This is a genomic window from Aestuariibaculum lutulentum, assembly GCF_032926325.1.
Classification (GTDB): domain Bacteria; phylum Bacteroidota; class Bacteroidia; order Flavobacteriales; family Flavobacteriaceae; genus Aestuariibaculum; species Aestuariibaculum lutulentum.
Genome location: NZ_CP136709.1, coordinates 3,298,258 through 3,355,928, shown reverse-complemented (window position 1 = coordinate 3,355,928; position 57,671 = coordinate 3,298,258). Strand labels below are relative to the sequence as shown.

Below are 57,671 nucleotides of genomic sequence, written 5' to 3'. Positions count from 1 at the left end.
CTATTATTAATGTATTATTTTTAAAGAAAATGTACTATTTTTGCTTTATACTTAAGAATAATTAATTATGGGGAAAATTAAATTAGACGAGATTGATCACCAAATCCTTGATATGTTAATCGATAACACTAGGATTCCGTTTACAGACATTGCAAAAAAATTACTAATATCGGCAGGTACTGTGCACGTAAGAGTGAAGAAAATGGAAGAACATGGTATTATTAAAGGTTCTTCTTTAATGTTAGATTATAAAAAATTAGGATATTCTTTCATAGCATACGTAGGAGTATTTTTAAATAAAACTTCGGAAACTAAATTTGTTTTAGAAAGAATTAATCAAATTCCTTACGTTACCGTTGCGCATATTACAACAGGTAAATTTAATGTTTTCTGCAAGATTCGTGCAAAAAGTACAGAACACGCTAAGGAAGTAATCTTTATGCTGGATGATATTGAAGGAGTTTACAGAACAGAAACTATGATATCGTTAGAAGAGAGTATCAATGATAAAAAACGATTAATGCATACTATTTTCAATGAAATGTAAGCTTAATCTCTATGTATAAAAAAACGCTGATTTATATAATCAGCGTTTTTTTTTGTTTTATAGCCTTCCGTTAACAGGTTCTTTTAAAAAACCTTTTACGTCGTATAGAACGCTATTTGGTTTTAAAAGATTCTTTATAGTTATGTTTAGAAATTCGCTGTGAGAAACAGCTAATACTACAGCGTCAAATGTGTTATCTGGTAATTCTGTAGTTGTTTTAAGGTTGTATTCGTGAAATACTTCGTCTGGTTTGGCCCAAGGGTCGTAAATTGTTACTTCTGTACCGTAACTTTGTAATTGATTAATTACATCTACAACTTTGGTATTTCTAACATCTGGGCAATTTTCCTTAAATGTGATACCGAGGATTAAAATTTTAGCATCCTTGATTCGAATATCTTTTTGCGCCATAAGTTTAATAACCTCAGAAGCCACATAATGCCCCATGCTGTCATTCACGCGACGTCCCGCTAAGATGATTTCCGGGTGATAACCTATTTCGATAGCTTTTTGAGCTAAATAATAAGGATCAACACCTATGCAGTGTCCTCCAACTAACCCAGGTTTAAAAGGAAGAAAGTTCCATTTGGTTCCGGCAGCTTCTAAAACGGCTTGTGTGTCAATATTCATTAGGTTGAAAATCTTTGCTAACTCATTCACAAAAGCAATATTAATATCGCGTTGTGAGTTTTCAATAACTTTTGCAGCTTCAGCAACTTTTATAGATGGGGCTAAATGAGTGCCTGCAGAGATAACACTAGCGTATAATTGGTTTACTTTTTTACCAATTTCTGGGGTGGAGCCAGAAGTGACCTTTAGAATTTTGTCTACCGTATGCAATTTATCTCCTGGATTAATACGCTCCGGAGAATAACCTGCGAAAAAGTCTTCGTTGAATTTTAATCCGCTTATATTTTCTAAAACCGGGATGCATTCATCTTCTGTTACTCCCGGGTAAACTGTGGACTCGTAAATAACAATATCGCCTTGTTTTAAAACTTTAGCAATCGATTCAGTGGATTTATAAAGAGGTGTTAAATCAGGTTTATTGTTTTTGTCAATAGGAGTAGGGACAGTTACAATGTAGTAATTACAATCTCTAATGTCTTCTAATTGAGAAGAACAAAAAAGACCATTAGACATGCTTTCTGTTGAAGATTTTAAAACAGCTTTTAGTTCATTTTCTTCAACTTCTAGTGTTATGTCATTGCCTTTGTTTAATTCTTCTATACGTTTTTGACTGATATCAAAACCTATAACGGGGTATTTTGTAGCAAATAATCTTGCGAGGGGTAAGCCAACATAGCCTAAGCCTACAATAGCAATTTTAATATCCTTCATATGTATTAAAGTTCTTTTATCTCAAATGATTCCAATACCACTTAACAGCTTCTTGTAATCCTGATTTTATATCGTATTTTGGGTTGTAATTTAATAAATCTTTTGCCTTGTCTATTGAAGCTAAGGAATGGGGAATGTCACCAATTCTATTGTCTTGGTGTTTAATTTCAATGTGTTTTATATTTTCATCATAAGATGACAGGTAGGTTTTTAGTAAAGACGTAAGTTCTAAAAGTGTTGTACGCTCACCATAGGCTACATTGTAGACGGTATTTAACGCATTTTCATTTGTAGTTGTTAATGCATTAATATTCATTTGGACTACATTATCTATATAAGTAAAATCCCTTGAGTAGCTTCCATCTCCATTGATTACGGGAGATTCATGTTTTATAAGTTGCTGAACAAATTTTGGGATAACAGCCGCGTACGCTCCGTTTGGGTCTTGACGTCTTCCAAATACATTAAAATATCGCAATCCGATAGAATCCAAACCATATGTAGAATGGAAAATATCAGCATATAATTCGTTAACGTATTTTGTAATAGCGTATGGAGAAAGCGGTTTTCCTATTTTATGTTCTACTTTAGGTAAAGATTTACTATCTCCATAAGTTGAGGAGCTTGCGGCGTAAATAAAGCGCTTTACATTAGCTTCTTTTGAGGCAACAAGCATATTTAAAAAGCCAGAAACATTAACCTCGTTTGTGGTGATTGGGTCACTTATAGATCGGGGAACAGAACCTAGAGCGGCTTGATGTAAAACATAATCTACATTGTGGCATGCAGCTTTACAATCATTCAGATTTCTAATATCTCCTTCAATGAGCTTAAAATTATGATGATTTTTAAAACCCTCCAGATTTTCTCTTTTTCCGGTGGAAAAATTATCCATACAAGTCACCTTTATATGGTAAGATAGAAGATATTCACAAAGATTTGAGCCTATAAAACCCGCACCACCCGTTACTAAAACGTGTTTATTTTTTAGGATGTCTAATTGCTCAGGGGTCATTTTATAGTTCTTTTTAGAAAACGGATTAAAAATATAAATGTATTTTTAATTGCTAAACTAATTCATGTATTGTTTTCTTTTTTTATTCAATTTTAAATGATTTAATTTAGTTTTAAACCTACTAAAAGAATTTGATGAGCAGTAATAAGAGGATTTATTTATCGTCTCCGCATATGAGTGGGTTAGAGCAGGATTTTGTAAATCATGCTTTTGAAACAAATTGGATAGCTCCTGTAGGGGATAATATTGAAGGGTTTGAATCCGATTTGGAAAACTTTTTGAATAATAAAGCTTATGCGATTGCATTAAATTCGGGAACATCAGCTATTCACCTGGCTCTGCTGTTATTGGGAATAACAAAAGGCGATGAAGTTTTATGTCAGAGTTTTACGTTTGTAGCTTCAGTGAATCCTGTGATTTATGCTGGTGCAGCACCTGTTTTTGTGGATAGTGAAGCTGAAACCTGGAATATGTCCCCAGAACTTTTGGAAGAAGCGATTCAAAACAGAATAGAAAATCACAAAAAACCCAAAGCAATTATTGCGGTACATCTTTATGGAATGCCTTATAAAGTTGATGAAATAAATACTGTTGCTAAAAAATATGATATTCCGGTTATTGAAGATGCTGCCGAAGCCCTAGGTAGTTTCTATAAAGGTGAGCCTTGTGGTATTTTTGGGGATTTTAGCGTGTTTTCGTTTAATGGAAATAAAATTATTACCACTTCGGCAGGAGGAGCTTTAATGGTGAAAAATTTAGATGAAAAGAGTAATGCAATATTCTTGTCTAGTCAGGCAAAAGAAGAATCTGAACATTATGAGCATTCTAAAATAGGGTTTAACTATCGGATGAGTAATGTTTTGGCAGGAATTGGGCGAGGACAAATGAAAGTTTTAAAAGACAGAGTAGAAGCGAGACGGAATAATTTCGTGTTTTATAAAACAGAATTATCTAAACTTAAAAATATTACATTCTTAGAGGAATCTAGCAATAGTTTGTCTAACCGTTGGTTAAGCTGTATTGTCCTGGAGTCTTTTGAGGAAAGGGAGTGTATTCGTTTAGCTTTAGAAGCCGAAAACATAGAATCACGACCTTTATGGAAACCTATGCATTTGCAACCCGTTTTTAAGCATTGTTTGAGTTTTACTAATGGAATTTCTGAAGACCTTTTCAGAAGGGGGCTATGTTTACCAAGCGGATCCAACCTAAGTCAGGAAGATTTGAAGAAAGTAGTAAACGTGATATTGAAATTGGTTGACTAATAAAAAAAGCCTGCAATATAATTGCAGGCTTTTGGTTTTTATGATGCATAAAAATTAAAAGCATCAATTATAATGTTATCATCGACCAAACAGTCTATTTTCGGTTTACCTATGTCTTCTAAAAGAACGAAATTGATATTTCCGTGATTGTTCTTTTTGTCGTATTTCATTAAATCCATAATCGGCTGACGTTCATCTTCACTTATGTTAATCTTTCCATAGTATTCAGTAAAGAACTCTTTGATTTTTAATGTTGTTTCTTTTGGGAATCCGGTTAACTCTGTTGAGATGTAAGCGGCTAAAATCATACCTATTACAATGGCTTCTCCGTGTAAAAGCGTTGTTTTTTCCGGGGTACTTAAAAAATAAGTTTCAATAGCATGACCTAAGGTGTGGCCGAAATTCAATGTCTTTCTTAATCCGTTTTCGAAAGGATCAATTTCAACGACATTCTTTTTAATTAAAACCGATTCATGAATCAGTTGATCTAAATCGTTAGTGTTTAATTCTGAAAGGTTTTGAAATTTATTCCAATAAGCTTCGCTACTTATAAGTCCGTGTTTTAGCATTTCAGCTAAACCTGAACGCATTTGGTTTTGAGGTAATGTAGCTAGGAATTGGGTATCGATTAATACTAGGTCGGGATTACTTATGACTCCAATTTGATTTTTCAAATGACCAAGATCAACGCCGGTTTTTCCTCCAACAGAAGCATCAACCATGGAAAGAAGAGTTGTTGGAACATTTACATAAGCAATACCGCGTTTAAAAGTGCAGGCTACAAAACCTCCTAAATCGGTAATAACTCCGCCACCAATATTAATTAATAAACTTTTTCTATCGGCATCTAATTCAGAAAGGGTATTCCACACACCAACGCAGGTGTCGATTGTTTTGTTTATTTCGCCAGATTCTATTTCTATAATTTCTATGACAATCTCCGTTTCTAATTGTTTTAAGAAAAATGGTAAGCAAAATTCATGTGTATTTTCATCAACTAAAATAAATATTTTTGAAAAATTATTTTCATTAATGTGCTTATTTAAAGCAGGATATATAACGTCATTAAAATGAATAGTGCAGTTGTTTGTTTGAATAGAATCCATTGATTTTTTTAACTTTTTTTTAAGTTGCGAAATTTAAGGAGATTTTACATAAAATGATAACTTCGCCTGCATTATCTTTATATAAATTTTGATTTTTCGTTATGAGTGTAGAACGCATATTCGACAACACGGAAGTAGCCTTTGCGCTTAAAAGTGACTCTGAATTAGAGCGCGCTTATTTTTTATTCAAAATGATATCTATAGAGCCTTTGGTTCGAATAGGGACAGCAGCGACAAATTTTGCAATTAAAGCGCATTTGCCGGTTAAAGGTCTTATTCGCGCCACGGTATTCGATCATTTTTGTGGCGGTGTAAATGAAGAGGATTGCTTACCTGTTATTAATAAAATGTATGAAAAAGGCGTGAGCTCTGTGCTTGATTTTTCTGTTGAAGGAAAAGAAAGTGAAAAAGAGTTTGATAACGCTTGCAATGTGGTTCTTAAAATCATGGAATTTTCAAAGGAACTAAAAGCTATTCCAATTGCTGTATTTAAACCAACAGGCTTTGGTCGTTTTTATTTATATGAAAAATTAGGAAAAGGAGAAGCTTTTACAGTTAAAGAACAGGAAGAATGGAATAAGGTTGTAGCTCGATTTGATGCTGTTTGTAAAAAAGCGAAAGATTATAATATAGCGGTTCTAATCGATGCTGAAGAAAGCTGGATGCAAGATGCTGCTGATACTTTGGTAACTGAGATGATGAAAAAATATAACACTGAGAAACCAGTTGTATATAATACACTTCAAATGTATCGTCACGATAGAATGGAATTTCTAAAGAAGGAATATGCGAAAGCTAAAGCTGAAGGTTATTTTTTAGGGTATAAGATTGTTCGTGGTGCTTACATGGAAAAGGAAAATGAAAGAGCAGAAGAGAATGGATATCCAACACCTATTTGTGCAAGTAAAGCCGCTACAGATGATAACTTTAATGATAGTTTAAATTATATTTTAGATCATATTGAAGATATATCGCTGTTTGCTGGAACACATAACGAAGAGAGTTCATATTTATTAATGAACTTGATGAAACAAAAAGGATTAGAGAATAATGACTCTCGAGTTTGGTTTGGTCAGTTATATGGAATGAGTGATCATATAAGTTTCAATTTATCAAGCTTAGGTTATAATGTAGCTAAATATATTCCTTTTGGCCCGGTTAGAGATGTGATGCCTTATTTAATTCGTCGTGCAGAAGAAAACACTTCAGTAGCGGGGCAAACAGGAAGAGAGTTAACATTATTGACCAAAGAAAAGAAGCGAAGAAAGAAGCTTTAATATTAAAGAAGTTTTTTTAAAATCGACTTAATTTCCTGAGTTGATGATTCTGGAGAAATATTTTCCAAAGATTTAAAGTCTACTATTTGTTTAGTAGACTTTTTTTTGTGTTCAATCTGAAAGATTTCGGGATGATTTGTTGGAGTTAGTAATTCACTTTCAGCTATCATAGTTTCGAGCATTTTTTCTCCGGAACGAACACCTGAAACTTCAATTTTTAAATCACTCCTTTTTGAAATTGAAATAATAGCTTTTGCTAAATCTAAAATCTTTACGGCTTGACTTGTTTTAAATGTTAAAGTATTGTTTTTACTATTTTTAAGACAAGTAGATTCAAGTATTAGTTGACATGCTTTTTCTTTTCCTATAAAGTAGCGCGTCATGCTATTATCAGTAATTGTTAGAGCTGAATTTAACTCAATTTGTCTTAAAAAGACAGGTAATACAGAGCCGTTCGAGCCTAATATATTTCCAAACCGAGTTATTATAAATTGTATATTTGAACTTGGAGTAATTTGTCTGAGATACTGTTCTGAAATATTTTTAGTCATCCCCATAATACTGGTGGGTTCAACAGCTTTATCGGAAGAAATAAAAACAAAGGTCTTTACATTATAGTTAATAGCGAAATCTGAAATTTGCTTTGTTGCTAAAATGTTTGTTTTTATGGCTTCGTAAGGATGAGTTTCCATTAGAGGTACATGCTTATAAGCAGCACAATGAAAAACAATGGTTGGTTTGTAGGTTTTAAATAAATATTCAACCGAAGCTCTATCGTTTATGTTTGTTATTTTAAAAACTACTGAACTGGTGAGTTGTGTTTCAAAATCAATAGAAAGGTTATGAAGAGCAGATTCTGCAATATCGACCAGGATAATTTTTTTATAAGAACATTTTATAAGTTGATTAAATAGTTCTTTGCCAATCGTACCTGCAGCACCAGTAATTAAGATGGTTTCTTCAGAAAAATCGAAAGTTTTATTCGCATTGAAATTATTAATATTAGTATCAAATATATTGGTATGGTTAATAAGTTGATCTATATAATAATCAATCGAGTAGTTCATTCGGTTTAATTTAAGTAGCTACAAAGTAGAAATAATAAAAATTTAGTGCAAATAGAAGTTATTTCTTATTCTACGATAATCTTGGTAAAAGTTTGTAATAATAATTTTATATCGAACAATAAACTTCTTTTTTTAATATATTCTTTGTTGAGTTTTAATTTATCCGGCATGATAGAATGAATATAGAATTTTTCTGGGTTTTCAGCTGATTTTAATAATTCTGCTTCATGCCTGTATTTTATAGATGCCAAACCTGTAACGCCTGGTTTAACGGCTAATACTTCTAAATCCGATTGAGAATACAAGTTAACATAATGTCGCAATTCAGGTCTTGGGCCTACAAAACTCATGTCTCCAATTAAAACGTTGATTAGCTGAGGGAGTTCGTCTAATTTATATTTGCGTAAAAAATAGCCTAGTTTCGTTATTCTTTTATCATTGTTCCCTAAGGTAAGAAGGTTTTTATCTTCAGAATTAACAATCATAGTACGAAACTTAAAGATATTGAAATCTTTATTCATTTTACCGACACGCGATTGTTTAAAAATAACGGGGCCTTTTGAATCTAGTCTTATGAGAAGAGCTAATAATAGGAGCAAAGGAGTAAATAAAACGAGCGATAAAAAAGAAAAAACAATATCAAACACTCGTTTTATTACCATGCCTCATTTTATTTGTATGCAATATTGCTTATGGTTGCAATACTATCGCAGTTTTCAATCGTTAATAAAATATTTTTTTCTTCATATTCCCCTTCAACAACATAAACTCCGCAGGGTTTTTTGTGTACATCACTTTCAGAGAAATTAACATCACCTTTTTTTAAGATATAATTCACCATAATAGTGTCCGATAATTCTGAAGGATAAACAATTTGCTTTTCTCTTATATTTTTAAGCACTCTGGCATCTGGCCCGTAACTGCATGATACTTTTTTTCCGTTTAAAAAGAATGCCAAAATGATTAAACCGAATGAAAATCCGCCAAGATAATACCCAATACGTTGAATTAATTTCATGTATAAAAATTATGGTTGGCTTAAATTAAAACAGGATGAGATTAAAATATAATTAAATTAATGTCGCTGTAATTAAGGTTAAACCATTCACCAACCGATTTGTTTGTTAAAATTCCGTGGTAAAAGTACAACCCATTTTTTAAACCTTTGTCAAATCTTATAGAATTTTCAACGCCACCATCTTCAGCAATCTTTAAGAGATATGGTGTAAAAATGTTACTGATTGATAATGATGATGTTCTGGAATATCTTGCTGGAATGTTAGGCACGCAATAGTGTACAACATCATGCTTTAAAAATGTAGGTTGTTTGTGAGAAGTGACTTCACTGGTCTCAAAGCAACCACCCATATCAATACTAACGTCAATAATGATACTGCCTTTCTTCATGACTTGAACCATGTTTTCGGTAACAATAATAGGGGAGCGGTTATTTCCTCGAATCGCACCAATAACCACATCACAGCGCTTAAGAGCTTTCGTTAATATTTTAGGTTGTATGGTGGAAGTATATAATGGACGACCTAAATGTGTTTGAATACGTCTTAACTTGGTAATTGAATTATCGAAAATCTTTACACTTGCACCTAAACCAATGGAACTTCGTGCAGCAAATTCACCAACGGTCCCTGCTCCAAGTATAACGACTTCTAATGGAGGTACACCACTGATATTGCCAAACATACGTCCGTTTCCGCTTTTAGCGTCTGTTAAAAGTTCTGAAGCAATTAAAACCGCAGCTGTCCCTGCAATTTCACTCTGCGATTTAACAGCAGGGTAGTTGCCGTCAGTATCACGAATAAATTCAAAAGCCAAGGCTGTAATGCGTTTAGCTGCAAGGGCTTCGAAATATTTTTTAGATTGTGTTTTAAGTTGTAATGCTGAAATGAGAATCGTTTGTGGATTCATCATTTTAATTTGTTCTAAGCTTGGTGGTTCAACTTTTAAAATCATCGGGCAAGCAAAAACTTTAGCCGTGTCTTTTGTGATTTCAGCCCCAGCTTCACTATACTCTTTATCACTAAAATTTGCACCATCTCCAGCTCCTGACTCTAAAAGAACACGGTGACCATTACTAACAATAGCAAAAACAGCATCAGGTGTTAAGCAAATACGGCTTTCTTGAAAAGCTGTTTCTTTTGGGATCCCTATAAAAAGCTCACCTTTTCGTTTAAAAATTTCCAGTGTTTCCTCTTGGGGTAAGAGTTGTTGTTTTGTGAAAGGAGATAATTGTTTAGACATGCTTTATGCTTGGTTGATATCAAAAAGTTAAATTACAAATTATTTAGTTAGCACATTTAAGTAAAAAGGAAATTTTTCGATTTCTATCCTTAATATGTTATTCGTCTGATATTTTACAGGTTAACAAATAAAGTTTTGGCTTTTATGGATTTCCCTCAAAATATTTTAAATAAATTATTTTATGTTTGTATGTAGAAATCGCTCTATGTTAAAAAAACTACCACTACTTTTTATATGCTTCTTTCCTTTGTTTGCTTTGACGCAAAACTACACTATTTCCGGACATGTAGTAGATGAAAATAAAATCTCGGTTGCTTTTTCTAATGTTATTTTAATGGATAGCGATTCTGAAGTCAAAAGCGGAACAACAACAGATGATACAGGTGATTTTAAATTTGAAAACATTCAAGAGGGAACTTATATTCTTAAGATTTCGTATTTAGGTTTTGAAGATTATAGTTTGACTTTTGAGTTGTACAAAAATATAGCATTTAACAATATTGTTTTAAGTGAAAAGGCTGAGGCATTAGAAGGAATTTTGGTTACCGCTAAAAGACCCACTGTAAAACGATTGATTGACCGTGTTGTTTTTGATGTTGAAAATTCTACATTGTCAAATTATAATGTTTTAGATGTTTTAAAGAATACACCAGGTGTAATGGTGGCAGATAATAAGATTACTGTAAAAAACGGTGAGCCGATAATTTACTTAAATGATAAACGGGTTTATTTGTCTTCTAATGAAATTCAGCAACTCTTAGAAGGCACTACAGCTCAAAACTTGAAATCAATTGAGGTTATAACTAATCCTCCAGCAAGATACGATGCAGAAGGAAATGCTGTAATAAATATTGTAACTAGTAAAAATATTGTAGCAGGGTATAATGGTAGTGTTTATGGGAATTACAAGCAAGGTTATAAATACCCGAAGTATTCTTTAGGAACAAGTCACTTTTTTAAAGCTGATAAATTAAATGGGTATTTAAACTATAGTGGAAATCCAAAAAAAGATTACAGACATAATAATGAAATTGTAAATTTCAAAGATGAATTAAACGAAACATCAGCTATTTGGGAAACAGATTTTAAACGCACTAAAGAAACTCTTAATCATAATTTAAACGCTAATATAGATTATGAGTTAAATGAGAATAACACTTTAAGTTTTTCTTCCAGTATTTTAATTGCCCCAGAAAAAAACACAAATACAGATATAAATTCAACTACCGAAATGTTTAGTGTGAATTATGTTTTAGATTCTTTATTTGACACAACTAATAGGGCTAATCTTAAAACCAATAATTTGGCTTTTAATCTTGATTTTGTTCATGATTTTAAAAAAGAAGGAGAAAAGTTATCTGTAAATTTTCATCATACAAATTATGATTTTACAAGTTTACAAAATGTAAACACAAAATATTATTTGCCAAATGAAAACATCTCGTTTAGAGAAAATGTGTTTCAAACGAATGCAAATCAAAAGACACAATTATATACTGGGCAATTAGATTATCAATTACCTTTAAATCATAACATTCAAATCGAAGCAGGTATTAAGGTTTCTGATATTGATTCAGAAAGTTTTATTAATCAGTTTGTTTTCAATAATGGTCAGATATCGGAAGATATTGACGAGGAAGACACCTTTCTTTATGGAGAAAAAAATTATGCTGTTTATTCAAGTTTTGCTAAAGACTGGGATAAATGGAGTTTTAAAACAGGATTGCGAGTTGAGCACACCAGCTTGATCGGGGAGTTATTGTTAGCGGCAAGTTCGAATAAAATAGATTATACTAAATTCTTTCCTTCATTTTATTTATCTAATCAAATTAATGATAATAATCAGATTTACTTTAGTTATAATAAACGAATATCAAGACCAAGATATAATGATTTAAATCCATTTAAATATTACTTAAACGATAACACCTATATCGTTGGAAACCCGAATTTACAACCACAAATTGATGATGTTTTTACTTTAGGCTATACTTTAAAAAGCACCTATACATTTGAGGTTTATTACAGAAACGAAAACAATCCGTCGTTACAATTATTCCAGCAGGATAATGAAAACAATAAGGTTAGATATATAAATACAAATATTGATAGAAATATATCTTATGGATTGGATTTTATGACGTATACCAACATTGTCACGAACTGGAATTTGTATGTATTGTCTTCTTTGTTTTATTACGAAGGAAAGTACTATGGAGGGTTGAATGAAAATCAACTATACACAAATGATAAATGGTCTGTTTACGGTCAGATTATTAACTATTTTTCTTTTTTACAAGACAAAAGTTTAACTGCTGATATATCCTATAATTATATTTCTGCAATAGTTGATGGGCCTTCAGTGTATAGTACGCGTCATGGACTTGATGTGAGTTTAAGAAAATCTTTTTGGAGTAATAGAGCTTCGTTAAGTATTGGTGTTACAGATGCTTTTAATACTCAAAATTTTGATATGACAAATAATTATGCTAACCAAGATTTATACATGAAGTCCAGAATGGAAAACAGAATGTTTATTTTTGGCTTTAATTATAAATTTGGTAATTATAAGTTATCTTCAAATAAGAAAGAAATTGACTTAGAAGAACGAGATCGATTAGAAAATGATAACTTAAATCGTTAAAAATAATTCCTAAGCCTATCCCAGAAGTTTTTAGGTGTCATTTTAAATTCGTCTTCTAATTCTTCTAAAGTTTTACTAGCTGTATTTATTTTGTTGAAAATTTGAGCTCTAATCAAATAAATAGACGGAACTATTATTGCCATTATAGGTATTAAGTAGATTAATTGATTAGAATCAACATAATTTAAATCATCATTTAATGTTATGAAAATTTGATAGGCATACATAGCAATAGGTACCAATAATACGTGATACCACCAGTGGCGACAAGTGAAAAACCAGATAAACAATAAAAACAATGGGATTATTTTTCCTGTTAAAGTCCAGGCAACAGTTAAGACACTACCGTAATATTTACTATCATAAGTAAATAAAAAAGTGTTCCAAACGGGTATGTTTGGAACACTTTCGTATAAGTAAAAGAAATAGGGAGTCATTGCTATAAGTGTTGCAATGATACTCCCTATGATTAAACTTTTCCTATCCAGCCGATGGAATTCTGATCGCTGATCTTTCAATTTTTGCTGTTTGTTGCTCATTTTGATTAACTGTGCTAGCTGCATAAGCTGTGAACAACATTCCTCCGAATATCGCTAATGCGATTACATACTTTTTAGTTTTCATTTTTTAAGGGATTTAATTAATTAATTACCCAAATGTAACTAAAGGCTGATTTGAAGTTTTTCTTAAAATGTTAAAAAAATGTTAAAAACCAATGTTTTTGTTTTTTTTGTTACGGGTTTGCCGTAAAACTTCAAATTTCGGAGCAAATGTGTTTTTATATCATGTAACTTAAACGTTATTAATTACTATTTTAAAACTAATAATCTATTATTAGCTTCTTTTATATCAATTGATATGATGTCAAATTTATTTGGCAATAAATCATCTATGACATCTGGCCACTCAATTAAATTCCAGTATCCGGAATCTAAATAATCTTCTATGCCAAAATTATAAGCCTCTTCGATATCTTTAATTCTATATAAATCGAAATGATAAATTTTGTCATTTGTCAATTCATATTCATTAACTATTGAAAAGGTAGGGCTGCTCACTTCGTCATGACTTCCTAAAGCTTTAATTAAAGCCTTAATTAGTGTTGTTTTTCCAGCGCCCATATTACCATGAAATAATAATGTCTTGGTTTTTAGGTTTTTGATGATTTGCTCAGCAACATCATCAAGTTGATCAAGATTATAATTTATTTCCAATTCAATCAAATTTAAAAACAATATTACAAATTATATACGAAAATTGCTAATCATTTTATCTTTTTATCGGATTTTTATGTATTTTATAGATTATTTTGGTAGAAAAACGGAAAAAGGAATAATCATCTCTTCTAGCGAAACACCACCATGTTGATAGGTGTTTCGGTAATAACTAACATAGTGGTTATAGTTATTAGGATATGCAAAGAATGAATCACTTTTCGCGAAAATATAAGAACTACTCATGTTTATTGAAGGTAAATGCACTTCTTTCGGGTCTTTAAATACAAGTACTTCTTTTTCTTCATATGTTAGGCTTCTACCGGTTTTATAGCGCAAATTTAAACTAGTATCTCTATCTCCAATAACTTTAGATGGGTTTTTTACATTAATAGTGCCGTGATCTGTAGTGATGATTAATTTAAAACCTAATTGCTGGGCTTGTTGAATCATCTCTAAAAGAGGTGAATTTTTAAACCAGCTTAAGGTTAAAGATCTGTAAGCCCTATCGTTGGAAGCTAATTCCTTTACAACTTCCATTTCTGTTTTAGCATGAGAAAGCATATCAACAAAATTATAAACGACTACTGTGAGATCGTTGTTTTTAAGAGATTTAAAATTATCGACTAGCTTTTTCCCTGTTTTAAGATTAGTGATTTTATGAAATTCGCAAGTTAAGTGACTCAGGTTTAAGCGCTTCATTTGTGCTTGCAAAAAATCCTCCTCGTGTAGATTTTTGCCTCCCTCGTCAGTGTCGTTTTTCCAGTACTGAGGATATAGTTTTTCCATGTCGCCTGGCATTAGCCCGGAAAAAATAGCATTTCTGGCATATTGAGTTGCTGTTGGTAATATGCTAAAAAAAGCTTCTTCATGATTCTTTTTATAATGATTGTTAACAATAGGCTCGAAAACTTTCCATTGATCATAGCGTAAGTTATCAACTACAACTAATAGTGTTGGTTGGTCTTTGCTGAGTTCCGGAACAATTTTTTCTCTGAATAAAGTGTGGGACATAACCGGTGCCTCGGTGTGAGGGCTGAACCAATCGGCATAATTTTTCTCAATAAATTTTCCGAATTGAATATTAGCTTCTGTTTTTTGAGATTCCAGAATTTCAAACATACTCGGGTCTTCAATATTTTCTAATTGAATCTCCCAATACAGTAATTTTTGATATAAACTTACCCATTCTTCATAAGAATTTACCATGGCTAAATCCATGGTTATTTTTCTAAATTCTTGCTGGTAGCTTGATGTTGTTTTTTCAGAAACCAATCTGGAATGGTCTAAGTTTTTTTTCAGACTTAATAATATTTGATTCGGATTTACTGGCTTTATGAGGTAGTCGGCTATTTTACTGCCAATAGCTTCTTCCATAATATATTCTTCCTCACTTTTTGTAATCATAACAACAGGAAGATTGTCTTGCTTGGCTTTTAACTCATTTAAGGTTTCAAGACCTGTAAGTCCAGGCATATTTTCATCTAAAAATACAATATCAAATTTTTCATTTTCTAAAACATCGATGGCTTCAGTACCGCTTTTGCAGGTGGTTACATTGTAATTGCGTTGCTCTAAAAATAAAATATGTGGTTTTAGTAAGTCAATTTCATCATCTACCCAAAGTATTTGTATTGCACCCATTTAAATATGTTTAATAATTAATTTATTTCAATTTGTTTTATAAATGTCTTTTGTTCAGACTGTCTATATATTTATATTTGTTAGTATTAACCTTAATGATTAAAGTTTGAACAAACTTAAAATATTAAACGACCCAATTTACGGATTTATTACTATTCCGAATTCTCTAATATTCGATTTAATTCAGCATAAATATTTTCAGCGTTTACGTAGAATAACCCAAATGGGGATGTCTTATACGGTTTATCCGGGAGCGCATCACACGCGTTTTCATCATGCTATTGGCTGCGTGCATTTAATGCAGCAAGCGGTTAATGTGCTTCGTTTTAAAGGAGTTACAATATCGGAAGAAGAAGAAAACGGACTCTATATAGCAATTTTATTGCATGATATTGGTCATGGGCCATTTTCGCACGCCATGGAACATAGCATTGTGAATGGCGTGTCTCATGAGCAACTTTCATTGCTTTTCATGGAACGTTTAAACGAGGAATTTAACGGAAGTTTAACGTTAGCAATTGAGATTTTTAAAGGAGAATACCCGCGAGCTTTTATGTGTCAGTTAATCTCTGGTCAATTTGATATTGATCGTGCCGATTATTTAAAACGGGATAGTTTTTACACAGGTGTTGCTGAAGGTAATGTGAATAGCGAGCGTTTAATTACGATGCTCAACGTAGTTGATGATAATTTGGTTGTTGAAGAGAAGGGTATTTATAGTGTAGAAAAGTTTATTGTAGCCAGACGGTTAATGTACTGGCAGGTGTATCTTCATAAAACAGGATTGGTTGCCGAACAATTATTGATAAGGGTACTGCAACGTGCTAAAGAGTTATATAGTGAAGGTTATAAATTAACTGCAAGTAAGGCTTTAATCTATTTCTTGGAGAATAAAATTAAACTTGAAGATTTTAATGAAAACACACTTAATGTTTTTGCACAATTAGACGATTATGACGTGATAAGCGCCATGAAGGAATGGCAGTTTGAAAATGATTTTGTATTGAGTCATTTATGTGAAATGATTATCAATAGGAATCTTTTAACCATAAAATTGAAAAAGAAACCCATAAAACCTGAAAGTCTGGAAAGGTTTTTAGAGGAATTAATGGCTAAATATAATATAGGTAGAGAAGAGGCGTCTTATTTTGTTTTTACTGGAGATATTTCAAATCAGGCTTATCAGCTTAAAAAAAAGAGTATAAATATTTTACATAAATCGGGTAAAATTCAGGATGTGGTTAAGGCGTCGGATCATTTAAACATAAAAGCCTTATCAAAACCGGTAACAAAATATTATATATGTTACCCAAAACAAACAACTTAGGCTATATGGCGTTGAAAAGTGACGTTAATCTTTAAAACAATAAGCGGGTAGAGATGAAAAACTTTAGGACATTTTTCCTATTTTTGCCCAATATATTTAATCATCAAACTCTAAAGTGTGAAATTTACAGCAGAACAAATAGCAGGGATTTTAATGGGTGATGTCGTTGGAAATCCTGATGCTGAAGTGTCTAAACTTTCTAAAATAGAGGAAGGAACCGAAGGCTCTTTAACGTTTTTAGCGAATCCAAAATACAAACACTATATCTACACCACAAAGGCTTCAATCACCATAGTTAATAAAACTTTTGAGCCTGAGGAAGAAATTAATACGACGTTAATAAAAGTTGATGATGCTTATCTTGCATTTTCAAAAATTCTCGAATATTACAATTCTGTAAAACTTAATAAAACTGGTATTGAACAACCTTCATTTATAGCTGAATCTTCAAGTTATGGAGATAATATTTATGTAGGAGCATTTTCATATATAGGTGAAAATGTCACTATTGGGAATAATGTTAAGATTTTCCCTAATTCATACATAGGGGATAATTCCGTTATAGGAGATAATACCATTATTTTCTCAGGAGCAAAAATATATTCAGAAACTGTTATTGGTAAGAATTGTGTGATCAATTCAGGTTCTATTATTGGTGCTGATGGATTTGGTTATGCACCTAATGAAGAGGGGGGATACAACAAAGTACCGCAGACAGGAAATGTAATTATTGAAGATTATGTAGATGTTGGTGCGGCCACCACAATAGATAGAGCAACTCTAGGTTCAACCATAATTAGAACGGGAGTTAAGCTAGACAATCAGATTCAGATTGCTCATAATGTCGAGATTGGAAAAAACACCGTTATTGCTGCACAAACCGGAATAGCAGGATCGACCAAAATTGGTGAAAACTGTGTAATTGGAGGTCAGGTTGGTATTGCCGGACATATTATTATTGGTAATAATGTGAAAGTTCAGGCGCAATCTGGAATTGCCAGAAAAGTAAAAGATAACGAAGTGTTACAAGGGTCTCCTGCGATAACACTTAGTGATTATAATAAATCGTACGTTCACTTTAAGAACCTACCTAAGATTGTTAAAAACATTAATGATTTAGAAAAAAATAAATGGGAATAGTAGTTACTGAAACGAAGCAAAAAACTATAGAGAAAGAAATTTCTTTAACTGGTGTTGGTTTACATACAGGTAAAGACGTTACCTTAACTTTTAAACCAGCTCCTGCTAATACCGGATTAGCATTTAAGCGAGTGGATTTAGAGGGTGCGCCTGTTATTGAAGCTGATGCAAATTATGTTACAAACACCCAAAGAGGGACATGTTTAGAAAAAAACGGAGTTACTATTCAAACTTCAGAGCATGTACTTGCAGCGTTAATTGGTTTAGATATCGATAACGTTATTTTAGAATTAAATGCTTCAGAACCTCCTATTATGGATGGGTCTTCAAAGTTTTTTGTTGAAGCTATCGAAAAAGCAGGTATTGTAGAGCAAGATGTTTTTCGTGAAGAGTTTGTGGTGACCGACATTGTTGCTTATACCGATGAAGATTCAGGAAGCGAAATTCTTGTTATGCCGGCAAATCAGTATCAAATTACTACTATGGTAGATTTCGGCACTAAAGTTTTAGGAACTCAAAATGCCACTTTAAATCAGATGTCTGATTTTAAAGAGGAAATATCTACGTCGAGAACATTTAGTTTTTTACACGAAATAGAAATGCTTTTAGAGCATGGTTTAATTAAAGGGGGGGATTTAAACAATGCTATTGTTTACGTAGACAAACCTTTATCTCCTGAAACAATGGAGAAATTGAAAGTAGCATTCAAGAAAGATGCTATTGCGGTTAAACCAAATGGTATTTTAGACAATTTAACTTTGCATCATCCAAATGAAGCAGCCAGACACAAACTGTTAGATGTTGTTGGTGATTTAGCTTTAGTAGGAACTAAAATTAGAGGTAAGGTTATTGCTAACAAACCAGGACACTATATTAATACACAATTCGCTAAAAAATTATCTAAAATAATTAAAAACGAGCGTCGTAATAATGTACCAAATATCGATTTAAATCAGCCTCCATTAATGGATGTGACTCAGATTATGGCTATGTTACCTCACAGACAGCCGTTCTTATTAATCGATAAAGTTTTCGAACTTAGTGACCAGCACGTAACAGCTACAAAGAATGTGACTATGAATGAGGATTTCTTCAGAGGTCATTTCCCGGGAGCACCTGTTATGCCAGGTGTTTTAATTGTAGAAGCTATGGCCCAGACAGGAGGTATTTTAGTTTTAAGTACAGTTCCGGATCCTGAAAATTATTTAACATTCTTCATGAAAATGGATAATGTTAAATTCAAACAAAAAGTATCTCCAGGAGATACGTTAATATTTAAATGTACGTTAATAACACCTATTAGAAGAGGTATTTGCCATATGCAGGGATATGCGTATGCTAACGGAAAATTATGTGCTGAAGCAGAGCTTATGGCGCAAATTTCAAAGGTGAAAAACGATTAAAAATAATAAGCTTAAATAAAAGGCTTAAAGATTGATTTCGATAAAAGCATCGAAGCAATAAATCTCGATTATTGAGGAAAATAAACTTTTAAAGACAAAACTAAACAAATGAATCAACCTCTTGCATACGTTCATCCAGGAGCTAAAATCGCAAAAAATGTTGTAATCGAGCCGTTTACAACTATCCATAACAATGTAGTTATAGGTGAAGGAACCTGGATAGGAAGTAATGTGACTATTATGGAAGGTGCACGCATCGGAAAAAATTGTAACATCTTTCCTGGTGCGGTTATTTCAGCAGTTCCACAAGATTTAAAATATAACGACGAAGAAACTACTGTAGAAATCGGTGATAACGTAACCATTAGAGAATGTGTTACTATTAACCGTGGAACTACAGATAGAATGAAAACCGTAATCGGGAACAATTGTTTAATCATGGCTTATTGCCATATCGCTCATGATTGTGTTGTAGGAGATAACTGTATATTTTCTAATAACAGTACCTTGGCAGGACATATAACCGTTGGGAATTATGTGGTGTTAGCAGGTATGGCTGCGGTGCATCAATTTGTTTCTATTGGTAATCACGCCTTTGTGACCGGAGGGTCATTAGTACGTAAAGACGTGCCACCGTTTGTTAAAGCAGCAAGAGAGCCGTTATCATATGTTGGGATTAACTCGGTAGGGTTAAGACGTCGTGGTTTTTCAACGGAAAAAATCAGAGAGATACAAGATATTTACAGAATCCTTTATCAAAAGAATTATAACAATACTCAAGCTGCAGAAATTATTGAAGCTGAAATGGAGGCAACACCGGAGCGTGATGAAATCCTTCAGTTTATTAAGGATTCTCAGCGTGGTATTATGAAAGGATACTTTAAATCAAATTAAAAAAAATAAAAATACAATTTTAGATACATAAATTATGGCAGTTACAACGAGCGATATTAGAAACGGATTATGTTTAAGATTCAATAACGATATCTATAAAATTATAGAGTTTTTACACGTAAAGCCAGGAAAAGGACCTGCTTTCGTAAGAACAAAATTAAAAAGTGTAACAACAGGAAAAGTATTAGATAATACCTTTTCAGCAGGACATAAATTAGAAGATGTTCGTGTTGAAACTCACAAATTCCAGTTTTTATACAACGATGGTGAGTATTACCACTTTATGAATACAGAAGATTATTCTCAAATTCAATTATCTGAGGCTGCTTTAGATAACCCAGGTTTAATGAAAGAGGGAGAAGTAGTTACGGTTATGATTAACGCTGAAGATAACATGCCGCTTTCTGTAGAGATGCCTGCAAGTGTTGTTTTAGAAGTTGTTGCAACTGAGCCTGGAGTTAAAGGAAATACTGCAACTAACGCAACAAAGCCTGCTACTGTTGAAACTGGAGCGATTGTAAACGTACCCTTATTCATCAACGAAGGTGATAAAATTAAAGTTGAAACTGAAAAAGGAACTTATAAAGAACGCGTTAAAGAATAATTTCAGTTGAAATTTCCAAAACCACATACTTTAAAACAAATTGCTCAATTAATCGATTGTGAATTTGTTGGGGGTGACGATTTTCCGGTTTTAGGAATGAACGAAATACATGTTGTCGAGCCTGGCGATATTGTATTTGTCGATCATCCAAAATATTACGATAAAGCTTTAAATTCAGCTGCAACTATTGTTTTAATTAACAAAGAAGTTGAATGTCCTGAAGGCAAAGCTTTGTTGGTAAGTGATGACCCTTTTAGAGATTTTAATAAGCTTACCAATCATTTTAAGCCTTTTAAACAGGCTAATGCTCAGGTTTCGGATTCAGCTCAAATAGGAGAGGGAACTGTTATACAACCTAATTGTTTTATTGGGCATAATGTTGTTATTGGTAAAAATTGTGTGATTCATTCTAATGTTAGTATTTATGACGACGCAATTATTGGTGATAACGTAACTATTCATGCTAATACCGTTTTAGGAGCTAATGCCTTTTATTATAAGAAACGTCCAGAAGGTTTCGATCGATTAAAATCTAGTGGGCGTGTGGTTATCAAAGATAATGTTGATATCGGAGCTTCTTGTACAATTGACAGAGGAGTTACAGGAGATACTATTATTGGTGAAGGTTCTAAACTTGATAATCTTATTCAAATAGGTCATGATACCGTAGTTGGTAAAAAATGCTTAATCGCGTCACAGGCTGGTATTGCTGGATGCGTGGTTATTGAAGATGAAGTTACTATTTGGGGACAGGTTGGTTGTGCCAGCGGAATAACTATAGGAACTAAAGCTGTAGTGCACGCTCAAGCCGGTATTAGTAAATCGTTAGCAGGACATACAACCTATTGGGGAACACCTGCTCAGGAAGCCAAAGAACACTTAAAAGGCTTAGCTTTAGTGAAACAAATTCCTAAAATTTTAGAAGAATTAAAATCTAAAAAATAAATTAAAAATGCTGCCCAAAGTATATTCAAAAAAAGTATTTTTGTGCAGCTTTATTCAAAATAATAATAAAAAATGAGTGTTTTAGTAAACAAAGATTCAAAAATAATAGTTCAAGGGTTTACTGGAAGTGAAGGTACTTTCCACGCTAGCCAAATGATTGAATACGGAACAAACGTAGTAGGTGGTGTTACTCCAGGAAAAGGAGGACAAACTCACTTAGATAAACCTGTTTTTAATACAGTTAAAGACGCTGTAGAGCAAGTAGGTGCCGATACTACTATTATTTTTGTACCGCCAGCTTTTGCTGCTGATGCGATTATGGAAGCTGCTGATGCAGGTATTAAAGTAATTATTACAATTACTGAAGGTATTCCTGTTGCAGATATGATTATTGCTTCAGATTACATTAAAGATAAAGACTGTCGTTTAATTGGTCCTAACTGTCCAGGTGTAATTACTCCGGGGGAAGCTAAAGTTGGTATCATGCCAGGATTTGTATTTAAGCAAGGTAAAGTAGGTATTGTTTCTAAATCTGGTACATTAACTTATGAAGCTGCAGACCAAGTTGGAAAACAAGGTTTAGGTATTACTACTGCAATTGGTATTGGTGGAGATCCAATTATTGGAACAACTACTAAAGAAGCTGTTGAGTTATTAATCAACGATCCTGCTACAGAAGCTGTAGTTATGATTGGTGAGATTGGTGGTCAGTTAGAAGCTGATGCTGCACAATGGTACAAAGCTAGCGGAAGTAAAAAACCTATCATCGGTTTCATCGCTGGTGAAACTGCTCCGGCAGGACGTACAATGGGGCACGCAGGTGCAATTGTAGGTGGTAGTGATGATACTGCTCAGGCTAAAAAGAAAATTATGAGAGAATGCGGAATTCACGTGGTGGATTCTCCAGCTGAAATCGGTAAGAAAGTTGCTGAAGTTTTAGGATAATCTCTCTAAACATATCTGAAAAACCTCGCAATAATTTGTGAGGTTTTTTATTTGTTGCAATTTGTATTTGTTATATTTGAAATAAGGAAAAATTTCCAACCATGTACATGACTCTTTTTAATAGAGCTATGTTCAAATAAAATTAAAGTAATCACAATGAAACACCTAACATTTTGATTTAACAATATTAAGCAATGTTAAGTTTGGTGTTGCATGTGACTATTAAAAAACAATAAATATTACACATGAAATTATTAGAAGGTAAAACCGCCATTATCACAGGAGCAAGTAGAGGTATTGGAAGAGGTATTGCACAAGTTTTTGCTGCTCAAGGTGCTAATGTAGCGTTTACATATAGTTCCTCTGTTGAAGCTGCTAACGAGCTTGAAAAAGAATTAATCGCTTTAGGAGTAAAAGCTAAAGGGTATAAAAGTAACGCAGCAAGTTTTGATGAAGCTCAAAAATTAGCTGACGATGTTGTTGCCGAATTTGGTAGTATCGATGTATTAGTAAATAATGCAGGTATCACTAAAGACAACTTATTAATGCGTATCTCTGAAGAAGATTTCGACACCGTTATTGAAGTGAACTTAAAGTCGGTTTTCAACATGACTAAAGCAGTGCAACGCACCATGTTAAAGCAACGTGCAGGTTCTATTATTAACATGAGTTCTGTTGTTGGTGTTAAAGGAAATGCTGGTCAAACAAACTATGCGGCTTCTAAAGCTGGTATTATCGGATTCTCTAAGTCTGTTGCTTTAGAGTTAGGTTCTCGTAACATTCGTAGTAACGTAGTTGCTCCAGGTTTCATTGAAACTGAAATGACAGCTAAATTAGATGAAGAAGTGGTTAAAGGATGGAGAGCTGGTATTCCGTTAAAACGAGGAGGCACTCCTGAAGATGTTGCTAACGTATGTGTATTCTTAGCAAGTGATATGAGTGCATACGTAACAGGGCAAACATTAAACGTTGACGGTGGAATGTTAACCTAATTTTCAATTTCTGCGAAAGCGGAAATCTCACTTTTAAACTTTATGTAAATTAATGAGTTCTGAAACTCTGGTATACATCATAATTTCTGGAATAACTGCTTTATTAATAGCGGGATTTCAGTATTATAAAAACAAAAAAGGCATGTCTAAATTAAGCATGCTTTTTTTGTTTCTGCGTTTTATCACAATTTTCTCAGTTATTTTATTGTTAATCAACCCTAAATTTGAGCAAGTTGTTTTATCTGTAGAAAAGCCAAATTTGGTCTTAGCCGTAGATAATTCATCTTCAATAAAGTATTTAGGTCATGACACAGAAGCCAACACATTATTAAATCAATTAAGGACTAATAAGGAATTACAGGATAAATTCAATTTAAGTATTTATACTTTTGGAAATACTTTAAAACCTTTTGATTCGCTTTCCTTTACAGAACAAGAGACAAATGTCAATCAGGCGTTTTCTCAATTAACGCAAATATACAAGCAAAGTACATCGCCTACAGTGCTTATAACCGATGGTAATCAAACCTACGGTAATAATTATGAGTTTGCTTATCTCGATTATAAACAACCTGTATATCCTGTTATTTTAGGTGATACAATTAGTTATGTTGATTTGAAAATTCAGCAGCTTAACGTTAATAAATACGCATATTTAAAAAATAAATTTCCTGTTGAAACCATTTTAGTTTACAACGGAATAGGTTCAGTAAAATCCCAATTTACAGTAACAATAGGGAATTCTATAATTTATTCTGAAGCTGTAAATTTCTCAAAGGAAAACAATTCAAAAATCATCAATTTTACTCTACCTGCAAATCAGGTGGGTGTGCAGGTGTACAAAGCGACACTGTCGCCTTTAAATTCAGAAAAAAACACCCTAAATAACTCTAAAAATTTTGCAGTAGAAGTTATTGATCAAAAAACAAAAGTGGCTATTGTTAGCGATATTATTCATCCGGATTTAGGTGCTTTAAAAAAGAGTATTGAAAGTAACGAACAACGTTCTGTTAGCTTTTTTAATTCAAAGTCAATATTAAATCAAATAAATGATTTTCAATTAATTGTATTGTATCAGCCAAATGATAAGTTTAAAGCATTGTTTGAGCAATTAGACAATGAAAACAAAAACAGATTTATTATCGTAGGGCCAAAAACAGACATTGAATTCTTAAATAATATCAATAAAAGTTATGAGTTCGAAATTACCTATAACACAGAAAATTATCAGGCAGCTTTAGAGAAAAATTACACGCCATTTTTTGTTGATGATATCGATTTTGAATCCTTCCCTCCATTACATTCATATTACAGTTCGTTGATTGCCTTGGTGCCTTTTGAAACGATTCTGCATAAAACGCTAAACGGAATAGATGTTGGAGAGCCTTTACTTGGAACTTTTGAAACTCAAGGTAGAAGGGAAGCGTTGTTGTTAGGTGAAAACATCTGGCAATGGCGATCGCAAAGTTATGTGGAAACCAAATCGTTTCACGGATTTGATAATTTCTTCAATAAATTAATTCAGTATTTAGCTTCAAATAAATTAAAAAGCAGACTGAATGTCGATTATCAATCGTTTTACAATGGCTCCGGAAACGTTATTGTAACAGCGCAATATTTTGACAAGAACTATATTTTTAATGAACGGGAAACTCTTAATATTACCGTAGCAGATAAAATATCGAAAGAATCTAAAACATTTCCACTCATTCTAAAAAATAATAATTACGAGGTAGATTTAAGTAGTTTATCACCTTCGGAGTATGATTTTAAGGTTCATGCTGAAGAAGCTAATATTTCAAAAACCGGTAGTTTTACTATTCTTGAATATAATGTAGAGCAACAATTCTTAAATGCTAATGTAACAAAGCTTGAACAACTGGCGTCTAATAGTTCAGGAAAGGCATATTTTATTGATAATACAGATGCTTTAATTGATGATTTGCTTAATGACAATCGTTTTAGCACAATTCAGAAAAGCCATAAAAATAGCTTACCTTTAATAGATTGGAAATATTTGCTGGCCATAATCGCTCTGAGCCTAAGTCTAGAGTGGTTTTTAAGAAAATATAACGGATTAATTTAAACTAAATATATAGATGGAAAAATTACCAAAAATTGCATTTCCTGTAATTATTGTTGCAGTAGTTTTAATTGTTTTATTGTCAAAATCAGCTGTGACTATTGGTTCTGGTGAAGCAGGTGTTTTGTACAGAACCTTTGGAGGTGGTGTTGTAACCGATGAGCCACCGTTAAGTGAAGGATTTCATATTGTGGCACCTTGGAATAAAGTGTTTGTTTATGAAGTGCGTCAGCAGGAGAAATTAGAAAAAATGAATGTATTATCCTCAAACGGATTAGATATTAAACTGGAAGCTTCGGTTTGGTTTCAGCCTAAATACGATCAGTTAGGAAAACTCCATCAGGAGAAAAGTGAGCAGTATATCGATCGCGTGCTGCTTCCGGCAATTCGTTCTGCGGCACGTAGTGTAGTTGGCCGTTATACCCCTGAGCAATTATATTCTAGTAAGCGTGATGCCATTCAGCAGGAAATCTTTGAAGAAACTCAAAAAATTGTTGAGGATCAATACATTCAGTTAAATGAAGTGTTGGTGAGAGATGTGACTTTACCGCCTACTATTAAAGATGCTATTGAGCGCAAACTGAAACAAGAACAGGAGTCATTAGAGTATGAGTTTAGATTAGTGACTGCTCAAAAAGAAGCTGAAAAAGTGATTATTGAAGCGCAAGGTAAAGCTGATGCTAATAAAATTCTAAGCGCTTCGTTAACCGATAAAATCCTTCTGGATAAAGGTATTGAGGCGACGGTTAAATTATCAGAATCACCAAATAGCAAAGTGATTGTTATTGGTTCGGGAGATAGTGGTATGCCTATTATTTTAGGAAACCAATAAACAGTCGATTAATAGATTATTTAGCTTTGTATTTAAATATTGAATTTTAGTTAACAGAATTGAGTTAAAACTTTTAAATGTTAAATACTTTAAAAAAATAACAGCATTATTTGGAATTAAACGTTTTTATTTTAAATATTTGTGAAACAGAAATAGAACAAATGACATTTATTCAAGCACATCATCATCATTTTCAAATTTGCCCTCAAGCGAAGTGAAAATGTATTGAATAAATTCAACATATTTTAAAACCCGTTTGAGACAATCAAGCGGGTTTTTTTATTTCTAAACCAACTAATTGTTTCAAACTCATATAAACCGAAATGAACTAATGAGTAAATTACGAATTGCAGTACAAAAAGCTGGTCGTTTACACGACGAATCCATGGAATTGTTAAAAAATATCGGTATATCTATCGATAACGGAAAAGATCAATTAAAGGCTTCTGCCAGAAACTTCCCTGTCGAAGTGTTTTATTTAAGAAATGGCGATATCCCTCAATATCTTAAAGATGGTGTTGTTGATGCCGCGATTATTGGAGAAAATGTTCTAATTGAAAAGGGTGAAGATATTGGCATTGCCGAAAAATTAGGGTTTTCATCTTGTCGTGTTTGTATTGCTGTGCCAAAATCTATGAAATATAACGGGCTTACGGATTTAGAAGGTAAGCGCATTGCGACATCCTACCCGAATACAGTACAAAAATATCTTGATACTAAAGGGGTTTCTGCAAACATTCACATTATTAACGGGTCGGTTGAAATTGCACCAAACATAGGGCTCTCTGAAGCTATTTGTGATATTGTTTCTAGTGGAAGCACCTTGTTTAAGAACAACTTAAAGGAAGTTGAAACGCTGTTAAGGTCGGAAGCTGTTTTAGCGGTTTCGCCTGTTTTAAATAAGGAAAAACAAGCTATTTTAGATAAAATCCAGTTTAGAATCCAATCGGTTTTAAAAGGAAGAGAATCTAAATATGTATTATTGAATGCACCTAACGATAAAATTCAGGATATCATTAATGTCTTACCAGGAATGAAGAGTCCAACGGTTTTGCCTTTGGCTCAGGAAGGCTGGAGTTCGGTCCACTCAGTAATCAGTAAAAACGAATTCTGGGATGTTATTGATGAATTGAAAGACAAGGGCGCCCAAGGTATTTTAGTATGTCCTATTGAAAAAATGGTTCTTTAATTTTTTGATGATATGCAGATAATTAATAATCCTAAACAATCGGAATGGGCAGAAGTCTTGAAGCGACCTACGCAAACTGTCGACGACATTGAAGCTACCGTCAATAAAATATTCAATGAAGTTAAAAAGGAAGGTGATAAAGCTATTAAAAATTACACGCTTCAGTTTGATCAAGTTGATTTAGAAATGAATATCGTGTCTGCTGAAGAAATTCAATTGGCTGTCGATAGAGTTTCAGAAGATTTAAAAAAAGCCATAACTCAGGCAAAACAGAATATAGAGACTTTTCACAGCGCTCAAAAAACTTCAAGAGTTAAAGTTGAAACCACTAACGGAGTCGTTTGCTGGCAGGAAAAACGTCCCATTGACAAAGTGGGATTATACATTCCAGGAGGAACGGCACCTTTATTTTCAACGGTTTTAATGTTGGCTGTGCCTGCGCAAATCGCTGGATGCAAGGAAATTGTTTTATGTTCTCCTCCAAACAAAGAAGGGCAATTGGCAAACGAAATTCTATTTGCAGCACAGCTTTGTGGGGTCACTAAAATTATAAAAGTTGGAGGTATTCAAGCAATTGCTGGATTAACTTTCGGTACAGAAATTATCCCTAAGGTTTATAAAATTTTCGGACCAGGGAATCAGTTTGTAACTGTAGCTAAGCAATTGGCGACAAAATTTGGCGTGGCTATCGATATGCCTGCAGGACCAAGTGAATTATTGGTGGTGGCCGATGACACCGGGAATCCAGCCTATATTGCTTCAGATCTCCTTAGTCAGGCAGAGCACGGCGCCGATAGCCAGGTGATTTTAGTGTCAACTTCTAAAAATGTGGTTCAAAAAGTATCTGAGGAAGTTGAAAAACAATTAGAGGTTCTTCCGCGTAAAGCGATTGCTGAAAAAGCTATAGCGAATTCTAAACTAATTTATGTTGAAACTGACGAATTGGCTTTAGAATTAATCAATGAATACGGCCCGGAACACTTTATTATCTGTGCTAAAAATGAAGATTTTTATGTAAATGGTATTGTCAATGCAGGCTCTATTTTTATTGGTGATTATACCCCTGAAAGCGCCGGTGATTATGCTTCTGGAACGAATCATACTTTGCCGACAAATGGGTTTTCAAAAGCGTATTCTGGTGTGAATTTAGATAGTTTTCAAAAAAGTATGTCTTTTCAAAAGATTTCTAAGGAAGGCTTGTTGAATATAGGTAACACTATTGAACAAATGGCGGAAGCTGAAGGATTGCAAGCCCATAAAAATGCAGTGTCAATTCGATTAAAGGATATTGAATAATGGATATAAAAGATTTATTAAGGCCCACCATTAAGGCATTAAAGCCGTATTCTTCTGCGCGTGATGAGTTTCAGGGTGCTACCGATAATATGGTGTTTTTAGATGCTAATGAAAATCCGTTCGAGAACGGGGTTAACCGGTATCCAGATCCGTTACAACGCACTTTAAAATCACTTTGGTCAGATATTAAAGGTGTGCCAACGCAAAATATCATGTTTGGAAATGGTAGTGATGAAGTTTTAGATTTAATCTACCGTGCGTTTTGTGAGCCCAACCAGGATAATGTTATCACCTTACCGCCAACATACGGGATGTATGAGGTATTGGCCAATTTAAATGCGATTAGCATTAAGAAGGTTAACTTAGATGAAAATTTTCAACCTAAAGTCGATGAGATTTTAAGTGTTGTTGATGATAATAGTAAACTGTTATTTATTTGTTCTCCAAACAATCCATCAGGAAACAGTTTTAATGCCAAAGCTATTGAAAGATTGGTTTCAGAATTTAAAGGTATTGTGGTAATTGACGAAGCTTATATCGACTTTTCAAAAGAAGAAAGCTGGGTCTCTAAACTAGAATACTTTCCTAATTTAATTGTGACTCAAACTGTCTCTAAAGCCTACGCTATGGCTGGTATTCGTTTGGGAATTTGTTATGCGTCAACTGAAATTATTTCGGTATTAAACGCCATAAAACCACCATATAACATCAATGAACTCACGCAAAAGAAAGCCATTGAATTATTAGGTGTTAAAGATTTAGCACAAAATCAAATTCAGGATATTCTTTCAGAACGAGAGAAGTTAGTCGAAGCTTTAACATTGGTGAATTACATTTCTAAAATTTACCCAACTGATGCCAATTTTGTATTGGTAAAAGTTGATGATGCCAATAAACGTTATAATCAGCTCATTGAAAAAGGCATCGTTATTAGAAACCGAACCACGCAACCGGGTTGCGAAAACACCTTACGACTTACCGTAGGCACTTCAACAGAAAACAAAATATTAATAGATACCTTAAAATCTATATAATGAAAAAAGTATTATTTATAGACCGCGATGGTACATTAGTGTTAGAACCACCCGTAGATTATCAGTTAGATAGTTTAGAGAAATTGGAGTTCTATCCCAAAGTATTTCAATATATGGCTAAAATTGCCAGCGAATTAGATTACGAACTGGTTATGGTAACCAATCAGGATGGTTTAGGAACCGATTCGTTTCCTGAAAACACTTTTTGGCCGGCTCAAAACAAAATTATTAGTGCCTTTGAAAAGGAAGGTGTGAAGTTTGCAGGGATTCACATCGATAAAACCTTTCCGCATGAAAATGCACCAACACGTAAACCTAGAACAGGTTTATTAACCAAATATTTTTCTGAAGATTACGATTTAGAAAATTCTTTTGTATTAGGTGATCGTATTACCGATATGGAATTGGCAAAGAATCTTGGAGCAAAAGGGATTTACTTATCTGAAGATCCAAATTTGGGTGCTGATGAAATTGAAACTTCTAAGCAGGAAATCTACGACGCTATTGCATTAACATCGACTGACTGGAAAGAAATCTACGAGTTTTTAAAACTGAAAGACCGCGTTTCTGAAATCACCAGAAATACAAACGAAACCAAAATTTATATCAAGCTGAATTTAGACGGTTCTGGCAAAAATGATATCAATACAGGGTTATCTTTCTTCGATCATATGTTAGATCAGATTGGTCGTCACGGCGCTATGGACTTAACCATTAAAGTTGATGGTGATTTAGAGGTTGATGAACACCATACTATCGAAGACACTATGATTGCTTTAGGGGAAGTGTTTAGTAAAGCTCTTGGTAATAAATTAGGTATTGAACGTTACGGGTTTTGTTTGCCAATGGACGATTGTTTAGCTCAGGTAGCTGTAGATTTTGGCGGTCGTAACTGGTTAGAATGGGATGCCGAATTTAAACGTGAAAAAATCGGCGATCTGCCAACCGAAATGTTCTTTCACTTGTTTAAATCGTTTACCGATGGTGCTAAATGTAATTTAAATGTAAAAGCCGAAGGTGTAAACGAACATCACAAAATCGAAGGTATTTTTAAAGCCTTTGCTAAAGCGATGAAAATGGCGGTAAAACGAGATTCTAATAAAATGTTTTTACCATCAACAAAAGGAATGTTATAAATGAAACTAGTTATTATAAATTACGGAGCAGGAAATATTAAAAGTATTCAGTTTGCTTTTAAGCGTCTGGGTGTTGATGCTGTGCTATCAAACGACCCAGAAGAAATTCTTGCTGCCGATAAAATCATATTTCCTGGTGTAGGTGAGGCCAGTAGTGCTATGGCAATGCTGGAAGAATCCGGATTAGATAAACTTATTCCGAAATTAAAACAACCGGTTTTAGGGATTTGCTTAGGGATGCAACTACTTTGTGAATTCACCGAAGAAGGAAATACCAAGGGGCTTGGTGTATTTAAAACGGTAGTAAAACGTTTTGATAACTCCGTTAAAGTGCCTCAAATGGGCTGGAATGTCATTAAAGAGCTGAAATCAAATCTATTTAAAGATGTTAAAGAAAAGGAATACATGTATCTCGTACATAGTTATTATGCTGAGCATTGCCCTGAAACCATCGCAACCACAGATTACGGATTAAACTATGCTTCGGCTTTGCAACATAAAAACTTTTACGGCGTGCAGTTTCACCCGGAAAAGAGTAGCTTAGCGGGAGAACAAATTTTAAAAAACTTTTTAGAGCTATAACATGAGAATTATACCAGCCATAGATATTATAGATGGGAAATGTGTCCGTCTAACCAAAGGCGATTACGACACAAAAAAAGTATACAACGAGAGTCCGTTAGAAGTTGCTAAAATGTTTGAAGATGCAGGTATTCAGTATTTGCATTTGGTCGATTTAGATGGCGCAAAAGCCCAACACATCGTTAATTACAAGGTTTTAGAGCAAATTGCATCAAAAACCAAGTTAAAGGTAGATTTTGGCGGCGGATTAAAAACCAATGAAGATTTACACATTGCCTTTAATTCAGGAGCTCGACAAATTACAGGAGGCAGCATTGCAGTAAAGGACGCTAAGACTTTTGAAGGTTGGATTTCAAAATACGGATCTGAAAAAATTATTCTGGGTGCCGACAGTAATGCGGGAAAAATAGCGATTAGCGGATGGCAGGAAGATAGTCAGGAAGAGTTAATTCCGTTTATAAAAGGTTATCAGAAAAAGGGCATTCAATATGTGATTTGTACAGATATTTCCAAAGACGGCATGCTGCAGGGCCCTTCAGTAGATTTATATAAAGAAATTATTACTGAGTGTTCAAGCGCGAGTAACGGTCAATCAGTTAAATTAATTGCTTCAGGAGGTATTTCAATTATTGATGAATTGCCGGTTTTAAAAGAATTGGGTTGCGAAGGTGTTATTATTGGTAAGGCGATTTACGAAAACAGAATCACCTTAAAACAACTCGAAAAATTTATATAGTATGCTAACAAAACGAATAGTTCCTTGTTTGGACATTAAAAACGGACGTACCGTAAAAGGCGTGAATTTTGTTGATTTACGTGATGCTGGTGATCCAGTGGAATTAGCGAAACAATATGCCGAAGTTGGCGCTGATGAATTGGTGTTTTTAGATATTGCAGCGACGTTAGAAGGTCGTGCTACAACCTTAGACATGGTGTTGCGTGTTGCCGAACAAGTAAATATTCCATTTACCGTTGGCGGCGGAATTTCTTCGGTAGAACACGTAGATGCTTTGCTTCAGTGTGGCGCTGATAAGGTGTCTATTAACTCTTCAGCAGTTAAACGCCCGGAACTGGTTAATGAATTAGCCGATAAATTTGGGAGTCAGTGTGTGGTAGTGGCTATTGATGCTAAACAGATTGATGGGAATTGGAAAGTACATTTGGCTGGCGGGAGTATTCCAACAGATATCGATTTATTTGAATGGGCTAAGGAAGTTGAAGATCGCGGTGCTGGTGAAATTTTATTTACATCTATGGATCACGACGGTACCAAAAACGGATTTGCAAATGAAGCTTTAGCTCGACTTTCTGAGGAATTAAACATCCCGATTATTGCTTCTGGAGGCGCTGGAAATGTACAGCATTTTGTAGATACGTTTACCGAAGGGAAAGCCGATGCCGCTTTGGCTGCCAGTGTGTTTCACTTTGGAGAAATCCCAATCCCGGAATTAAAAAAAGAATTGAAAAAGCATAATATAGAAGTGCGATTATGACTATAAAATATGATGATAACGGACTAGTTCCAGCTATTATTCAAGATGCTACAACAAAAACGGTGTTGATGTTGGGGTATATGAATGAAGCGGCTTATCAAAAGACTTTAGAAACTCAAAAGGTTACGTTTTTTAGTAGAAGTAAGCAACGCCTTTGGACGAAAGGAGAAGAAAGCGGTAATTTTTTAAACCTTGTTTCTATTAAGAACGACTGTGATAATGATACCTTGTTGGTTCAAGTGAATCCTGATGGACCAACTTGCCACAAAGGAACAGATAACTGTTGGGGAGAAGAAAATCAGTCTTCTTACGGATTTTTTTCAACTCTGGAAGATGTGATTAAAGAGCGCGTTGAAAACAAAGACACCAGCAAATCGTATGTAGCAAGCTTATTTGCCAAAGGCATCAATAAAGTAGCTCAAAAAGTAGGAGAGGAGGCTGTAGAAACGGTAATTGAAGCTATGGATAATAATGATGAATTATTCTTATATGAATCAGCAGATTTATTATTTCATTACCTTATGTTGCTACAGGCTAAAGGTTTCACTTTAAAAGATATTGAAGCGGAATTAAAAGGCAGACATAAATAAAATAAAAAAGGCATTAGAATTTCTAATGCCTTTTTTATTTATTGAGATTCTTGATTAAACAATCCAATGTTTTGAAATGGATTTTTTAGCAAACCAAACCAAAAATACGGCAAAAGCAATAATACTAATCGTCATGCCTATGTGGTCTGTGTAGCCGTTGATTAGAAAATACCCCATTTGAATAACTACTGCAATTAAAGAAATTACAAGTAACGAATAAGAAGCTTTTTTTCTTAATAGTAAACCCATACTGCCAATTGCTGCTGTGAATACGGCGATTGCAAATGCAGCTGTTAACCATGAAGGTAGTGTGGATGCTAATTCTATTTGTTCTGAAGTCATTGATGCTTTCCAGCGGTCTGTTTTGTAAGCCTGACCAATATATTGATCAACACCCATTAGATTCCATAAAAGGGCAATAACACTCACCACCCAAAACCAGAAAGGAGGCTTTTGTTTTAAATTTGTCATAATAATCGGTTTGTTAGTTAGTATTTACACTATACAATTTAGAAAAATTTTGCCATAACTAATAAAATAAGTTTACTTTGCTTGCGGATTAAATACAATAATGAAAAAGCATTTTTACGTTATCACCATTCAATATTTGGGTTATAGATTTCACGGCTGGCAAAAACAACCAGATGTAAAAACCCTGCATTTAATGGTTGATCGCACTTTGAATTTTATTTTAGAAGGTAAAACCTTTAAAAGTTTAAGCTCAGGTAGAACCGATGCCATGGTGTCTGCGGAATGTGCCAAATTCGAATTATTTTTAGCTGAACCTTTGGAAGACATGCAAGTGTTCTTAAATTTGTTTAATTATAATTTACCACAAGATATTCGTGCTTTAGATATTACGGAAGTTGATGCTAAATTTAATATCATCAATCATTCAAAAACAAAGGAATACCTATATCTGTTTACGTTTGGAGAAAAATGTCATCCGTTTTGCGCGCCAATCATGACAACTATTCTTGATGATTTAGATATTGAATTAATGAAGGAAGGTGCAAAACTGTTTCAAGGGGAACATTACTTTAAATCGTATTGCTTTAAACCAACTGATAACGGAATTTATAATCGTGAAATCATCACCTGTGAAATTGTAGAAAACAATATTTATACCGCCAATTATTTCCCAAAGCAATCGTATGTATTACGAGTAAAAGGAAAAGGATTTATGCGTAATCAAATCCGACTCATGATGGGAACTTTAATCGATTTAGGAAAAGGTAAATTAACCCTGGAAGATATAAAATACAGTTTACAACAAGATGTTTTTGTGAAAATGGAATATATCGCTCCAGCATCAGGGCTGATTCTAAATAATATAGAATTTGAATAACGAAACTCCTTTTGTAATTTAGACTTCTAATTAAAAACCAATCTATATGAAAACCGTATCTGCAAACGTATTTAAGTTTTTTAAACAGTTAGAGCAAAACAATAACAGAGATTGGTTTAATGAACACAAAAAGGAATTTAAAGCGGTCGAGAAAGATATTAAGGGGTTTTACAATAGCGTTTTAGAAAAGTTAAAAACATACGACGAGGTTGATAAACTAAAAATCTTCCGTATCTATCGCGATGTGCGTTTTTCTAAAAACAAATTGCCATATAAAACACATTTTGGAGGTACATTTCATAGAGTGAAACCACAGTTGAGAGGTGGGTATTATATTCATATTCAGCCTAACAACGAAAGTTTTATAGCTACAGGATTTTGGGAGCCAAACCCAGCAGATTTACTGCGTATTCGCAAGGAGTTTGAAATGGATGCCAGTGAGATGAGAGCTATTTTAAAAGACGAAAATTTTAAAAATATTTGGGGAGCGCTTGTTGGAGATGAAGTCAAAACTGCACCTAAAGGTTTCAGCAAAGATCATGAAAACATCGATTTAATAAAGAAAAAACAATATATATTTATTAGAAAATATGCTGACGCACAAGTTTTAGACGAAGGTTTTATAGATGATATTGGCTTGGCATTTAAAGCTATTCGCCCATATTTTAATTATATGAGCGATGTGCTTACTACTAATTTAAACGGGGAAAGTTTGCTTTAAATAGCTTTTAGAATTTCTGGTTTTTCAAAAAGTTGAACATTGTCAATTAGGCGTTGTCTTACCAAATTCATCATGCGTTTATTTAATGCAGACGAATTTTGAATATAGATTACATATTCTTCAACCGTAAACAAACCAATAATCATTCCTTTTAAGGAGTTCCTAAATTTCATATCCTTAATAATGGCATTTTCAATGTAATCAATACGCTTTTCAATCGACAAGCTGTAAAACACATTTTTATGTTTGCCAACATAATTCAGGAAAACTTCGTTTAGTAAATTGTTCTGAAATTTCACAATAGGGCGCAATACTAAATTCTGAAAACGTTCGTCACTACTCATATTGTCGTTAATTGTAGTGGTTTTAAATTCAGGACGAATTTTTGTCAAGTTAATCTGTCTAGTATCCATAATTATAAGAGTTTTACTAAAACTATAAAATTAAAAAGCTTGATTTTGTATAGTAAATTATAATTGTTAACGACTTTATTAACAAATGATCTTTTTATCTTTATTCTAAAATTGATTTAAGAAGAAAAAATGAAGTTTGGAAGTGTTGAAAATCCACAGGATATTGACTTTACTTTACCTCCGGACCATCCGGAAACTAAGAAAACTTTAGAGAAATTTAAAGACAATAATATTCCTGAAATTTATGTAGGCTGTGCCAAATGGAATAGAGCCGATTTGAAAGGCTTTTATCCGCGGGGCACCAAGGATGAATTAGCATATTATTCGTCTCAGTTTAATTCAATTGAGCTAAACGCTACGTTTTACAGAATATTTCCAGCGGAACAATTTGAAACCTGGTATAATAAAACACCGGATAATTTTAAGTTCTTCCCAAAGCTAAATCAAGAGATTAGCCATTGGAAACGTTTGCAGGAAACCACAGATGTGGTTAATCATTATCTAATTAATGCGGCGAATCTGAAAGAAAAATTAGGAACCATATTTTTACAAATGCATAATAATTTTGCGCCTAAAGATTTTGATAGGGTTGTGAAATTTGCTGAAACCTGGCCTAGGGAAATACCATTAGCAATGGAGTTCAGACATACAGATTGGTATAACGATAATGGAGTTGCTGATGAATTATACCAATTGCTTGAAGCAAATAATATTTCAAATGTCATTGTCGATACTGCGGGAAGACGCGATTTAATACATATGCGTTTAACCAATGCCACAGCTTTTGTGCGTTATGTTGGAGCAAATCATCCAAGTGATTACGCACGTTTAGATGACTGGATAGAACGTTTGAAACTTTGGACAGAGCAAGGAATAAAAGAAATAGATTTTTTTATTCATCAGAACATCGAAAAAGAATCCCCTTTGTTATCGGCTTATTTTATTAAAAAGCTGAATTCAGAATTGGGATACAATTTGAAAATTCCTAATGACAATGACCAGCAGTCGTTATTCTAACTTTAAAAATATATAATTATGAAATTTCACACTAGAAAATGGGTTAAACCCGAAGACTTAAATGCAAATGGCACCTTGTTTGGAGGGCGTCTTTTAGAATGGATAGACGAAGAAGCTGCTTTATATACTATCATTCAGTTGGAAAACCAAAAAGTGGTTACTAAATACATGAGTGAAATCGACTTTAAAGCTTCGGCAAAGCAAGGTGATATTGTTGAAATAGGTATGGAAGTCGTGAAATTCGGTAAAGCCTCCTTAGTCTTATGTTGTGAGGTTCGTAATAAAATGACCCATGAAACCATAATTACTATTTCCAGTATAGTCATGGTAAATTTAGGGCCAGACGGCAAGGCAAAACCACATGGAAAGACCGAAGTAGAATATGTAGCTGACAGGTTGAAGTAGATTACGGATTGTGGCGCTTTAAAATTTTAAAGCAATTTTACGATTCTGTTAGAAAATTATCGATTTTTTTCAGCTTCGCTAATAATCCTATAAAAATATCACAACGAAGCGCCATATGTATTGGTAAATGCTGAAAAAATTAGAGTATTTATTAACTTTGTCTGCCTTGGTTATTTGAACTACATTAACCAATATCATTCACTAAGATTTAAAACTAAAATTAGAGATATATTATTATGAGCAAGACATTGTTTGACAAAGTATGGGATTCACATGTGGTTAGGAAAATTGAAGGTGGTCCGGATGTGTTTTTTATAGACCGTCATTTTATTCATGAAGTTACAAGTCCTGTGGCATTTCTTGGGTTAAAAAATAGAGGATTAAAAGTATTATACCCAGAGCGTACGTTTGCTACAGCAGACCATAACACGCCAACAATTAATCAGCATTTACCGGTAGAAGATCCGTTATCTGCAAATCAGTTAAAAGCCTTAGAAGAAAACTCTAACGAATATGGTATTAGTCACTGGGGATTAGGACACAAAAAGAACGGTATTGTTCACGTTGTAGGTCCTGAAAACGGAATTACATTCCCAGGAGCGACGATTGTTTGTGGAGATTCACACACCTCTACGCACGGTGCGTTTGGCGCTATTGCCTTTGGTATTGGTACATCAGAAGTAGAAATGGTATTATCTACACAATGTATCATGCAGCCTAAGCCTAAAAAAATGCGTATTAACGTAAATGGCGAATTAAGTAAAGGAGTGACACCAAAAGATGTTGCTTTATACATTATTTCTCAATTAACTACATCTGGGGCAACAGGTTACTTTGTTGAATATGCAGGTGATGTTTTTGAAAACATGACCATGGAAGGCCGTATGACGGTGTGTAACTTATCTATCGAGATGGGTGCTCGTGGCGGTATGATCGCTCCAGACGAAACAACGTTCAATTATTTAAAAGATAAACCATTATCACCAAAAGGTGAAGATTGGGATAAAGCAGTTGCTTATTGGAAAACTTTAAAAACGGACGAAGGGTCTACTTTTGATAAGGAAATCAATATCGAAGCAAAAGATATCGAACCAATGATTACCTACGGAACCAATCCAGGTATGGGTATCGGTATTTCTAAACACATTCCAACAGCAGAATCTGTAGAAGGTGGTGTAGCTACATTTAAAAAATCTTTAGATTACATGGGGTACCATGAAGATGAGGCTATGGTTGGTAAGAAAATCGATTACGTTTTCTTAGGAAGTTGTACAAACGGTCGTATTGAAGATTTCCGCGCCTTTGCTTCTATTGTAAAAGGACGTAAAAAAGCCGACCACGTAACGGCTTGGTTAGTTCCAGGATCGCACGAAGTTGAAGATAAAATTAAAGAAGAAGGTATTTTAGATATCATTATTGAGGCTGGATTTACGTTAAGACAACCAGGATGTTCTGCATGTTTAGCGATGAACGATGATAAGATTCCTGCTGGGAAATATGCGGTAAGTACATCGAACAGAAACTTTGAAGGACGTCAAGGACCTGGGTCAAGAACTTTATTAGCTAGTCCGTTGGTAGCTGCTGCAGCTGCTGTAACCGGAGTAGTAACCGATCCAAGAGAATTATTATAATCATTGAATTAAAAATCAATTAAATCAACGATTAAACACAAAAATTAAAAATTAAAATGGCTTACGATAAATTTAATATACTAACAAGCACTGCGGTACCATTACCGTTAGAAAATGTAGATACAGATCAAATCATCCCGGCACGTTTCTTAAAAGCAACAAAGCGTGAAGGATTTGGTGATAACTTATTCCGCGACTGGCGATACAATGGAGATAATACTCCAAAAGAAGATTTCGTTTTAAACAACCCTATTTACACTGGTAAAATATTAGTAGGAGGAAAGAACTTTGGTTCCGGATCTTCAAGAGAGCACGCTGCATGGGCGGTTTACGATTACGGATTCCGTTGTGTGGTATCAAGTTTCTTTGCTGATATCTTTAAAAATAACTGTTTAAACATTGGGGTTTTACCTGTGCAGGTATCTCCGGAATTTTTAGAGCAAATCTTTACAGCAGTTTACGACGACCCTAAAACGGAAATCGAGATTAATCTTCCAGAACAGACCATAACCATTCTTTCTACTGGCGCTCAGGAATCTTTTGATATCAATAGCTACAAAAAAGGGAATATGGAAAATGGCTTTGATGATATCGATTATTTACAAAGCATGAAAGGTGAAATAGAAGCATTTGCTGAAACTTTACCACTATAGTACATGGCGTCTAAAAGAATTGAAATAATGGATACGACACTCCGCGATGGTGAACAAACCTCGGGAGTGTCGTTTTCTGCTTCAGAAAAACTCACCATCGCTAAACTTCTTTTAGAAGAATTAAAAGTAGACCGTATTGAAATAGCATCGGCTCGCGTGTCTGAAGGCGAATTTCAGGCGGTTAAAAACGTGACTAAATGGGCAAAAGACAACAACTATTTAAATCAAGTTGAAGTCTTAACCTTTGTCGATAAAGGTGTTTCTATCGATTGGATGATTGAAGCGGGAGCAGTGGTTCAAAACCTATTAACTAAAGGTTCATTGAATCATTTAACTTATCAGCTTAAAAAAACTGCAGATCAGCATTTTAAAGAAATTTCTGAAACCATTTCACTGGCCATTTCTAAAGGTATTAAAACAAATGTTTATTTGGAGGATTGGAGTAATGGTATGCGTAATTCCAAGGATTATGTTTTTGAATTTTTAGAATTTTTAAGCACACAGAATGTAGATCGTATTATGCTTCCTGATACCTTAGGTATTTTAACACCTCCTGAATCGTATGAGTTCGTTAAAGAAATCAAGGAGAAGTATCCGGATTTGCATTTCGATTTTCACGCGCACAACGATTACGATTTAAGTGTTGCTAATGTGATGTCTGCTTTAAATGCTGGTGCCGATGGTTTACATCTTACAGTAAATGGTATGGGTGAGCGTGCAGGTAACGCACCAATGGCGAGCACCATTGCTATGATTAATGATTTTATGCCAAATATTGAAATTGGTGTAAACGAGAAGGTATTGTTTACGGTAAGCAAATTGGTCGAAAACTTTTCTGGTATTATGATTCCTGCCAATAAACCGGTAATTGGAGCAAATGTATTTACACAAACGGCTGGTATTCATGCTGATGGTGACAATAAAAAGAACCTGTATTTCAGCGATTTAATGCCGGAACGTTTTGGGAGAACACGTAAATATGCGCTTGGAAAAGCCTCGGGGAAAGCTAATATTCAGAAGAATTTACAGGAATTAGGCTTGTCTCTTAATGACGAGGATTTAAAGAAAGTTACTCAGCGTATTATTGAGTTGGGTGATAAAAAAGAAGTGGTTACCAAGGAAGACCTTCCCTATATCATATCGGACGTTTTAGATAGCTATTCATACGAAGAACACACTAAGGTTAATTCGTATGTTTTAACGCATGCTAAGGGCTTAAAACCATCAACAACAGTGTCTCTTACTATTGATGGAGAAACTTATGAGGAAAACGCTTCTGGTGACGGACAATTTGATGCGTTTATGAAAGCATTGCATAAAATCTATAAACAACGTGATAAACAACTACCTGATTTAATTGATTATGCGGTAAGAATTCCGCCGGGAAGTCATTCGGATGCGTTGTGTGAAACCATTATTACCTGGAAAAACGGTAAAAATGAATTTAAAACCCGTGGTTTAGATTCCGATCAAACGGTATCTGCAATTAAAGCCACAGAAAAAATGTTGAATATAATTACTAACTAAGAATACAAAATAAATGAAATTTAATATAGCACTTTTAGCAGGTGACGGAATAGGACCTGAGGTGATTGAACAAGCAGTAAAAGTAAGTGATGCTGTAGCTAAAAAATTTGGACACGAAATAACCTGGAGACCGGCTTTAACTGGAGCTGCAGCTATTGATGCTGTAGGAGAACCTTATCCAGACGAAACTCATGAAGTTTGTGCAACTTCAGATGCAGTTTTATTCGGTGCTATCGGGCATCCAAAATTTGATAACGATCCATCGGCTCCTGTACGTCCTGAGCAAGGATTGTTAAAGATGCGTAAAAAATTAGGCTTATTCGCTAACGTACGTCCAACCTTTACATTTCCATCGTTATTAGATAAATCGCCTTTAAAACAAGAACGTATTGAAGGTACAGATTTAGTGTTTTTACGCGAATTAACGGGAGGTATTTACTTTGGTGAAAAAGGAAGAAGAGACGAAGGTGAAACAGCTTTCGATAACTGTGTATACACGCGTGAAGAAGTGCAGCGTTTAGCTAAAAAAGGTTTCGAATTAGCTATGACACGTTCTAAAAAATTGTGTTGTGTAGATAAAGCTAACGTTTTAGAAACATCACGTTTATGGAGAGAAACGGTTCAGGCAATGGAAAAGGATTATCCAGAGGTTGAAGTAAGCTACGAGTTTGTTGATGCTGTTGCGATGCGTTTAGTACAGTGGCCAAACAGTTACGATGTGCTAATTACAGAAAATCTTTTTGGTGATATCTTAACCGATGAAGCTTCTGTAATTTCAGGATCTATGGGATTAATGCCTTCGGCGTCTATGGGTGCTGATATCGCGCTATTTGAGCCTATTCACGGGTCATACCCACAAGCTACAGGCTTAAATATTGCTAATCCAATGGCAACGGTATTGTCTGCAGCCATGATGTTCGAAACGGCGTTTAATTTACCTGAAGAGGGACAAGCGATTAGAGATGCTGTTAATAAAGCTTTAGCTGAAGGTATTGTAACTGAAGATTTAGCTAACGGAGGAAAAGCTTACGGAACTAAAGAAGTAGGAGACTGGTTAGCAGCAAATATTTAAGCTATCAATTCTATATAAAAACAGAAAGGTGAATTCTTATGAACTCACCTTTTTTTTATGTGGTTACTGAAATAAATTCAGCATAACAATTTTAGTTTCCTTTAAAACTTGAATCACTTGGCAATTCGAAAATTTTTAAATCGAAATAAGGAAGTGCCGCTATCAGGTGATCGAAAATATCAGACATAATATACTCGTAGTTTTCCCAGCGTTTATCACTACTAAACGCATAAATTTCTAAAGGAATACCTTGTGTTGTTGGTGCTAATTGGCGTGCCATAATCATCATATCTTTATTGATGGCAGAATGTTGCTTAAGATATGAATCTATATACTTTCTGAACACCCCTAAATTTGTCAGGTTTCTTCCGTTTAGTAAAATGGACTTGTCAATATTGTGAGAAGCATTAAACGACTTAATGTCTTCTTGTCTGCTTTCTAAATAACTAGTGATTAAATGAATGCCTTTTAATTTTTCAACCGCTGTGTCATCTAAATATTTCACTCCGCTTTGCTTGATGTAAAGGGCACGTTTAATACGACGACCATCAGAACTTGTCATGCCTCGCCAGTTCTTAAAAGAATCGGAGATTAAAGCGTAGGTTGGAATGGTTGTAATAGTTTTATCGAAATTCTGAACTTTAACCGTTGCCAGACTTATTTCAATAACGTCTCCATCGGCACCGTATTTTTCAAATGTAATCCAGTCGCCAATACGAACCATATCGTTTATAGACACCTGAATACTGGCCACGAATCCTAAAATAGTATCTCTAAATACTAAAATAACGACAGCCGATCCAGCTCCTAAAGCAGTTATGAATTTATAAAATGGAATGCCTGTAACAATTGCAAAAGATGAAAATATACCAATAACCCAGGCAAAAATCATAAACACCTGAATATAACTCGCAATAGGTTTGTCTTTAAAATTAGGCAGCGTTTTTAGATAGTCTTTAATAGTATTTAAAAAGCTTCGAACTACCCATAAGGTTAAAACAATTGCAAAAACCTGTAATGTTTTTTCTGCGAAATTTTCAAAATCAGGAAAATCGGTAAACACTAAAGGAACAAACTCTAAAGTGATAAGTAGCGGAATGATGTGGGCAATATTCCTTGGAACTTTATTGGTGATTAAAAGATCATCGAAATTTGTTTTCGATCTGGTCGCGAATTGCGTAAACAACCCTCTTAAAAACTTTCTTATAATAAAGTCTATAATAAAAACCAGTACCACTAAAGCTAAGAGCAACGCAAACATGTTTAAATATTTAGCATTGGTTTCGCTTAGACCTAATGATACAAAATGATCGTAGAGCCAGTGTTTAAGATCTAACCCTGTGGTTTCCATAATATTTTCAGTTTCTTTTTGAAACATTATTAAAGAGCAGGTTTTAAATATTTTTTATCGACATAAAATGTTCCGAAAGGTAAAATAGCAGCAAATAGAATAAATGAAAATTGCTTACCATTCCAGCTAAAATCAGGTTTAATTAAAAAAGCTAAAACAATATACCCTATAAATAGTAAACCGTGAGGCATACCCAGTAATTTAACATACTGAGGCTCATTTAGCATGTATTTTACAGGTGTCGCAATAAAAAGTAATAGAATGTATGACAGACCTTCTAAAAAGGCAACGATTCTAAAAATGTTAAGCAATGAAAACATAGTGTAAATTTTTGCCTGTAAAAATAATGCACAATGATGACATAGAGCGTTACTTTAAGACTTTTTTAAAACGCATGGAAAATTACTATTCCATAGATTAAAAAGCGTAGTAAACGCAATGACCCAAAAAGCATTACATTTCTGAACGGAAAAGAAATGATTCCTGCTGCCATGCACGAAATTGAAAAGGGTAGTGGAAGTAGGGCTCCAACAACAATTAAGAAACCACCCCATTTTTTGGAGTTTTTTAATTGCTTTTCCATTTTATCTTCCAGGTAGTTATGAATAGCTGGGATTTTAGTGATAACCCGGCCTATGTAGTAAGAAACTAATCCGCCAGAATACGATAAAATAGCCAGTAAAACTAGGTATCCCCAAGGCGCATACATTTTTCCTGCCCAGGCTATAAAAATTTCTGGAGGAACCAATCCTAACAAAGTTTCGGAAATAAAAAAGAAGCTTAATACTCCGTAAACAGGTAGTGTTTTTGTAAGTTGAACCAGTAAATCGTTAATATTAAAATAATGATTTACAATATAAATTCCTGCAACAGCTAAAACAATATAAGGCAGTGCTTTTTTTACAGCATTCCAAACAAAACCGTAAAACCCGGTATAACTATAATACTGGTGTAATAGTTGCCATCTGGATTTCTCAGATTTTGTTTTTGGTTTGGATTTCATGGTAAAAGCAATTTTTTAGGCTAACAAATATAACAGATAAAAAGGCTTAACCTGAGTAATGGCGGGTTTTTTAATAAAGATTTAAGACTTTTCTAATCTAAAATTGACGAAATCTTAAACAAGAAAAAAAGCTGTCTAATAAGGTTTAGACAGCTTTTTTTACAATGGATTAATAGAGAGATATTTTTTATTGTTCTGCATCCATAAGTGCAAAAAACTTATCGATGTTAGGTAAAATAACAATTCTTGTTCTTCTGTTTTTAGCTCTGTTTTCAGCAGAATCATTATCAACTAAAGGTTGGTAAAAACTTCTACCAGCTGCAATTAATTTTTCAGGAGCTACAGCGAAGTTGTTTTGTAAACGCTTAACAACAGATGTTGCACGTAATACACTTAAATCCCAGTTGTCTTTAACAGCTGCATTTTCAACCATCTTTTTATCATCGGTGTGTCCTTCAACCATAACATCTAAGCTTTCTTCAGAATTGATTACATCGGCAATTTTTTGTAAAATAGCATCAGCCTTATCTGTTACTTTGTAGCTTCCAGATTTAAATAACATTTTATCTGAAATAGAAATCATTACTACAGTTTCTTCAACTTTTACAGCAATATCATCACTTTCGTCAATATCGTTAGCTGAATTTTTAATATTGTAGGCAATGGCAGCATTCATTGAATCTTTAAGGGTAGTGGCACCAACTAAATATTCTGCAGGCACATTTTTAAGTGTTTCACGCATTTTAACTTTAGCATCTTCACTCATAACAACACCATCAACGTTTACCATTTTGGCATTACTTTCTTCGGTTAATGAATTAATTTTGTTGTTATACTCATCAACTCTTTGTTGAATTTTGGCAAATTTAGCTTCTAATTCTTCGTTTTCAACTCTTGTTTTGGTTAATTCACTTTTAAGTTGACCATTTTCTGTTTCTAAAGCAACATATTTCTTTTTAGAAACACAAGACGATAATAAAATCGCAGATAATACTACTAATGATATTTTTCTCATAATTAAAGTTTGTTGTTTTGCTATTAATTACGATAAGATGTTGATTATAGACGTTGACATGTAAAAAAAAACAAAAATAATTTACAAACCTCTGAAATAGAGTAGTTTTAAATATTCTATTTTACATAATATAAATTATAGTTCTTTTGTGTTATGATAGTTTTCCAGTCATGACTATCAAAACTTTTAATGTGTCATCGATAAATCCTTGATTTTGAAATTCTGATTAGCATACCGTAAATCAACGTTGTGGTCGTTTGAATATGAAATTAAATTGAAATTCATGTCATAAATCATATGTGTTTTATCTTAATATATTTGATCATTGAAGTCTGTTGGTACAGATTGTCATATAGCTGATTTTATATAGATTAAAATTTGAATTATTAATTTTGTTTAACTTTTTTAAAAAAAACTTGAACAAATAAAATAAATTGCTTAATTTTAGCGTATTAACTAAAACAAATAAGTGATGAAACGATTTTACAAATTAACTCCCCAAATCGTCATTTGTTTAACCCTAATCTTTTTTATGTTCTCTTGTAATTCAGAAGAAATTTCTATCATGCAAGATGATTCATCGGTGTCTCTTTATGAAATTATTGAGGCTAATTCAAGTTACAGTACAGCTAAAGCTGCGCCCAAAAAGGGTTCAGATCCTATAGCTGCAATTGCAATTGATAACGGAAGTTTTACGCAGTTGGTAGCTGCTTTGATGTATGTAGATGAACAACTTGGCGCCGGTTTAGTTGATTTATTTTTAAACGGAAAGGATCAACTCACTGTTTTCGCTCCAAATGATGACGCTTTTAATGCTTTGTATGACGCATTAGAAATTACAGGAATTACCGATTTAGATGCTGAACTTGTTTTAAGTGTATTACAATATCACGTAACTACAGGTCGTAGAGCATCAAACAGCGTAGTTCCAAAAAATGGCATGCGCACGATTGAAACATTATTACCCGAAGCTACTTTTAATGTTTATCCAGACTTGAGTATTATGGCAATAGGAAATTCAGCAAACATCCTGGCAGCTGATATTTCTGCTTCTAACGGAATTATTCACGTAATCGATACGGTAATACTCCCTATAGAATAATTTGTTTGTAGTTTAATTGGTTTATTAGGTATAAAAGCTATCAAGATTTTGATAGCTTTTATTTTAAGGACCCTACTCCTCTATTTCAAAATCCTGCTGTTCCTGACCTTCCATTTTATACTTAATTTCAAATACCGGCTGAGCTCCAATATTTTTTAAATTTGAAGATGAAGGTAATGTAATTTTAATCTTTGTGCTGTCGTTAGACTGTTTAGCCAAATACGTTTTAATACTTGCCACTCGAACCGAATCAAATGCTTTTGAAATGGAATCCACTTTCATTGTATCTAAAAGTTCTAATTGCTTAGCTATTTCTTCCTGTTGCTTGGTTTTATCATTAAAATACACCAATTCTATATCTAAACCGGGTTTGCTTTTTTCTAATCTACGAAGTAAATTAAGCTGATGCTCACGTCTACCAACAAGCGTGGTGTCCATATAAGTGTAATTTATTTCCTTAATATCACTGGGATCTACATTAATAAGGTTGGATAAGGCTCTAAAAGGCGAGGTTACTGTTTTTACTAAAAACTTACCAAAAGTACTCCATACAATTTTTTTAATATTTATTTGAGGATCGTTTAAATCGCCTCGTACTGGAATATCCATATTTATTACACCGTCCTTATCTTTTAAAATAAACAGAGCCACTTTTAAAGGTAAATTGTAAAACGGACTTCCCTTTTTATTTCCAACTTCGGCGTTGTGTACTATTAATTTATTTTCCAGATTAAGCTTGCCATGATCGATATCTATAATGCCTTTATAATACATGTCTCCATAAAGAATTGGATATCCGGTATATTCCATAGAATAGATATTCAAATCGCTAAGCTGGAAGTTAGAAATCACATAGTTAACCTTCATATTCATAGCAGCATCATTAGGATTAAAGCCAATATCGGCAGCTAATTGTCCACGTTCGTTTAAAACCATTGAAGCTTTACCTTTTACCCAGTCTGAATCACTTTTTATTTCGTTAAAATCCATCTTGGCTTTAGAAAAATTATAAACAAAAGGTGATGACGTTGTGTGGTCTGTAAACTTTAATTTTCCATCGTTTACATGTAAAGACTTTATACTGTAACGTAATGGTGTTTCTTCGTGATTTTCAGACAAAACGGGCGGATTTTCATTTATTTCGGGCTCATCTAAACCGAAAGACCTATAAAAATTATTTGAGTCTTTAAATAGTTCAAAATCAACATCCGGAGCCTGAATGCTTATATCTCCTAATTGATATAAAGATTGCATTGGCATTAGCTTTTCTATTGGACAAACTATTTTATTGGCACCTAAAAATGTGCGCCCGGAAACATCAGATAACGCAAAATGTTCTAACGATGATGTCCCTTGAATAGTTAGTGTGTTAACAGTATTTATATTACCCGAAATATCAAATTTACCATAGGCTAAACCTTTAAGTCCTCCAATATTTAAATAGTCTTTTGTGTATGGTTTAAATGTTGAAATATCTAAGCTATCCATCTCTACATGAAGTAAATAGTCTCCTTTTTTAGAGTCAAATTCTGAAGCAATTCCAAAGCGTCCTCCTTCGGTAAGTTTAAAGGAAGCATCCATATTACTGGAACCTCTTCCCCATTCGACATGAGGCAAATAAAATGATAAATTATTTAAGGTTTGAGTAACCTCATGAGCTTCATTATTATACACCAAAGTTCCCCCATTTAACCTAAAATCCGATAAACTAAACAAATAAGCTTCATCATCCTTGGTTTTCTGTATAGAAACAGTATCATTTTTATTTTCAGTAGTATAAAAAGCGACTAAATCATCGAAATTAAAAATAGAGTCTTTTTGAGAAATGTTTACCCAAAGATTTTTAATATATAATTGCTCAACAACTATTGACGATGAAAAATACTCCAGTGGATCGACATCCAGAATTAAACTATCTATGGAAACAAATTTATCCTGGTCATTTGCTTCATACATGGTAGCACCGGAAAGCTTCACTGTTGATGTAAAATAGTTTATGGATAAATCATTAAGAGTTAACTTTCTGCCCACCCATTCTTTGCCATTTTTTTCAAGCTGACTTCGAATAATTGAAGGTGAAACAGCAAGTAATACAACAATTAATAGCAATAAACTGAAACTTATAATTAAAAGTCGTTTTATGGAATTTCTTAAAGTGAAACCAAATAAATTTGACTTTTGTTTTTCGGTTGCCATAGTAAATAATGTCTAGGGTTAAATTTTTATTTTGAAAAAGCAATGAATATACAAAGGTAACTATATAGCAAATACTTTCCATGGGTAATAGATAAACCAAAAGTTAAAATATATGAAATGCTTTATTTTATAGACCAAAGACCTTGTTTTGACATATTGTTAAAACCAATTATAAACATGGAGTTTTATTTGATTTTGTTATGATTTATTTTTTCTATATAAAAAATAGATTTACATTGAGTAAAACTATGAAAATTACGAAATCTTACTGCTTCTCATATTTTTCATATTTCGTACAAAGGCTAATAAATTTTTAAATACGCGATTCTCAGAGAGAAGGAAATAGACTACTAAAATAATATCATTTTTCACCTTATCGATGAAAACTATTAAAATTAAAATATTAATATCAAAATATTATATAGGTATTTTGAATTCCGGATTCTTATAATTTTATTATTCCTTATTAGCGGGCAATTATTTTCAAATAAGCGATTCTCAGCCAATAATGAACTGTATTGTAAACCGACATATATTTTATGTATAAACATCATTAAATCAGTTTGTTATTAATTATTTACTTAATAATGTATGTTTCAAAATTTAGAAATATAGTTTGATTTAGATACCAAGAAGATTCTTTTTCATATTTTAAAATAGGAGAATATTATAATTAAAAGTGTCATTTACAACAATATAAGAGATGAAAATTCCTTAAATTAGTTAGAGCGAATTATTTCATGTTTCCGACTAAATTCTCATATTATGTCTAAAAAACAGTTAAACGAATTGGCTGCAACAGCAATTTGTGGGAATGACATTAGTTCTTCTTGTTTATATGTTTCAGCTCTATCAATTGTTTATGCCGGCCAATATGCCTGGATTTCTTTACTCCTGGTTTCTGCTATTTTATTTTTATACCGAAAAATATATGGAGAAGTTGTCGGAGCATTACCATTAAACGGAGGTGCTTATAATGCATTACTTAATACCACAAAAAAATCTACAGCTTCTTTTGCGGCAACATTAACAGTATTATCTTACATGGCTACTGCGGTAATCTCTTCAAGCGAAGCTGTGAAATATGCACATAGTTTATGGAGCGGCATACCTATTGTTTATGCCACCATTTTTTTATTATTTATTTTCATGGGATTAGTGATTTTAGGAATCGGTGAATCTTCTAAGGTTGCCATTTTCATATTTATATTTCATTTAAGCTCGCTCGTTATTTTATGTTTTTTCAGTTTATACTTTTTATTTTCAAATGGGTTTGATGTATTTATTGAAAATTTCAAAGCACCAGTTAAAGGAAGTATAGCTACTGCCCTATTCTTGGGATTCGCAGCAGCTATGTTGGGCATTAGTGGCTTTGAAAGTTCTGCAAATTATGTGGAGGAACAAAAAAAAGGTGTTTTTAGAAAAACCTTAAAAAATATGTGGATTATTGTAACCGTATTTAATCCGTTATTGGCATTTTTAGCCTTATCTACAATTCCGCTGACAACCATTATAACCCATGAAGATACACTATTGTCTTTTATGGGGCATTTAGCCGGTGGAAACTGGTTATTGTATTTAATATCTATCGATGCCGCCTTGGTTTTAAGTGGCGCTGTATTAACATCTTATGTAGGTGTAGGAGGTTTAGTTGAACGTATGGCGTTAGATCGCATTCTGCCTAAAGTCTTGTTAAAAAAGAACAAGCGTGGTAGTTCTTATTTAATATTTATAGCTTTCTTTTTACTTTCTACCTCCATCCTGTTAATCACTGAAGGAAATTTGGAGTCGCTTGCTGGTATTTATACTATTGCCTTTTTATGTGTTATGATTTTGTTCAGTTTTGGGAATATGCTTTTAAAAGTGAATCGTAAAAAATTACCAAGACCTGAAGTTGCTGGTTGGCCACAATTGCTCATTGCGATTGTTGGTGTAGGTATAGCTTTAATTGGAAATATCATTTTAAATCCAGAAGATTTAAATGTGTTTTTAGAGTATTTCATTCCAGCCATGTTAGTCATAGGGTTTATGTTGTATCGTATTACTATTCTAAAAGCCGTATTATTTTTTCTTGATTATATTACCCCTGAAAAGAAAACCATTTTTAAATATTTGAATGTAAAAATAAAACACGCTATCCATAGAATTAATTCTCAGCATTTTGTGTTTTTCACCAATCATGACGATGTCGCAACTCTAAATAAAGTACTTCAATACATTGAAAGTAACGAAAATACAAGACGTTTAAAAATTGTATCTGTTTTAGGAAATCAACCTCATGTCTCCGAAAATCTTAAAATTGATGTTGAAGTTTTAGATCGTGCGTATCCAGATATTGATATTGAATTTATTGAAGAACCCGGTAAATTTGGTCCTGAAAAAATTCAGGAACTTTCTAAACGCTGGCGTATCCCCATAAATTTCATGTTTATTGGTTCGCCAGGAGATAAATTCCCTTATCGGATTGAAGAGCTTGGTGATGTCAGGCTTATTATATAATCTTTAGTCTTGCAACAAACTATCTAATTCCCAACGCTTTTCTTTTATGTTCTTTAAAGCAAAAGCTGCGGCTGAAGCAGTAAACACTGAGAAATCGAAAGCTCCTTTTATTCCTGTAGAAAAGGTCATAGATAATGCGAAAGTCAATATCAATATGCCGCTCAATTTTGCTCTAAATTCAGTTTTAAAACCAAAACGATCAACAACAGTAGATAAAAATGCTGATGAAATGGCTAACCGGAGAAATGCTTTTATAATTGTAATATTTAAGTATCTAAAGTAATTAATTCTCAATTAATTTTAACGGAATATGCACATTAAAAGATTCACCCTTTTGTGTAGGGTTGACATTAATTAAAGCTCCTGCAGAATAAAGTACTTCTGGCGTACCATCCTCAGCTATTAGTAATTGAGGGCGTTCTAAACGATTCATATGTAAAGTATCTCCAGATTTTAGGATCACTTCCTTTTTCATAAAGAAAGATTTTTCAGGTTTCGTCCATTTAATGCCATCTACAGATTCTAATAAAGCCAAACCGGGTTGTCCCATTGTAATTTTACCAGTAAAATCCTTTAGAACTACATAAAATTTTTGATGTGTTTTATGATACCAGACATACGGATCTTCGCCACTGGCAATTGTACCGTCTTCGTTTCGAATATCAAACACAAAATCATCAGTAGCTGTAAAAGGCCCTGTTGGAGAATCGCTAATTGCAACACCGTGAACACCTCTCCAACCCGGATTATAAAAGTTTCCTTTAAAAAATAATAGGTATTTTCCATCTGAAGGGCGTTGAACAACCGACGGATTAACCACTATAATATTATCTGGTTTTGGCTCTGTTCCTTCTGGTGACGGCATCACAATATTGTTCGGTTTTACACGAGTTCTTGGCGTTAAAAGAGGTGTGTCAAATCGTTTGTATTTTCCGTTCATCAAGTCCTCAAAACTATTGAATTCAATAACTCCGATACACTGACTTTGCTGAACGCGATTACGTTTGTCGACATGTTCTCCCTTAGAACCTGTTGGTTGAACTCCGGGATCTTTACCTGCGCCATAGTACAAATAATACTTGTTGTTAAATTTCTTCACATGAGGATTATGAACCATTTGTGCATCCCATGCTGTTGAGTCTCCTTCTAATGCCCTACCTTTTAATACTATCTTTTGAAATTTGAAATCTCTGTCTGGATAATCGGAAACGGCATATGCTATTTTAGAATGCAGGACCCATGAATTCGAAAAAGATGGAATTGAATCACCACATTCCCATGTGGAATATAGCATATGGAACTTGTCATCATCTCCTTTTACAACACTACCACCCCACACAAAACGGTTAGGGTCATTTAAAACAGATGGCCCAACAATAAGGTTGCCTTCTACTTCACCATCTATTGGCAATTCTTGAATTTGTAACGCGTTTGAATGCTTTTCGGCACAGCTAAAAGCAAATAATGCTATGCTTAAACTAAGAAAAAATATCTTCATGAATTTTAATTTGTTATTATTTTGAGCTAGTAGTTGTTCTATTAACGGAAAATCCTTGGTTGCGATATGTTTCAAGTAGCGCTTCTAATTCTTTAATTTTTTCGGGATATTCATTATAAAGATTAGTACGTTGCTCTGGATCATTCTTCATATTAAACAGGATGCCTTCAGTGTCGAAATCGGTATATCCTGTTGAATTTTTAAATGCTTCGGGCATATCACGATGTCCTCCAGATGAACTATTTATATATATCCAATCGCCATTTCTAATTCCCCACTTAGAATCAAACGTGTTATGAACTGTTGCTTCGCGAAGTGGCTTTTGGTATTCTTCACCATTTAAAAGTGGTAGCAGATTATAACTATCAGGAGCTGCCTTATCAGGCAAATCGGCACCGACAATTTTTGACAACGTAGCCATAATATCCACTTGAGAAACTACTTCATTTGTTACCAAACTGGCTTTAATATGATCTGGCCATTTCATAATAAGAGGCACATGGTGTCCACCTTCCCAAACATCTCGTTTTAAACCTCTAAATTTTCCCATACTATAGTGATCGTATTCTACAGCACGTTGCCAGGCATAATGTTCAGGGCCATTATCGGCACTAAAAATAACAATGGTATTATCTTCAAAACCATTATTCTTTAAAGCTTTCAAAACTTGTCCAACAACCCAATCGGTTTGAACCATATAATCGCCATAAGCGCCTGCCTTCGATTTTCCATCAAATTCATCATTAGGAATAATAGGTGCATGTGGTGATGGTAAAGCAAAGTACAAAAAGAATGGTTGGTTTCCTTTTTGTTTATTAATCCATTCTGTAGTCTTCCTTGTTAGTGTGGGTAATACATTATAAGGATTCCACCCCTTGACTCTTGGTCCGGGACGAAATTCCCATTTCCCTTCTTTAATTTCAAAACCTATGTTTTCACGAGTCATCGTTTCTGTTGGAACTTCAAGAACTTTGTCGTTTTCAACCCAGGTATATGGTGGAAAATTAATGGTGCCGTCACCAAAATAATAATCAAAACCTCGATCTAAAGGCCCACCTTTTATGGGTTGACTCCAATCTATATCTTCAGGTAAATACTCATTAACTTTTCCCTCCTTTGATTGAGATTCCTGTTTCAACTGCCAATCCCAGCCTAAATGCCATTTGCCAATGCATGCTGTAGTGTAATCCTTGGTTTTTAATACCTGAGGAAGTGTTACATCAGAATCCTTAAAAAACGGTTTACCAAAAGATCCAACAATTCCATGTTGCCTGCGCCAATGATATGTGCCGGTTAAAAGCGCAAAACGACTTGGAGAACATATCCCTGAAGAGCTATGTGCATCTGTAAAACGTATACCTTCACTAGCTAGATTATCTAAATGAGGCGTCGGTATTTTTGAATTTGGATTTTGTATATTCAAATCACCATAACCCATATCGTCTGCATAAATGATAACAATATTAGGTTGGGAATTATCCGTTTTTTTAATACAACCTGTTAAAACACATGATATAAAAACAAGTTGAATTATTTTGAGTACTCGCATAAATCATTACTTAATCGTAAGACACAAAATACTATTTGTGTTTTATTTATTCAGAAAAATTTCGATAGACGACAAGGTGTAAACCTTCAACAACCTCTGGCTTTATAAATTATCCTCCTAAATATATACTTCCCATTTATGGGAGACCCTTATTCAAAAATTACTTCCACCACACGGAATTTTTGTAATCTTTATAATTTATTAATTCTCCCAACCTTGGATAACTAACAGGAATATTTTTTTCTTCAGCCGATTTTATAAATTCATCTACAGGATGTTGCCAATGGTGTTGAGCTAAAGCAAAACCTGCCCAATGTACAGGCATGATATGTTTGGCGTCAGCATCAATAGCGGCCTGCACACTTTCTTCGGGGAACATATGTATTAAATGCCAGTTTTCGTTATACTGACCACATTCCATGAAGGCAAAATCGAACGGTCCTAAACGCTCTCCAATTTCTTTAAAATGTTTACCGTATCCACCATCTCCAGAAAACCATACATTTTCAGAGGCCGTTTTAAAAGTCCAGCCTCCCCAAAGAGACTTAGCTCTATCCGTTAATCCTCTTCCAGAAAAATGACGGGTTGGCGTAAAGGTTATTTGAATATCATCTATAGATTTTGCATCCCACCAATCAAATTCTGTTATTTTTTCTTCATGGATTCCCCATTTCACTAAATGACGTTTTACACCCAAAGCCACGAAATATTGTTTCACTTTAGATTTTAATTTTTTTATGCTTTTATAATCTAAATGATCGTAGTGATCGTGGGTAAGCATTAGTAAATCAATCTCCGGAAACTCATCTATTAAATTTAACGTGTCCTTACTAAAACGCTTTATTGGAAATGGCGATATTGGTGCGGCATTATCCCCTAACATAGGGTCGATAAGTATAGTTTTGTTGTTGATGCGTATAAGTACTGCCGAATGACCATACCAGATAAATTTCATCGTTTCCGAAGGTGATAAAAACTGCTCGCTATCAAACGAATCCATAGCTATAAAACTTGCAGGTTCTCTGCCATCCTTTTTGCAAAATTGCTTGTATAATAGTTTCGGAATGTTCTGAATGCTTATAGACATGGATGTTTCTTCAAGATTTTGAAACTTACCGTCTTTCCAGTTTTTGCTATTTGAGTATTTTAAAATGTCTGCTTCTGTTGGCTTCGCGCCGTATTGTTTTTTATTCATAATCCCTTTGTCGGAAACCTTCAAGAAACCTTTTCTCAAACGAAGAAAATAAATCAAATCTACCCATTGCTTTTACTCCAGTGAGATTTCGATATTTCATAGCAAAGACAAACTTCGTATTCAGGGTATTCTTTAAGTTTAGGATGCTTAAATTCTGAAACTTTTTTCATTCCTATTTTTTTCATGACTTGTTCTGAATTTACATTTTGCCTGGTGCAGGTCGCTATAACCTGATCTAAATTCAATTCTGTAAAAGCTAATTCCAGACATCGCTTGGCGCCTTCGGTAGCATAGCCTCTACCCCAAGCCTTTTTCTTTAAACGCCAGCCTATATCAACAGCCGGAGTAAACTCTGATTCATAAGTTTGATAAGCCAAACCTATAAACCCGATAAAATCTCCTGTTTCTAAAATGTCAACTGCAAAATAATTATAACTGTGTTTTTCAAAATGGGCCTGTAATCGATCAATAAATTCAGATGTTTCTTTTGTTGTTAGAGTCTTTGGAAAATGCTTCATCACATCTTCATCGGCATTCATTTTAGCAAATTCATTTAAATCATTTGTGCTCCAGTTACGAAAGCCAAGTCTTCGTGAAGTAAAAATATAATCTATTTCCATGGTTTGTTTAGTTGGTATTGGTAATTTTAAATCTTATATTTTTTTATTCATCCAAATGTTACATGATGTATGTCCTGATTTACCTAAGGGCTCCCTTAAGGTTTGAAAACCTAATTTTGTATACATTTTTACTGCTGTGGCAAAATGAGGCAAACTTTCCAGATATATATTGGTATAACCTAAGGCTTTAGCTGATTCTATACTTTGCTCCATTAGCTTTGTTCCAACTCCTTTACCTCGGGCTGAAGGAGCTAAATAAAACTTAACCAATTCCACATAACCTTCGGGCAGCCCATCGGTTGGATATATACCACAACAACCTAAAATTTCACCTTTTTCTTCCGCTACCCATAATATTGATTTTTCTGTATCAAATAATGAAAACAAATGATCAGTTGTCGGATCTGAATATACCGTGCCACATTTTGGAGCATCATGTTCATCGAATGTGTTTTTTATAATACTTGCTAAAAACGGATTGTCTTCTGGTTGGATTTTTCGAATAATCATGATTACAAATTGCTTTGTTTTGAAAATTTATAATGTAACAAATCCTCATCGTCATTAGGAATATTAATGATTCCCATACATGTTAATCCTAATTTTTCCAACAAGCGCTGTGAACTTATATTTTCCTTTGTTGTAATGGCATGAATTTCTGTTAGTCCAAATTCAAATAAAGCTAATTCCTTCACTTTAGTAGCCGCTTCAAAAGCATATCCTAGCTTTTCGAATGCAGGAAGAAAGGCAAAACCAATATCGATGCCATCTAAACCTTCTCGGTCGTAAAGTCCGCAACTACCAATTTTACAAAGGTCTGTTTTTCGAATTAATGTGTAATTCCCATAGCCCAATCGTTGTAATTGAGGCATCATTTTACTTTCAATATAATCTTTCGCAGCTTCAATGGTATTTACTTGTCTGTCTCCAATATATTCTAGCCATTTAGGTGTATTAAATAGTTCTAACACAAAAGCAGCATCCTCTCCAGTTGT

General features: G+C 33.8%; 56 protein-coding genes (1 of these 56 running past the window's edge). 32 read left to right on the top strand and 24 right to left on the bottom strand.

The features are described from left to right. Positions 1 to 67 precede the first annotated feature (67 nt). Positions 68 to 547, top strand: coding sequence for an Lrp/AsnC family transcriptional regulator (locus R1X58_RS14250; protein ID WP_240575007.1), 480 nt, complete (start codon positions 68 to 70; stop codon positions 545 to 547). A gap of 57 nt (positions 548 to 604) precedes the next feature. On the opposite strand, the gene R1X58_RS14245 is transcribed toward R1X58_RS14250, so the two are convergent. Together R1X58_RS14245 and R1X58_RS14240 are read right to left on the bottom strand one after the other, a co-directional pair. Beyond that, positions 605 to 1,888: a nucleotide sugar dehydrogenase gene (locus tag R1X58_RS14245; RefSeq protein ID WP_240575006.1), complete on the bottom strand. Its 1,284-nt coding sequence runs from the start codon at positions 1,886 to 1,888 to the stop codon at positions 605 to 607. 16 nt (positions 1,889 to 1,904) lie between these two features. Further along, positions 1,905 to 2,903 (bottom strand): SDR family oxidoreductase, encoded by a 999-nt coding sequence (locus tag R1X58_RS14240; protein ID WP_240575005.1) that lies wholly within the window; start codon positions 2,901 to 2,903, stop codon positions 1,905 to 1,907. Between the two features lie 134 nt (positions 2,904 to 3,037). Here R1X58_RS14240 and R1X58_RS14235 point away from each other — a divergent pair, with 134 nt between their 5' ends. Then, positions 3,038 to 4,165, top strand: coding sequence for a DegT/DnrJ/EryC1/StrS family aminotransferase (locus R1X58_RS14235; RefSeq protein ID WP_240575004.1), 1,128 nt, complete (start codon positions 3,038 to 3,040; stop codon positions 4,163 to 4,165). Positions 4,166 to 4,203: 38 nt separating this feature from the next. On the opposite strand, the gene aroB is transcribed toward R1X58_RS14235, so the two are convergent. Beyond that, positions 4,204 to 5,271 (bottom strand): 3-dehydroquinate synthase, encoded by a 1,068-nt coding sequence (aroB, locus tag R1X58_RS14230; RefSeq protein ID WP_240575003.1) that lies wholly within the window; start codon positions 5,269 to 5,271, stop codon positions 4,204 to 4,206. Between the two features lie 101 nt (positions 5,272 to 5,372). Between aroB and R1X58_RS14225 the strand changes: the two genes are divergently transcribed. Then, positions 5,373 to 6,548, top strand: coding sequence for a proline dehydrogenase family protein (locus R1X58_RS14225; RefSeq protein ID WP_240575002.1), 1,176 nt, complete (start codon positions 5,373 to 5,375; stop codon positions 6,546 to 6,548). Between the two features lie 2 nt (positions 6,549 to 6,550). Here R1X58_RS14225 and R1X58_RS14220 read toward each other — a convergent pair whose 3' ends face one another. The 4 genes from R1X58_RS14220 to R1X58_RS14205 form a co-directional block, all read right to left on the bottom strand. Then, on the bottom strand, positions 6,551 to 7,615 hold the full coding sequence (locus R1X58_RS14220) for a polysaccharide biosynthesis protein (RefSeq protein ID WP_240575001.1): 1,065 nt from the start codon (positions 7,613 to 7,615) through the stop codon (positions 6,551 to 6,553). Positions 7,616 to 7,680: 65 nt separating this feature from the next. Further along, the gene (locus R1X58_RS14215; protein ID WP_240575000.1) at positions 7,681 to 8,277 is read right to left on the bottom strand and encodes a sugar transferase; all 597 of its coding nucleotides are present in this window, start codon (positions 8,275 to 8,277) and stop codon (positions 7,681 to 7,683) included. Between the two features lie 8 nt (positions 8,278 to 8,285). After that, on the bottom strand, positions 8,286 to 8,633 hold the full coding sequence (locus R1X58_RS14210; protein ID WP_240574999.1) for a hypothetical protein: 348 nt from the start codon (positions 8,631 to 8,633) through the stop codon (positions 8,286 to 8,288). A gap of 41 nt (positions 8,634 to 8,674) precedes the next feature. Beyond that, positions 8,675 to 9,874 (bottom strand): alanine dehydrogenase, encoded by a 1,200-nt coding sequence (locus tag R1X58_RS14205; RefSeq protein ID WP_240574998.1) that lies wholly within the window; start codon positions 9,872 to 9,874, stop codon positions 8,675 to 8,677. 205 nt (positions 9,875 to 10,079) lie between these two features. Here R1X58_RS14205 and R1X58_RS14200 point away from each other — a divergent pair, with 205 nt between their 5' ends. Beyond that, entirely contained in the window at positions 10,080 to 12,518 is a 2,439-nt protein-coding gene (locus R1X58_RS14200; protein ID WP_240574997.1) for an outer membrane beta-barrel family protein, read from the top strand. On the opposite strand, the gene R1X58_RS14195 is transcribed toward R1X58_RS14200, so the two are convergent. The 3 genes from R1X58_RS14195 to porX all read right to left on the bottom strand — a co-directional run bounded on the left by R1X58_RS14195 (position 12,515) and on the right by porX (position 15,376). Further along, positions 12,515 to 13,057: a hypothetical protein gene (locus R1X58_RS14195; RefSeq protein WP_240574996.1), complete on the bottom strand. Its 543-nt coding sequence runs from the start codon at positions 13,055 to 13,057 to the stop codon at positions 12,515 to 12,517. The genes R1X58_RS14200 and R1X58_RS14195 overlap by 4 nt on opposite strands. 270 nt (positions 13,058 to 13,327) lie before the next feature. Continuing rightward, complete coding sequence (gene tsaE / locus R1X58_RS14190) at positions 13,328 to 13,732, bottom strand: tRNA (adenosine(37)-N6)-threonylcarbamoyltransferase complex ATPase subunit type 1 TsaE (protein WP_240574995.1); 405 nt, start codon at positions 13,730 to 13,732, stop codon at positions 13,328 to 13,330. A 90-nt stretch (positions 13,733 to 13,822) separates the two neighbouring features. Further along, positions 13,823 to 15,376 (bottom strand): T9SS response regulator signal transducer PorX, encoded by a 1,554-nt coding sequence (porX, locus tag R1X58_RS14185; protein WP_240574994.1) that lies wholly within the window; start codon positions 15,374 to 15,376, stop codon positions 13,823 to 13,825. A gap of 106 nt (positions 15,377 to 15,482) precedes the next feature. On the opposite strand from porX, the gene R1X58_RS14180 reads away from it, so the two are divergent. From R1X58_RS14180 to hisIE, 18 genes are all read left to right on the top strand, one after another. Continuing rightward, on the top strand, positions 15,483 to 16,703 hold the full coding sequence (locus tag R1X58_RS14180) for an HD domain-containing protein (RefSeq protein WP_240574993.1): 1,221 nt from the start codon (positions 15,483 to 15,485) through the stop codon (positions 16,701 to 16,703). Positions 16,704 to 16,820: 117 nt separating this feature from the next. Then, positions 16,821 to 17,843: a UDP-3-O-(3-hydroxymyristoyl)glucosamine N-acyltransferase gene (gene lpxD / locus R1X58_RS14175; protein ID WP_240574992.1), complete on the top strand. Its 1,023-nt coding sequence runs from the start codon at positions 16,821 to 16,823 to the stop codon at positions 17,841 to 17,843. Beyond that, positions 17,834 to 19,246 (top strand): bifunctional UDP-3-O-[3-hydroxymyristoyl] N-acetylglucosamine deacetylase/3-hydroxyacyl-ACP dehydratase, encoded by a 1,413-nt coding sequence (locus tag R1X58_RS14170; RefSeq protein WP_240574991.1) that lies wholly within the window; start codon positions 17,834 to 17,836, stop codon positions 19,244 to 19,246. Before lpxD ends, R1X58_RS14170 begins: the two co-directional genes overlap by 10 nt. Positions 19,247 to 19,354: 108 nt before the next feature. After that, positions 19,355 to 20,140, top strand: a complete 786-nt coding sequence (gene lpxA, locus R1X58_RS14165) for an acyl-ACP--UDP-N-acetylglucosamine O-acyltransferase (protein ID WP_240574990.1) — start codon at positions 19,355 to 19,357, stop codon at positions 20,138 to 20,140. A 34-nt stretch (positions 20,141 to 20,174) separates the two neighbouring features. Continuing rightward, positions 20,175 to 20,744: an elongation factor P gene (efp, locus tag R1X58_RS14160; protein WP_240574989.1), complete on the top strand. Its 570-nt coding sequence runs from the start codon at positions 20,175 to 20,177 to the stop codon at positions 20,742 to 20,744. Between the two features lie 6 nt (positions 20,745 to 20,750). Next, positions 20,751 to 21,689: a UDP-3-O-(3-hydroxymyristoyl)glucosamine N-acyltransferase gene (locus tag R1X58_RS14155; protein ID WP_240574988.1), complete on the top strand. Its 939-nt coding sequence runs from the start codon at positions 20,751 to 20,753 to the stop codon at positions 21,687 to 21,689. A 72-nt stretch (positions 21,690 to 21,761) separates the two neighbouring features. After that, a complete protein-coding gene (gene sucD / locus R1X58_RS14150; protein WP_240574987.1) occupies positions 21,762 to 22,634 on the top strand; it encodes a succinate--CoA ligase subunit alpha in 873 nt (290 codons plus the stop codon). A 245-nt stretch (positions 22,635 to 22,879) separates the two neighbouring features. Further along, on the top strand, positions 22,880 to 23,626 hold the full coding sequence (gene fabG / locus R1X58_RS14145) for a 3-oxoacyl-[acyl-carrier-protein] reductase (RefSeq protein ID WP_240574986.1): 747 nt from the start codon (positions 22,880 to 22,882) through the stop codon (positions 23,624 to 23,626). Positions 23,627 to 23,678: 52 nt separating this feature from the next. After that, positions 23,679 to 25,712 (top strand): VWA domain-containing protein, encoded by a 2,034-nt coding sequence (locus R1X58_RS14140; RefSeq protein WP_240574985.1) that lies wholly within the window; start codon positions 23,679 to 23,681, stop codon positions 25,710 to 25,712. 13 nt (positions 25,713 to 25,725) lie between these two features. Beyond that, positions 25,726 to 26,541, top strand: a complete 816-nt coding sequence (locus R1X58_RS14135; protein ID WP_240574984.1) for a prohibitin family protein — start codon at positions 25,726 to 25,728, stop codon at positions 26,539 to 26,541. Positions 26,542 to 26,872: 331 nt separating this feature from the next. Next, positions 26,873 to 27,730, top strand: a complete 858-nt coding sequence (hisG, locus tag R1X58_RS14130) for an ATP phosphoribosyltransferase (protein WP_240574983.1) — start codon at positions 26,873 to 26,875, stop codon at positions 27,728 to 27,730. A 12-nt stretch (positions 27,731 to 27,742) separates the two neighbouring features. Further along, positions 27,743 to 29,026 carry a histidinol dehydrogenase gene (gene hisD, locus R1X58_RS14125; RefSeq protein WP_240574982.1) on the top strand — a complete coding sequence of 428 codons (1,284 nt, stop codon included), beginning with the start codon at positions 27,743 to 27,745 and terminating at the stop codon, positions 29,024 to 29,026. Further along, positions 29,026 to 30,060: a histidinol-phosphate transaminase gene (gene hisC, locus R1X58_RS14120; protein ID WP_240574981.1), complete on the top strand. Its 1,035-nt coding sequence runs from the start codon at positions 29,026 to 29,028 to the stop codon at positions 30,058 to 30,060. Before hisD ends, hisC begins: the two co-directional genes overlap by 1 nt. Further along, complete coding sequence (gene hisB / locus R1X58_RS14115; RefSeq protein WP_240574980.1) at positions 30,060 to 31,196, top strand: bifunctional histidinol-phosphatase/imidazoleglycerol-phosphate dehydratase HisB; 1,137 nt, start codon at positions 30,060 to 30,062, stop codon at positions 31,194 to 31,196. Before hisC ends, hisB begins: the two co-directional genes overlap by 1 nt. Beyond that, the gene (hisH, locus tag R1X58_RS14110; protein ID WP_240574979.1) at positions 31,197 to 31,778 is read left to right on the top strand and encodes an imidazole glycerol phosphate synthase subunit HisH; all 582 of its coding nucleotides are present in this window, start codon (positions 31,197 to 31,199) and stop codon (positions 31,776 to 31,778) included. It abuts the gene before it with no gap. Position 31,779: 1 nt separating this feature from the next. Next, the gene (gene hisA, locus R1X58_RS14105) at positions 31,780 to 32,514 is read left to right on the top strand and encodes a 1-(5-phosphoribosyl)-5-[(5-phosphoribosylamino)methylideneamino]imidazole-4-carboxamide isomerase (protein WP_240574978.1); all 735 of its coding nucleotides are present in this window, start codon (positions 31,780 to 31,782) and stop codon (positions 32,512 to 32,514) included. 1 nt (position 32,515) lies between these two features. Continuing rightward, entirely contained in the window at positions 32,516 to 33,271 is a 756-nt protein-coding gene (gene hisF / locus R1X58_RS14100; RefSeq protein ID WP_240574977.1) for an imidazole glycerol phosphate synthase subunit HisF, read from the top strand. After that, positions 33,268 to 33,861: a bifunctional phosphoribosyl-AMP cyclohydrolase/phosphoribosyl-ATP diphosphatase HisIE gene (hisIE, locus tag R1X58_RS14095; protein WP_240574976.1), complete on the top strand. Its 594-nt coding sequence runs from the start codon at positions 33,268 to 33,270 to the stop codon at positions 33,859 to 33,861. The genes hisF and hisIE overlap by 4 nt, the downstream gene beginning before the upstream one ends. 54 nt (positions 33,862 to 33,915) lie before the next feature. On the opposite strand, the gene R1X58_RS14090 is transcribed toward hisIE, so the two are convergent. Further along, positions 33,916 to 34,332: a hypothetical protein gene (locus R1X58_RS14090; protein WP_240574975.1), complete on the bottom strand. Its 417-nt coding sequence runs from the start codon at positions 34,330 to 34,332 to the stop codon at positions 33,916 to 33,918. Between the two features lie 100 nt (positions 34,333 to 34,432). On the opposite strand from R1X58_RS14090, the gene R1X58_RS14085 reads away from it, so the two are divergent. Next, positions 34,433 to 35,209, top strand: coding sequence for a tRNA pseudouridine synthase A (locus R1X58_RS14085; protein WP_240574974.1), 777 nt, complete (start codon positions 34,433 to 34,435; stop codon positions 35,207 to 35,209). A gap of 46 nt (positions 35,210 to 35,255) precedes the next feature. Next, entirely contained in the window at positions 35,256 to 35,930 is a 675-nt protein-coding gene (locus R1X58_RS14080; RefSeq protein WP_240574973.1) for a DUF2461 domain-containing protein, read from the top strand. Here R1X58_RS14080 and R1X58_RS14075 read toward each other — a convergent pair. Next, positions 35,927 to 36,343, bottom strand: coding sequence for a glyoxalase (locus R1X58_RS14075; protein WP_240574972.1), 417 nt, complete (start codon positions 36,341 to 36,343; stop codon positions 35,927 to 35,929). The two genes, R1X58_RS14080 and R1X58_RS14075, sit on opposite strands and share 4 nt — an antisense overlap. Before the next feature lie 129 nt (positions 36,344 to 36,472). On the opposite strand from R1X58_RS14075, the gene R1X58_RS14070 reads away from it, so the two are divergent. The 6 genes from R1X58_RS14070 (at position 36,473) to leuB (ending at position 42,648) form a co-directional block, all read left to right on the top strand. Beyond that, a complete protein-coding gene (locus tag R1X58_RS14070) occupies positions 36,473 to 37,360 on the top strand; it encodes a DUF72 domain-containing protein (protein WP_240574971.1) in 888 nt (295 codons plus the stop codon). Positions 37,361 to 37,378: 18 nt separating this feature from the next. After that, positions 37,379 to 37,765: an acyl-CoA thioesterase gene (locus tag R1X58_RS14065; protein ID WP_240574970.1), complete on the top strand. Its 387-nt coding sequence runs from the start codon at positions 37,379 to 37,381 to the stop codon at positions 37,763 to 37,765. Positions 37,766 to 38,001: 236 nt separating this feature from the next. Then, a complete protein-coding gene (leuC, locus tag R1X58_RS14060; protein ID WP_240574969.1) occupies positions 38,002 to 39,396 on the top strand; it encodes a 3-isopropylmalate dehydratase large subunit in 1,395 nt (464 codons plus the stop codon). Between the two features lie 56 nt (positions 39,397 to 39,452). Beyond that, the gene (leuD, locus tag R1X58_RS14055) at positions 39,453 to 40,049 is read left to right on the top strand and encodes a 3-isopropylmalate dehydratase small subunit (RefSeq protein WP_240574968.1); all 597 of its coding nucleotides are present in this window, start codon (positions 39,453 to 39,455) and stop codon (positions 40,047 to 40,049) included. 3 nt (positions 40,050 to 40,052) lie between these two features. Beyond that, the gene (locus tag R1X58_RS14050; RefSeq protein WP_240574967.1) at positions 40,053 to 41,576 is read left to right on the top strand and encodes an alpha-isopropylmalate synthase regulatory domain-containing protein; all 1,524 of its coding nucleotides are present in this window, start codon (positions 40,053 to 40,055) and stop codon (positions 41,574 to 41,576) included. Between the two features lie 13 nt (positions 41,577 to 41,589). Further along, positions 41,590 to 42,648, top strand: coding sequence for a 3-isopropylmalate dehydrogenase (gene leuB, locus R1X58_RS14045; protein WP_240574966.1), 1,059 nt, complete (start codon positions 41,590 to 41,592; stop codon positions 42,646 to 42,648). A 91-nt stretch (positions 42,649 to 42,739) separates the two neighbouring features. Here the strand turns inward: leuB and R1X58_RS14040 are convergent, their stop codons facing one another. The 4 genes from R1X58_RS14040 to R1X58_RS14025 all read right to left on the bottom strand — a co-directional run bounded on the left by R1X58_RS14040 (position 42,740) and on the right by R1X58_RS14025 (position 46,017). Continuing rightward, complete coding sequence (locus R1X58_RS14040) at positions 42,740 to 44,026, bottom strand: mechanosensitive ion channel family protein (protein WP_240574965.1); 1,287 nt, start codon at positions 44,024 to 44,026, stop codon at positions 42,740 to 42,742. 2 nt (positions 44,027 to 44,028) lie between these two features. Continuing rightward, positions 44,029 to 44,319, bottom strand: coding sequence for a DUF3817 domain-containing protein (locus tag R1X58_RS14035; RefSeq protein WP_240574964.1), 291 nt, complete (start codon positions 44,317 to 44,319; stop codon positions 44,029 to 44,031). Between the two features lie 65 nt (positions 44,320 to 44,384). Continuing rightward, positions 44,385 to 45,002, bottom strand: coding sequence for a YqaA family protein (locus R1X58_RS14030; protein WP_240574963.1), 618 nt, complete (start codon positions 45,000 to 45,002; stop codon positions 44,385 to 44,387). Positions 45,003 to 45,189: 187 nt separating this feature from the next. Next, positions 45,190 to 46,017, bottom strand: a complete 828-nt coding sequence (locus R1X58_RS14025) for an OmpA/MotB family protein (RefSeq protein WP_240574962.1) — start codon at positions 46,015 to 46,017, stop codon at positions 45,190 to 45,192. Positions 46,018 to 46,489: 472 nt separating this feature from the next. Between R1X58_RS14025 and R1X58_RS14020 the strand changes: the two genes are divergently transcribed. After that, the gene (locus R1X58_RS14020) at positions 46,490 to 47,119 is read left to right on the top strand and encodes a fasciclin domain-containing protein (RefSeq protein WP_240574961.1); all 630 of its coding nucleotides are present in this window, start codon (positions 46,490 to 46,492) and stop codon (positions 47,117 to 47,119) included. A gap of 72 nt (positions 47,120 to 47,191) precedes the next feature. Here R1X58_RS14020 and R1X58_RS14015 read toward each other — a convergent pair whose 3' ends face one another. Further along, positions 47,192 to 49,315: a DUF748 domain-containing protein gene (locus R1X58_RS14015; protein WP_240574960.1), complete on the bottom strand. Its 2,124-nt coding sequence runs from the start codon at positions 49,313 to 49,315 to the stop codon at positions 47,192 to 47,194. Between the two features lie 765 nt (positions 49,316 to 50,080). On the opposite strand from R1X58_RS14015, the gene R1X58_RS14010 reads away from it, so the two are divergent. Next, positions 50,081 to 51,814: an APC family permease gene (locus R1X58_RS14010; RefSeq protein WP_240574959.1), complete on the top strand. Its 1,734-nt coding sequence runs from the start codon at positions 50,081 to 50,083 to the stop codon at positions 51,812 to 51,814. Positions 51,815 to 51,817: 3 nt separating this feature from the next. On the opposite strand, the gene R1X58_RS14005 is transcribed toward R1X58_RS14010, so the two are convergent. The 7 genes from R1X58_RS14005 to R1X58_RS13975 all read right to left on the bottom strand — a co-directional run. Next, on the bottom strand, positions 51,818 to 51,943 hold the full coding sequence (locus R1X58_RS14005) for a hypothetical protein (protein WP_317292993.1): 126 nt from the start codon (positions 51,941 to 51,943) through the stop codon (positions 51,818 to 51,820). A 154-nt stretch (positions 51,944 to 52,097) separates the two neighbouring features. Continuing rightward, complete coding sequence (locus tag R1X58_RS14000; protein ID WP_240574957.1) at positions 52,098 to 53,312, bottom strand: glycoside hydrolase family protein; 1,215 nt, start codon at positions 53,310 to 53,312, stop codon at positions 52,098 to 52,100. A gap of 16 nt (positions 53,313 to 53,328) precedes the next feature. Next, positions 53,329 to 54,861, bottom strand: coding sequence for a sulfatase family protein (locus R1X58_RS13995; RefSeq protein WP_240574956.1), 1,533 nt, complete (start codon positions 54,859 to 54,861; stop codon positions 53,329 to 53,331). A 160-nt stretch (positions 54,862 to 55,021) separates the two neighbouring features. Next, positions 55,022 to 56,056 (bottom strand): MBL fold metallo-hydrolase, encoded by a 1,035-nt coding sequence (locus tag R1X58_RS13990; protein ID WP_240574955.1) that lies wholly within the window; start codon positions 56,054 to 56,056, stop codon positions 55,022 to 55,024. Between the two features lie 59 nt (positions 56,057 to 56,115). Beyond that, entirely contained in the window at positions 56,116 to 56,676 is a 561-nt protein-coding gene (locus R1X58_RS13985) for a GNAT family N-acetyltransferase (RefSeq protein ID WP_240574954.1), read from the bottom strand. 33 nt (positions 56,677 to 56,709) lie between these two features. Further along, positions 56,710 to 57,186: a GNAT family N-acetyltransferase gene (locus R1X58_RS13980; protein WP_240574953.1), complete on the bottom strand. Its 477-nt coding sequence runs from the start codon at positions 57,184 to 57,186 to the stop codon at positions 56,710 to 56,712. Positions 57,187 to 57,188: 2 nt separating this feature from the next. After that, positions 57,189 to 57,671: the 3' portion of a GNAT family N-acetyltransferase gene (locus R1X58_RS13975; RefSeq protein ID WP_240574952.1), read on the bottom strand. The gene runs 48 nt beyond the window's last position; the window shows 483 of its 531 coding nt (coding positions 49-531); the start codon falls outside the window, past its right edge; it ends in the stop codon at positions 57,189 to 57,191.

Excerpts from the sequence above, each read along its gene's own strand:
- R1X58_RS14250 (WP_240575007.1), top strand. The coding sequence starts at position 68 with ATGGGGAAAATTAAATTAGACGAGATTGATCACCAAATCCTTGATATG.
- R1X58_RS14245 (WP_240575006.1), bottom strand. The coding sequence starts at position 1,888 with ATGAAGGATATTAAAATTGCTATTGTAGGCTTAGGCTATGTTGGCTTA.
- R1X58_RS14240 (WP_240575005.1), bottom strand. The coding sequence starts at position 2,903 with ATGACCCCTGAGCAATTAGACATCCTAAAAAATAAACACGTTTTAGTA.
- R1X58_RS14235 (WP_240575004.1), top strand. The coding sequence starts at position 3,038 with ATGAGCAGTAATAAGAGGATTTATTTATCGTCTCCGCATATGAGTGGG.
- aroB (WP_240575003.1), bottom strand. The coding sequence starts at position 5,271 with ATGGATTCTATTCAAACAAACAACTGCACTATTCATTTTAATGACGTT.
- R1X58_RS14225 (WP_240575002.1), top strand. The coding sequence starts at position 5,373 with ATGAGTGTAGAACGCATATTCGACAACACGGAAGTAGCCTTTGCGCTT.
- R1X58_RS14220 (WP_240575001.1), bottom strand. The coding sequence starts at position 7,615 with ATGAACTACTCGATTGATTATTATATAGATCAACTTATTAACCATACC.
- R1X58_RS14215 (WP_240575000.1), bottom strand. The coding sequence starts at position 8,277 with ATGGTAATAAAACGAGTGTTTGATATTGTTTTTTCTTTTTTATCGCTC.
- R1X58_RS14210 (WP_240574999.1), bottom strand. The coding sequence starts at position 8,633 with ATGAAATTAATTCAACGTATTGGGTATTATCTTGGCGGATTTTCATTC.
- R1X58_RS14205 (WP_240574998.1), bottom strand. The coding sequence starts at position 9,874 with ATGTCTAAACAATTATCTCCTTTCACAAAACAACAACTCTTACCCCAA.
- R1X58_RS14200 (WP_240574997.1), top strand. The coding sequence starts at position 10,080 with ATGTTAAAAAAACTACCACTACTTTTTATATGCTTCTTTCCTTTGTTT.
- R1X58_RS14195 (WP_240574996.1), bottom strand. The coding sequence starts at position 13,057 with ATGAGCAACAAACAGCAAAAATTGAAAGATCAGCGATCAGAATTCCAT.
- porX (WP_240574994.1), bottom strand. The coding sequence starts at position 15,376 with ATGGGTGCAATACAAATACTTTGGGTAGATGATGAAATTGACTTACTA.
- R1X58_RS14170 (WP_240574991.1), top strand. The coding sequence starts at position 17,834 with ATGGGAATAGTAGTTACTGAAACGAAGCAAAAAACTATAGAGAAAGAA.
- lpxA (WP_240574990.1), top strand. The coding sequence starts at position 19,355 with ATGAATCAACCTCTTGCATACGTTCATCCAGGAGCTAAAATCGCAAAA.
- efp (WP_240574989.1), top strand. The coding sequence starts at position 20,175 with ATGGCAGTTACAACGAGCGATATTAGAAACGGATTATGTTTAAGATTC.
- sucD (WP_240574987.1), top strand. The coding sequence starts at position 21,762 with ATGAGTGTTTTAGTAAACAAAGATTCAAAAATAATAGTTCAAGGGTTT.
- fabG (WP_240574986.1), top strand. The coding sequence starts at position 22,880 with ATGAAATTATTAGAAGGTAAAACCGCCATTATCACAGGAGCAAGTAGA.
- R1X58_RS14140 (WP_240574985.1), top strand. The coding sequence starts at position 23,679 with ATGAGTTCTGAAACTCTGGTATACATCATAATTTCTGGAATAACTGCT.
- R1X58_RS14135 (WP_240574984.1), top strand. The coding sequence starts at position 25,726 with ATGGAAAAATTACCAAAAATTGCATTTCCTGTAATTATTGTTGCAGTA.
- hisG (WP_240574983.1), top strand. The coding sequence starts at position 26,873 with ATGAGTAAATTACGAATTGCAGTACAAAAAGCTGGTCGTTTACACGAC.
- hisD (WP_240574982.1), top strand. The coding sequence starts at position 27,743 with ATGCAGATAATTAATAATCCTAAACAATCGGAATGGGCAGAAGTCTTG.
- hisC (WP_240574981.1), top strand. The coding sequence starts at position 29,026 with ATGGATATAAAAGATTTATTAAGGCCCACCATTAAGGCATTAAAGCCG.
- hisB (WP_240574980.1), top strand. The coding sequence starts at position 30,060 with ATGAAAAAAGTATTATTTATAGACCGCGATGGTACATTAGTGTTAGAA.
- hisH (WP_240574979.1), top strand. The coding sequence starts at position 31,197 with ATGAAACTAGTTATTATAAATTACGGAGCAGGAAATATTAAAAGTATT.
- hisA (WP_240574978.1), top strand. The coding sequence starts at position 31,780 with ATGAGAATTATACCAGCCATAGATATTATAGATGGGAAATGTGTCCGT.
- hisF (WP_240574977.1), top strand. The coding sequence starts at position 32,516 with ATGCTAACAAAACGAATAGTTCCTTGTTTGGACATTAAAAACGGACGT.
- hisIE (WP_240574976.1), top strand. The coding sequence starts at position 33,268 with ATGACTATAAAATATGATGATAACGGACTAGTTCCAGCTATTATTCAA.
- R1X58_RS14090 (WP_240574975.1), bottom strand. The coding sequence starts at position 34,332 with ATGACAAATTTAAAACAAAAGCCTCCTTTCTGGTTTTGGGTGGTGAGT.
- R1X58_RS14085 (WP_240574974.1), top strand. The coding sequence starts at position 34,433 with ATGAAAAAGCATTTTTACGTTATCACCATTCAATATTTGGGTTATAGA.
- R1X58_RS14080 (WP_240574973.1), top strand. The coding sequence starts at position 35,256 with ATGAAAACCGTATCTGCAAACGTATTTAAGTTTTTTAAACAGTTAGAG.
- R1X58_RS14075 (WP_240574972.1), bottom strand. The coding sequence starts at position 36,343 with ATGGATACTAGACAGATTAACTTGACAAAAATTCGTCCTGAATTTAAA.
- R1X58_RS14070 (WP_240574971.1), top strand. The coding sequence starts at position 36,473 with ATGAAGTTTGGAAGTGTTGAAAATCCACAGGATATTGACTTTACTTTA.
- R1X58_RS14065 (WP_240574970.1), top strand. The coding sequence starts at position 37,379 with ATGAAATTTCACACTAGAAAATGGGTTAAACCCGAAGACTTAAATGCA.
- leuC (WP_240574969.1), top strand. The coding sequence starts at position 38,002 with ATGAGCAAGACATTGTTTGACAAAGTATGGGATTCACATGTGGTTAGG.
- leuD (WP_240574968.1), top strand. The coding sequence starts at position 39,453 with ATGGCTTACGATAAATTTAATATACTAACAAGCACTGCGGTACCATTA.
- R1X58_RS14050 (WP_240574967.1), top strand. The coding sequence starts at position 40,053 with ATGGCGTCTAAAAGAATTGAAATAATGGATACGACACTCCGCGATGGT.
- leuB (WP_240574966.1), top strand. The coding sequence starts at position 41,590 with ATGAAATTTAATATAGCACTTTTAGCAGGTGACGGAATAGGACCTGAG.
- R1X58_RS14040 (WP_240574965.1), bottom strand. The coding sequence starts at position 44,026 with ATGTTTCAAAAAGAAACTGAAAATATTATGGAAACCACAGGGTTAGAT.
- R1X58_RS14035 (WP_240574964.1), bottom strand. The coding sequence starts at position 44,319 with ATGTTTTCATTGCTTAACATTTTTAGAATCGTTGCCTTTTTAGAAGGT.
- R1X58_RS14030 (WP_240574963.1), bottom strand. The coding sequence starts at position 45,002 with ATGAAATCCAAACCAAAAACAAAATCTGAGAAATCCAGATGGCAACTA.
- R1X58_RS14025 (WP_240574962.1), bottom strand. The coding sequence starts at position 46,017 with ATGAGAAAAATATCATTAGTAGTATTATCTGCGATTTTATTATCGTCT.
- R1X58_RS14020 (WP_240574961.1), top strand. The coding sequence starts at position 46,490 with ATGAAACGATTTTACAAATTAACTCCCCAAATCGTCATTTGTTTAACC.
- R1X58_RS14015 (WP_240574960.1), bottom strand. The coding sequence starts at position 49,315 with ATGGCAACCGAAAAACAAAAGTCAAATTTATTTGGTTTCACTTTAAGA.
- R1X58_RS14010 (WP_240574959.1), top strand. The coding sequence starts at position 50,081 with ATGTCTAAAAAACAGTTAAACGAATTGGCTGCAACAGCAATTTGTGGG.
- R1X58_RS14005 (WP_317292993.1), bottom strand. The coding sequence starts at position 51,943 with ATGACCTTTTCTACAGGAATAAAAGGAGCTTTCGATTTCTCAGTGTTT.
- R1X58_RS14000 (WP_240574957.1), bottom strand. The coding sequence starts at position 53,312 with ATGAAGATATTTTTTCTTAGTTTAAGCATAGCATTATTTGCTTTTAGC.
- R1X58_RS13995 (WP_240574956.1), bottom strand. The coding sequence starts at position 54,861 with ATGCGAGTACTCAAAATAATTCAACTTGTTTTTATATCATGTGTTTTA.
- R1X58_RS13990 (WP_240574955.1), bottom strand. The coding sequence starts at position 56,056 with ATGAATAAAAAACAATACGGCGCGAAGCCAACAGAAGCAGACATTTTA.
- R1X58_RS13985 (WP_240574954.1), bottom strand. The coding sequence starts at position 56,676 with ATGGAAATAGATTATATTTTTACTTCACGAAGACTTGGCTTTCGTAAC.
- R1X58_RS13980 (WP_240574953.1), bottom strand. The coding sequence starts at position 57,186 with ATGATTATTCGAAAAATCCAACCAGAAGACAATCCGTTTTTAGCAAGT.